The following is a 57,671-nucleotide window of genomic DNA, read 5'->3' as shown; positions in this document are numbered from 1 at the left end:
AATCGGGTTAAGGGGCAAGAAAAGGATTATCAGTTTATGCTCCGCACCCGCAATCCGGGGGGATTGATTCCGGCCCAACTCTACACCGCCCTAGATGATCTGTCCAAAACCCACGGTAACCAAACTCTCCGGGTGACCACCAGACAAGGTTTGCAAATCCACGGCATTGTCAAAAAAGACCTGAAAATGGCGATCGCCACGGTGGTGAATAATTTGGGGTCCACGTTGGGAGCCTGTGGCGACATTAACCGTAACGTGATGGCTCCGGCGGCACCCTTCCGAGATAAACCGGAATATGGTTATGCCTGGGACTATGCCAATAAGGTGGCGGATCTACTCAGCCCCCAGAGCGGTGCCTATTACGAAATTTGGCTCGATGGGGAAAAGGTCATTAGTGGGGAGGAAGCCCCGGAAGTTAAAGCGGCCCGGCAAAAGGATCTCAATGGCACTAACCTGAATGACCCCAAGGAACCGATTTACGGCCAACAGTTCATGCCCCGGAAATTCAAAATTAGCGTCACCGTGCCGGGGGACAATTCCATTGACGTTTACACCCACGATATTAGTTTGGTGGTAATCACCGATCGCCATGGGGAGCTACGGGGTTTTAATGTATTGGCTGGCGGTGGTTTGGGACGTACCCACAATAAAGAGGAAACCTTTGCCCGGGCCGCTGACCCCATTGGTTATGTGAGCAAAGACGATGTCTATGATCTAGTCAAAGCCATTGTGGCCACCCAACGGGATTACGGCGATCGCCATAACCGTCGCCATGCCCGGATGAAATATTTGTTGGCGGACTGGGGGGTGGAAAAATTCCGCAAACAAGTGGAAACCTACATGGGTAAACCGTTCCAATCTTTCAAACCTCTGCCAGCCTGGCGTTACCAAGATTACCTCGGTTGGCACGAACAGGGGGATGGCAAGCTCTTTTTCGGTTTGTCGGTGGAAAATGGCCGCATCAAAGACGAGGGGGATTTTCAGCTTAAAACCGCCCTGCGCAAGGTAGTGGACCAATTCCAATTGCCCCTGCGCCTCACCGCCAACCACAATATCCTGCTCTACGACATCAATGCCCAGGATAAAGCGGCGATCGAGCAAATTTTCCAACAGCACGGCGTAGTCACCGACCCAGAGGCGATCGACACCCTAGTCCGTTACTCCATGGCTTGCCCCGCCCTGCCCACCTGTGGCCTAGCAGTCACCGAGTCGGAAAGAATTATGCCCAGTGTTAACGCCCGTCTGCGGGATTTGTTGAACAGTCTGGATTTACCCAATGAAAGTATCGTCACCCGCATGACCGGTTGCCCCAACGGTTGTGCCCGGCCCTACATGGCGGAAATTGGTTTTGTTGGTAGTGCCCCCAACAGTTACCAAGTGTGGCTGGGGGGAAGTCCGAACCAGGAACGTTTAGCGGCAGCCTATACGGAAAAAATGCCCCTGGAACAGCTAGAAAGCCTTTTTGAACCTTTATTTGTGTACTTCAAGCAGAGCCGTAAAGGTAAGGAAAGTTTTGGAGACTTTTGCCATCGAGTGGGCTTCACTGCCCTACGGGAATTTAGCCATGGTTACACAGCACCGGCCAAGGGCGGTAAAAACCGCAAAAACCAACGGCGGGTCAGCCTGTCCGATGAAATGTATGCCCAGCTTAAGGCCCGGTCTGAGCGGGATAATTGCCCCATGAATCAGATTGTGCAGCAAGCCCTCACCGCTTACCTGGGCAAATAATTCCTTGCCATAATTTCCCTAAAGTTCCGTCGGCTAAACCGCCCGATCTCCCAAGTTTGGTGGCGCTTTGGTCAATTGGGATCAACTGGACCGAAGTGCTCCGGAACACTCATATTGGGAGAAAAATTAGGGTCCTGCCAACCAATTCAGCAAAATTTCAACTATCTGTATCTCAGTTCTCCTAGCCTCTTAATCAAGATGGATTTTGCCTCCGGTTTACCCATTTTCATTGTCACCCTGCGGGAAGCATTGGAAGCATCCCTCGTGGTGGGCATTGTGTTGGCTTGTCTTGCCCGGGCCCAGCAAATGCAACTCAAAGGCTGGGTTTATCGGGGCATTAGTGCCGGGGTGGTGGCCAGCGTTTTAGTGGGTTGCCTGCTGGCAGGGGTATTGCAGGGAGTTGAACGATTGCCGGGGCCCTACACCCCTATTTTAAAAGCCCTTTTGGCCGCTCTCTTGGGGGCGATCGCCGTGGGGATGCTGAGTTGGATGTTGCTCTGGATGACCAAACAAGCCCGTTCCCTGCGGGGGGAAATCCAGGGGCAAATTAACCAGGCGGTGGAAAAAGAAGGAGGGGGTAAAGCCATTGCCATTGTGGTTTTCATTGCTGTGGTGCGGGAAGGTTTTGAAATGGTCCTATTCCTAGCAGCCCAACAAAATATGGCCAATCCAGCGGCGATCGGGGCGGCGTTGGCGGGCATTGGTACAGCGGTAGTGATGGCCTTCTTAATTTTCCGCCTAGGGGTCAAACTGAACTTGAAACTTTTCTTCCAGGTGATGGGCACCCTGTTGCTGATTATTGTCGGAGGATTGGTGATTGGGGTGCTGAAAAATCTCGATCTGGCGGTCAGTATGATGGGCTTGGCCAATCTGGGCCTGGGTTATCTCTGTTTTGTCCCCGGTGATTCTTGCTTGCTGGGGCCCCTGTTGTGGAATTTAGCTCCCTGGTTACCAGATAATCAATTTCCCGGCATTGTGCTCAAAACCCTGGCGGGCTACCGGGATCACCTTTACCTATTCCAGGCGATCGCCTACGGCATTTTTTTAAGTGTCATTGGCAGTCTTTATTTCCGAGGTTTGGCCGGCAAAGGTGATGCTCCCCAGGCTGTGGCCCAAAAATCCTAGGTAGGGGCCAGCGTTGCCCTCAATTTTTACCATTGGTCAAGTCTTTTCCTAACCTCCCTAAAATGGTAGGGTTTCTTTCCCCCCTTTTCCCGTGCGTATATGAAACTCATCTGTCGTCAAAGTGATTTAAGCAGTGGTTTATCCCTGGTCAGTCGGGCTGTTTCCTCCCGACCTACCCATCCCGTGTTGGGCAATGTGCTCCTGGAAGCCGATGCAGACAAAAATTATTTACGCCTAACGGCCTTTGACCTCAGCCTTGGTATCCAGAGTAGTTTCACCGCCGACGTGCAACAGAGTGGCCGCATCACCCTGCCTGCTAAATTGCTCAATGACATTGTTTCCCGCTTGCCGGACGGAGATATTACCCTGGCGATCGATCCCGATGGCGATGCTGGGGATAGCCATTTAACCACCATCACCTCAGAATCAGGGCGGTTCCAAATTCGGGGCCTGGATGCGGATGATTTTCCCGCTCTGCCCACCGTTGAAGGAGTCAAACCATTACTGTTACCAGTGGCAACCCTCAATGAAGGGTTACGGGGGGCCCTGTTCGCCGCCAGTACGGACGAGACTAAGCAAGTACTGACAGGAGTACATATCAAAGGCAGTGGCGACAGTTTGGAATTTGCGGCCACTGATGGTCACCGACTGGCAGTGGTGGAGGCCCCCACCCAGATTGAAAACGATGAAGGGGAAGCGGTGATTACGGGCAGTGACCTGGCAGATTTTGCTGTCACTATTCCGGCCCGGGCTTTGCGGGAATTAGAAAGAATGGTGGCCAGCCAAGGTAACAGTGATTTAGTTTCCCTGGTGGTGAATGATACCCAGGTAATTTTTGAGTTGGGGGATCAACGGTTAACGAGCCGTAAGTTAGAGGGGGCCTATCCCGCCTATGACCAGCTTATTCCCCGGCAGTTTAGTCGCACCGTCACCATGGAGCGCAAACGGTTAATCACTTCCTTGGAAAGGGTTTCTGTGCTGGCCGACCAAAAAAATAACTTGGTCACCTTCACCTTACAAAGCCCCGGTAATCAACTGCAGTTGGCAGTGGAAGCCCAGGATTTGGGACATGGGGAAGAATCCATGGGGGCGGAAATCATTGGCGAAGGGGGGCAAATTGCGTTCAACATCAAATATTTGATGGATGGCCTGAAAGCTTTACCTAGCAATGATATTCAAATGCAACTTAATGAGGGCAATCAGCCGGTAATTTTTACTCCCCTGGGAGGCCTGAAAATGACCTATCTAGTCATGCCGGTGCGTCTGGTGAATTAGGTTGAGCAAATCCTTTGGGGATTGGCCATGGGACTATGGCAAAATATGTGAGGCTCAGAGCAAGGCTTATTGTTGGTTGCTCTGTCCGTTCCAGGGAGATGATCCCAATCCCACCTTCCTTTTTGTCCTAGCCTAGCCTGCCCATGAACGCTGTTGCCGCTTGTTTTAATGCCCTTCGTCAACGGGGGGAATGTGCTTTGATTCCTTTCCTCACAGCGGGGGACCCGGATTTAGCCACCACAGCCGAAGCGTTGCGAATTCTAGACCGGGCAGGGGCGGATTTAATTGAGTTGGGAGTGCCCTATTCCGATCCTTTGGCCGATGGCCCGGTGATTCAAGCGGCGGCCACTAGGGCTTTACAAAAAGGGGTCAAGTTGGATGATGTGCTCGCCATTGTCCGAGAAGTTCACCAAGATATTGCCGCCCCGATAATTTTATTTACCTATTACAATCCTATTTTTTATCAGGGTGTGGAGGTTTTCCTCGACAAAATCAAGGCCGCTGGAGTGAAGGGTTTGGTGGTGCCGGATTTACCCCTGGAGGAATCTGATCGCCTGTTGGAAGCGACAGCGGAAAGGGGGTTGGAGTTAATTTTGTTGGTGGCCCCCACCAGTTCCCCAGAAAGACAAACGGCGATCGCCAAAAAGTCCCAGGGCTTTGTTTACTTGGTCAGCGTGACAGGGGTGACGGGGGTGAGAACGGAAGTGGGATCGAGGGTGGAAGCTTTGTTAGCAGGGATGCGCCAGGTCACCGATAAACCGATTGGAGTTGGTTTTGGTATTTCCCAACCGGAACAGGCTGAGCAGGTGAAAGCTTGGGGCGCAGATGCAGTAATTGTAGGAAGCGCCATGGTTAAGCGTTTAGCGGAAGGAACCCCGACGGAAGGATTGCAAGCTTTGGAAACTTTTTGCCGGGAACTGAAAACGGCCATCAGTTAAAGAAAGTTAGTACGGTTGGCAAGGCTTAAAAGAAGCATAATTTCGGCAAAATTAAGGGCGGAAATCCCCATCCCCCAAGGAAATTAGCCCGTTTGGGTGAAGACAGCTTGGGTAGTCTCCCTTTATCGTGAGATCAACTGAGCGAGAGGAGAAAGATGATGAAAACGATCAAAAGTCCATTAATTGCCCTTGGCCTAATTTTTGCTAGCCCCCTCCTATGGGGAGGAACGGCGATCGCCGAAAACGCAAATCAAGTTCAACAACTGCTGGAAACCAATGCCTGCATGAACTGTGATTTATCCGGGGCTGACTTGTCCGGAGCCCATCTGATTGGGGCAGATTTGCGTAATGCCAATTTATCCGGTACAAACCTCAACGAAGCTAACTTGGAAGGGGCTGATTTGACCGGTGCCAATCTGCAAAATGCCGATCTGCGAGGAGCCATGGTCACCAATGCCACCCTCAACCGAGCTAATTTGACTTCGGCTAACTTTGCCTTTGCTAAACTCTACGACGTGGATGTGACCGGTGCCACCGTTGAGGGTATGAACATCCAAAATGCGGAAATTTACAACACGGGCATTGGTATTGGCGGCGGCGACGATTGATGGCCTTGACTGGAGTTGGGCGAGGAAAAGGCGATCGCCATGGCTCAATGGTTAACGGCCATGTTCCTGTCTTTCCTGTTCAATTTCCATTCTGATTTCCGATTCCAGTTCTTTACCAAGAAAATAGTTTAAAAAAGTCCTGATTACAGCGATTAGCCCTAGTTTGCTCAAGCTTTCTAGGGTAGGGGCGATGGTGGTGGAAAGGATATCTGCCCCCAATTGGAATTCCAGGGCTAGAGCCAACCACAAACCGAATTGCAAGCGAATACTGTTGAAAAATTTGGGCGTATTCATAGTACGGCGATCGCCAGCCCAGACCATTTGCAAAGTTTTCACTAGCCCGAGAATAATACACAGCACGGAAACACTTTCCAGCACAAACCTGGTAATGCTGACTAAATTGCCCAGATAATGATCCAAAATTTCCATAGTTTTATTCCTTTGCCTTTTAGTCTAGTTTTGGTCAAGAAATTGACCGATTTTTTTGGCCGCCGTAGCCAAAATATCCGGCTCCTGTACTAAGGCAAAACGTACATAACCTTCCCCCCCTGCACCAAAGCCAGACCCTGGAGAAAGGGCAACACCGGTTTTAGCCACCAGTTTTTGACAAAATTCCAAGGAATTGCCAAGCCAACTTTCAGGTAATGGTGCCCAAACATACATGGTGGCAGTGGGCAGAGGCACAGCCCAGCCAATCTTCGCTAAAGCATCAATCAATGTTGCCCGGCGTTGGGCAAAAATTTGCACGGTTTGTTGCACAGTTTCCGGTGGACTTTCCAGGGCGGCGATTGCCCCTTGGAGAATGCCTGCGTATTGATTAAAATCCACCACCGCTTTGATTTTTTTCAGGGCAGAAATTAACTGGATATTACCAATGGCAAAACCAATACGGAAGCCCCCCATATTATAGGATTTGGAAAAGGTAAAAAATTCAATGGCACAGGATTTTTGTCGGTCTGCTTGCAAAACTGACGGTGGCATTGCTATACCATCAAAAACCAAATCCATGTAGGGAAAATCATGTACTAATACTAAATCATGGTCACGACAAAACTGCACCGCCGTTTGAAAAAATTCTAAGCTGGCGATCGCCGTGGTGGGATTGTGGGGATAGCTGAGCACCGTCATTTTGGCCTTGGCTAAAACTGAGTTGGGAATGGCCGTAAACACTGGCAAAAATTGGTTTTCCGAGCGCAACGCCATGGGATAAATTTCTCCCCCCGCCAGGTACACGCCCCCCATGTGGGAGGGATAACCAGGGTCCATCAACAGAGCCACATCGCCGGGATTCAACACCGCCAACGGTAAATGGGCTGTGCCTTCCTGGGAACCAATCAGGGGCAGCACTTCCGTTTCCGCATCCACCGCTAGGCCAAAACGCTTTTCGTACCAAACGGCGATCGCCTGCCGCAATGGTAGGGTTCCCTGGTGCAATAAATAACCATGGGTGCTGGGATCTTCTAAAGCTTTGGCGATCGTGGCCAGAATGGGGGCAGGAGTAGGTAAATCAGAGGAGCCAAGGGAAAGATCAATAATGGTTTGACCCTGGGCCCGGGCTTGGGCCTTAGCCAAGTCCATATCAGCAAAAACATTACCACCAAAGGCGTTGAGACGATCAGCAAATTGCATAAACAAAACTATTTTATTAGAAACTTTGTAATCGAATTGGTTAGCGTTCGTAACAGCTAATAAATTCTCGAATTACCCAACCCCAAACCCGATAACGATCCTGATAATAACCAGCAACTTTGGCCCAAGGGCGGCCTTGTTGGTCAAAATCAATTTCTAGGATTTCCACTTCTCGATTATTTCTTAAAGCATTAATAACTTGACCATTGGGACTTTCTCTAACATTGAGAGGCGTACCGGTAGGATCAGTAACTTTACAAATTTCCTTTGCTTGGGAAGGAATTGCTGTTAAGACGAAGCAAAAAATGCTGGTTAAAAATAAACTTTTAAAGAAAGCCATTGGCAAAAAATCTACTATTCCGTCAGGACTTGTTTACACGTCATAGCCAAACAAGTTGGGATTAACTTCGGTTAAATTAATATCCCCCAAACCGTACTCGGCCCAGCGTTGGCTGACCTGCTCCGCCATGGCTGGATCGGACTCCAATACTTCTCCCCATTCATGATCCGTTTCCGGGGGAATTTTGGTGGTGGCATCAATACCCATGCGGCCGCCCAAACCAATTTTTTCACTGGCAAAATCGAGGCTGTCAAAGGGGGTTTCCGGCAAAATAAACACGTCCCGCACCGGGTCAACTTTGGAGCTGATGGCCCAGACCACCTGGCGGGGATCGCGGATGTTAATACTCTTATCCACCACAATGACGAATTTGGTGTAGGTAAATTGGGGTAGAGCACTCCAAAAAGCCAGGGCCGCCCGCTTAGCTTGCCCCGGATAAGCTTTGTCAATGGAAATAATGGCAGCTTTGTAACTCAACGCTTCCATGGGCAAAAAGAAGTCGGTGATTTCCGAAACCTGTTGCCGCAAAATTGGCGTATAAATCCGGTTCAAGGCGATCGCCATCATGGCTTCTTCTTTGGGGGGACGACCGCTGAAAGTAGTTAAATAAACGGGATTTTTGCGGTGGGTCAGACACTGGAACCGCACTAGGGGAGAATCCTCCACGCCGCCGTAGTAGCCCATGTGATCGCCAAAGGGGCCATCGGGTAACATTTCGCCGGGGGTAATGGTACCTTCCAGCACAAATTCTGAGTCCGCCGGCACTTCCAAATCGACGGTTTTACATTTAGCTAGGGCCACCCCAGAACCACCGTATAACCCCGCAAATAACCATTCTGACAAATCCACCGGGATCGGTGTGGCCGCCGCCATAATAATTAATGGATCTACCCCCAAGGCGATCGCCACTTCTAATTTTTTGCCCTGTTCCGCCGCTTTGCGTAAATGCCTGGCCCCTCCCCGCACCGACAGCCAATGGACCGTCATGGTGGTTTTGGATTGCAGTTGCAGACGATAAACCCCCACATTGGGGGTGCCCGTTTCACAGTCCTTGGTGATCACTAAACCAAGGGTAATAATTTTGCCCGCATCACCGGGATAGGGCCGGATCAAGGGGATTTGGTTTAAATCGAGATTTTCACCATCGATGACTACTTCTTGGCAGGGGGGAAAGAAGTTACGCCCTGGTTTGGCCTTGAGCACATCAAACAACACTTTGCCAAAATCAATGGCCTGGGAAATTTTCTTGGGCGGCTTAGGCTGTTGCAACAGGGCTAGCTTTTTGCCCAAATCCTCCAACTCCAGAGGATGGTCCATATTCATGGCCCAACAGATGCGCTCCACTGTGCCCATCAAATTCACCGCCACCGGGAAAGGGGAGCCTTTGACATTCTCAAATAACAGCCCTGGGCCACCGGCCTGTAGCATCCGGTTAGAGATTTCCGCCACTTCCAAATCGGGATCCACCTCAGCGGTAATGCGGCGCAACTGCCCCCGTGTTTCCAACAACTGGATGAATCCCCGTAAATCTCTGGCCATGGCTGATGTCTAAACAAATACGCTCTCTAGCTTAACGGGTTTAGCCCGACCAGGATGGCGATCTCCAACGAGAATTTGCCGCTATGCTAGGGGTTGACAATGATAGACGGCAAAAATTGTTGAAAACTTTTCATCCCCTTACGGCGATCGCCGTCACTCCCCAAGCCGTTAAATTGCTTCTGCCCGTGGTGGAAACGTTGACGGGAAAATTGCTTTTATCAAAATCTTTGGCAGAGGAATTAGAGCTTGGCAAAAATTCCCTAGTGGAAACCTATGGCGATTCTTTGGCAACGGCTGTGGCAGAACGCTGGAATAACCATCAAGCCTTTATTTTTGGTTTAGCCACGGGGGCCGTAGTCCGCTTAATTGCTCCTTTATTGCAAAGTAAACAAAGTGATCCCGCTGTGCTGGTGGTGGATGCCATGGGTCAATCGGTGATTAGTTTACTCAGCGGCCACCAAGGGGGAGGCGATCGCCTGGCGCAGATAGTGGCGGAACAGTTGCAGGCAAAAGCAATTCTCACTGGCGGGGCCAATGGCTTGGGGCAGATAGCAGTGGATTGTTTAGGCATCCCCTTTGGTTGGCGCAAAGGAAAAGGAGATTGGACAGCGGTAAGTTCTGCTTTGGCCGCTCAAAAATTAGTAGGAGTAACACAAACGGCGGGGTTAACTCTTTGGCAAAATCATTTACCCCCAGGCCATGGTTTTACTTTTTCTGGAACTAAGGAGACGACGGCAACCTTATTAATCACCGTTCAAGAAAGTAATTTGGAAAAACTGAATAAACCCATGGCCCCATGGCATCCCCGACTGTTATGGATTGGCGTTGGCTGTGTGCGGGGTACGGATTTAGCTTTGTTAGAACGGGCTTTGTTAGAAGTTTTAGAACGGGAAAATTTAAGCCCTTTGGCGATCGCGGGCCTGGCCAGTGTCCATTTAAAAGCCGACGAAGTGGGAATGCAACAATTCGCCCAAAAATACGATTTGCCCTTTTTCACTTTTCCCCCAGAACAGTTAGCGGCCCAGGCTGTCCCCAATCCCTCCGAGGTGGTTCTTCAAGAAGTGGGTACCCCCAGTGTGGCGGAAGCGGCGGCATTAACGGCGGCTCAAATGTATAGCCAAGGGGGAAAATTGATAGCGGAAAAAGTAATTGTTAAACAACACAACCAAGCAGTAACAGTGGCGATCGCCAAGGGAGAAAGGGAATACATCGGCAAACCGGGACAGTTATGGTTAGTGGGCACCGGGCCCGGAGAATTAAGCCAAATTTCCCCAGCGGCCCGAACGGCTATTAGAGAAGCAGACGTGCTCATTGGCTACGGACTTTATTTAGATTTGATTGATCCTCTACGACGACCCGGCCAAATTTGTGAAACGTTCCCCCTCACCCAGGAGCGGCAACGGTGTCAGCGAGCCATTGAGTTGGCCCAATGGGGTTTAACGGTGGCGGTGCTATCCTCCGGGGATTGTGGCATTTACGGCATGGCTGGGCTAGTGTTGGAAGAACTGGAGAAATTAAATTGGGATGGGCAAACCCCCGCAGTGGAAGTTTTTCCCGGCATTAGTGCCTTCCAAGCAGCGGCGGCCCGGGTGGGTGCTCCCCTGATGCACGACTTTTGCGCCATTAGCCTCAGCGATTTGCTTACCCCCAAAGAAAAAATTCTGCAACGGTTAACGGCGGCGGCCCAGGCGGATTTTGTCACCGCTCTGTATAACCCCAAATCCCAAAAGCGCACCGAGTTGATTGAACAGGCCCAAGCTATTTTCCTACAATGGCGATCGCCAACCACTCCGGTGGCCCTGGTGCGTTCCGTTTATCGCCAAGATGAAACCATTGTGCGTACCACGTTGGCGGCAATGCTGAACTTTCCCATTGATATGCTGACGGTGGTGCTCATCGGCAACAGTAACACCTACAATTATCAAGATTATTTGATTACTCCCCGGGGCTATTATGCCAATGCCTAGAAAAAAACAGTCAATTACTGGAGCGGTGCTCAAGCCCTCTAATCCCATAATTTTCAAGGTACCCTGAATAGAAGTGAGTCCGTTGACCGGGAGTATTTTCCAATGAAGCTGGTGAAGGATGTACAACTGAGGCGTTATACCCCTCCCACCTGTACTTTAGAGTTGTGGCAAACTCGACGGGTATGGCAAAGACCTCCCCAAACTTTGCCGGCGGATTATCGTTTTGCGCTCCATTTTGACGATCCCCGTTTGCCGGAAGTAGAACAATTAACTTTGTCTGGCACACCGGAGGAGTTGGAAGCCCTCGCTTTAGCGGTGGAAACCTATCTCCAGCAACGGCTTAACCCCTGTGCTTCCTTGGAACCAAGCACCTATCCGGAACCAGTATTTAATGCGGACGGTGAACCTTCTTTTTGCCTACGACCCCAGGGATTATGGAGCCATGAACTTTTGGGGATGGGGGCTCCCATTACCCTCAATACTTCCCAGTTGTACGATCTGATGCTGGCCTTGGAAGGTTTCCGTCTCCAGGATTTAGAGCCGAGCCGGATGTCAGTGCTCATGGCCAGAGAACAGTCGCCTAAAGCATTGGTCTTAGCCGGAATGGTAGCAGCCGGTAGTGTGGCGGCGATCGCCATAGCGGCCCTGTGGATGCGCCAACCCCAACCCGAAGTGGCGGTGCAGAATAATTTTCAACTGCCAATGCCCAACCAATTTCAGTTTGAGGAAGTTAGCTCTATGGTGCCACCACCACCGAGGGGCGATACCCCCTCCCCTCAATTGGCCCCAATCCTAGCTTTACGGGATCCTCTGCCTTCCCCCAGTGCCGTGCTAGCTGCTGCTCCCCCTCCCCGTAATCCTAATATTCCCCTAGTGGTGCCCCCAGAAAGGGTGCGTCCCCCTGATTTACAAGCTCCAGGAGCCCCAGGGGAAACCTATATTGCCATTCCTGATCCCACTAATCTACAACCCCTGACACCGCCGCCAGAACCGTCTTACCCCGGTGCCTTGGCTATTTTGCCCCGCCCCGACGGTCAACCCCTACCCTATGGTGGCGAGATATTGTCCACTACCCCCGATTTACCGCCTCTGCCCCCTGCTTCTAATCCCGTTAGTTTTAGGCCGCCTCGACCCCGTGCTGTGCCACCCCGTTCCACCAATTTACTGGACACCATTCCCCAGGTGGCGGAAGTGCGTAAGTTCTATCAAGAGCAGTGGCAACCGCCGGAAGATCAAACCCAAACGTTGGAATATCGCCTACAAATTGATCCCAGTGGGACGGTGAAGAGAACCATGCCCCTAGGCCGAGCCGCTAGCATTTACATGGCCCGCCTGCCCCAACCTGCCCCTGGGGAACCGTTGGTCTCTCCCCTCGCCGATGACAGGATGGAAACCATTCGCTTAGTACTTACTCCCCTGGGAGATGTGAAGGCTTTTCTGGAAGATCAACCCCAATAGTCCGCACCATCCAACAAAAAAAGGCCCGCTGGTTTTTCCGTCGGGCCTGGTTTAATCTGTTTTAGTTTTACAGCGCGAATTCCTAGGCCAGGGCCGCTACTTTAGGCCAACGTCCTACAGTTTGCCCAATAACCGCCAATTGCTTCATGGTTTCGTCGAAGCGGTCGGGGGTCAAAGATTGGGGCCCATCGGACATAGCTTTAGCCGGGTTGGGATGCACTTCAATCATCAAGGAGTCTGTCCCCGCGGCGATCGCCGCCATGGCCATGGAGGGCACATACTCGGATTTACCGGTGCCGTGGCTGGGGTCGATCATAATGGGCAGGTGCGTAAGGGAGCGCAGGACAGGCAACACCGACAAATCAAGGCAATTGCGGGTGTAATGGCCGTCAAAGGTGCGAATGCCCCGCTCACAAAGAATCACGTTGGGATTACCCGCCGCGAGAATGTATTCTGCCGCCATTAACCATTCATCAATGGTGGCCGCCATGCCCCGCTTTAACAGCACTGGCTTATCCTGGGCCCCTACCTTTTTCAGCATGGAGAAATTCTGCATATTGCGGGCACCCACTTGGATTACATCCGCCACTTCCGCAATGATTTCTAAATCCGCCGCATCCATCACTTCGGTGATAATGCCCAAACCAGTGGCTTCCTTAGCTGCTGCCAACAGACCTAGAGCACTTTCCCCATGACCTTGGAAAGCGTAGGGAGAGGTACGGGGTTTGAAGGCGCCGCCCCGTAAAAACTGGGCCCCGGCCGCCTTAACTCGACGGGCCGTTTCCACAATCATGGTTTCATTTTCCACCGAACAGGGGCCTGCTACCACAGCCACCGGATGGTTTTTGCCGATCGCCACGGGGCCAGCGGGGGTAGAAACGATTACTTCACTGTATTCCCCATGGCGGAAAGTCAAACTAGCCCGTTTAAAAGGTTGTTCCACCCGTAATACATCTTCAATCCAGGGGCTAACCTCTTGGATTTGCAAAGGATCAAGTCCGGCTGTTTCCCCCACCAACCCCATCACAACTTTGTGCTTACCAACAATCTTTTCGGGGGTGAGGCCCCGTTCGGCAAACTCCTTACCAATGCGCTCAATTTCTATTTCTGGGGTGCCGACTTTCATGACGACGATCATGACAAACTTCCTCTATTCGATAGGTTGGGACAGGGAGGGTTAAAAGCTTAGCTAAAGGTCTGACAGTAAATGCGGACTCGAAAAGCCGATGCTAATGCTAATTTTAACGAAATTATTTTGACCAACAGGACTGGGCAATTATTATTGACCAATTGTTAACTTTGTTAACGAAAATTTACAAATTCTGAGTTTTGTTCAACGATCGCCATTGTCCTGGGCCGTTTGTTGGGCGTTGCGCCAGACAGCGATGGTACGACTGAGGTTGAGGCGAAATTCCGGCCAGCCCCAGACACTGCCAGGCTCATCTTCCCAGGAGGTGGAAAAAATGCCATAGCTTAAGCCCACCACCCCTAGACCAAAAAAGAGCAGACTCACCGAAAACACCACATAGGTGGGAATCTCAAACCAGTCCCGGCTCACAACAAGATAAAAAAGCACAAAGGATAACATGCCCAGCCCAGTGGGAATGCCGGAGAACAGGGCCATGCGTTTAACCATCCTTTGGCTCACCACGGCGGGAATGCCACTGTCTGCTGAACGGCGGCCCTTTTTATCTTTGGCTCCGCTGGTTTTAGTGCTCGGAGCCACCACTGCAGGGGGCTTTTTTTCAACCTTTTTCTTTTTTGATTTCCGCTCAAAAGGAAGACGGTCTCGATTGGTGGGGTCAGCCATGGGAAAAATGCAAAAACTTAACGACGGATACCGAGGCGTTTGATCAGGGCTTGGTAACGTTCTGGTTCCCGGGCATTGATGAAGCTTAATAGACGCTTACGACGACCAATCATTTTGAGCAGGCCCCGACGGGAAGCGTGGTCTTTGGGGTTAGCTTTGAGGTGCCCTGTGAGCTGGGTAATTCTTTCTGTCAAGAAGGCCACTTGCAGATCAGCGGACCCAGTATCAGTCTCGTGGGCTTGATACTCGGTCATCAATTCTTGTTTACGGATTTGGGTTAAGGACATAGTCTCTGTGGAAAAAACCTAGGCTGTAAAGTATTGGGCGATAAATTTCGTTGCAATCTCTTACTATATCACGTTTGCCGGAGGGCTCCTTTCCATCACGAAAAGGGAAAGTTATCGACAACCAAAGACGTTGGGGGGCAAATCATTCCAGATTCAAATCAGATCTAAAACAGATAACTATGGGCCAAACTGAGCAGAAAGGTTAACTGGCCTGTCAGGAGGAGCAGATAGATAACAATGCGCCGTTGGAAAACGGAAAGCAATAGCCCGATGCTTTTGACATCAATCATGGGGCCAAAGACTAAAAATGCTAACAGGGAGCTACTAGTGAAGGTGGAAACAAAGGAGAGGGCAAAAAATGAGTCCACTGTGGAACAGACCGATACCACCACCGATAGCAACATCATGGCCAAAATGGAGCTAATGGTGCCTTGTCCCAACAGTAAAATCCATTCCCTGGGAATGAAAACTTGGATGACGGCGGCGATTAAACTGCCTAAAATTAGCATGCCGCCCAATTCCCGTAATTCCTGCACAATATTGTCGGTGAACATTTCCCAACGGCTGGGGGCAATGGGGGGTAGGAGGGTTTCCACCGCTTGCTCGTCTAATTTCAGCAGTTGACCGCTGTTACCACTTCCCAAGAGAAAGGTGCCCGATTGCAAAAGGGGGGATTCACAGGCGATCGCCGTGGGGGATTCTTCCGGACGAGTGAGGTAGGCCAATCTACGACCCAAAGCAGGTTTAAGCAGAGGCACTGCGTCCAACTGACGACTAAACACCCAACTGACAATCACAGTAATAATCAGGGAGCAGACTACCCGGGCCACTACCATGCCCGGTTGATCCCGAAAAGCCACCCAGGTGGACCAAATCACAATCGGATTAATGGTGGGAGCAGCCAACAAAAATGCCACTGCTACCGAAGGGGGCAAACCCTGCATCAAAAATCTTCTGGCCACGGGCACATTGCCACACTCACACACCGGAAACATAAACCCCACCAAGCTACCGGCGATCGCCCCGAGGAAAGGATTACGGGGAATATAGGCAATTAGCTTTTTTTCATCGCTGAAGACTAATAGGGCACTGGAGAGCACTACCCCAAAGGTGAGGAAGGGGATGGCCTCCACCAGCAAGCTCAAAAAAATAGTAAAGGCTTCGTGCAATTGGGTCATAGATTTAAGCAAAGCCAGGCAGAGTCAGCCCAGGGGACAAAAACTTCCTGAAGCTCACGGTGAGAGGAGCAAAAAACGATAATACCAAACTGCGATCTTTCTAGGGTTGGGTAGGGGTAGGCGTCCCCCCGGTCCCCCCGCCCTGGTTATTGGGTTCCGTCGGTGCCAAAGGGTTTTGGGGTGGGGGTAACTGGGGATTTTTCACCTGTAGTTTAATGGCCTCCAGCAACTGTTTTAGCCCCTCTTCCTCCGGATAAATTTTCGTCAACTTCTCCATCGGGGCGATCGCCCCGGCCAAATCCCCCATTTGTAAACGAGCTTCCACCAGCCCTTGCAACGCGTTGGGATTATCCGGTTCCCGTTGCAATACTTTTTCATATCCCCCAGCGACCTCCTTTAAGCGCTCCAGATCTGCCGCTGTGGGTTGTTGCGGTGTCCCCTGGGATGGACCCTCAGTCTGGTTAGCATTGCCCCTCAACACAGTCAGCATCGGCACTGTCATCATGCCTAGAAAAGCCAACCCTGAAGCAATGATGAAGGTCTTTTGTAAAATCTTTTTGGTGGAAGCCATAGAAAAGGGGAAAATTCCCAATAACAACAAAATTAAGCTGGGGGAGCCGGACTTTCTGCAATCCAATGCCGATGATAACGCGAGGGCCTGTCGGCAAAGTTTTAGTTTCCCGGCCAAAACTTGGCACTAAATAAAAGCTCCGACAATATTAAAGGGCTTTCAAAACAAGCTTTAGTTAAGAGAAGGCAACGGATAGTAGGAAAAATAACTGTAAACCCCCCCCGCAAAAGCCGAGCCACAGATTAGGGCTAATAATAACAAGCTTTGCCCCTGGCCCATACCCAGATTACGCAACTCAATCCGACCCAGAATAGCCGCCGCTAGTAGCAACAAAAATGAAGTGAAATAATTAAACCACCGCAGGGCCACGACAAAAACAAAACACCAAAACACCATGGACACCATCGACCGCAATTCTGACTTAGCCCAATTGCCCACCACATAGGTCATCAGGGTAATGGGGGTAGTCAAAGCTAAAGTGGTCAACGTAATGATGAACAGGGTAAAAATATGGATTAAAGCCAGAATCGTCCTTTGATCCAGTTCTATCTGCCAACCCTTGAGGTGTTCGTGGAACATCGTGCTCCAGGGCACACTGGCCTCGGCCAATCTCCAGCCAAAGGCCACATAGGCAACAATTACCAAAGCAAGGGATAAAAAAGGAATGGATTTGAGCCAGGGCATGGACAGTTTCCCCCCAGGGCTGAGGATTATCGTGATCAAAACAGCCAAAAACGAGAAAACGAAGAAGGCATAGTCGGCCACAGAAACCCACCGCCATCTTCGTTAATCTTCGTGCCAAAACAAATCAGGACATAAACTGAATGATGTAATCAAAATAGGGAGCTGTCTCATTGGCATCCTCTGCACTCAACAGTCCCAACGCCGCATCCTTCAGTACAGTTACCGCGTCGACCATCCCTGGCACCGGCACATTTAAGGAGTTGTACATTTCCTTCACACCGATTAAACCAGTAGTTTCAATGGGTTCTTTGTTGCCCGCTAAAACGCCATAGGTAACTAGGCGCAAATACCAACCGTAATCGCGCAAACACTGATTATATTGCCGCTGACCGTAGGCATTACCTCCGGGAGCACGGTATTCAGGGTGCTTCTTAAACAGTTGTTTTTGGGCTTGATCGACTATCTTTTTTTCATTTTCGGCCAGGGTTTCCGCAATGCGAATACGCTGGGCACCGGTGGTTAAAAACGCCTGGATCCCTTTGAGTTCACCGCTAGTGGGGTAGCGGAGTTGATCGTCGGCTTGCAAAATAACTTGACTAACTACACTCATGATATCAACAAGAATTTCATATCATACTGTAGTTTAGCCTGAGTTGCCCCATACTGCCCCAGGCTAAATACCCTCTCATCCTGAGGCAGTGTACTTTTTCCTGCTGCTTCCCTAGACGGCCACGGCCTGGGGGCTAGAAGCAAAAGCTGCTTTCAACACATCCACTTTGTCGGTGTATTCCCAGGGCAAATCCAGGTCATTGCGACCAAAATGGCCATAGGCGGCCACATCTTGATAAAATCTCCCCCCCCGTTCGGCGGGCAAATTCCGCAAATTGAGGGATTGGATGATACCGGCTGGGCGCAGTTCAAAGTTTGCCAATACGACTTCCAGCAGTTTTTCTTCATCTACCTTACCGGTGCCAAAGGTATCGATTAAAACGCTGACTGGGCGAGCAACCCCAATGGCGTAGCTGACCTGTACTTCGCATTTATCTGCTAAACCGGCAGCAACAATGTTTTTGGCCACATAGCGGGCGGCATAGGCCGCAGACCGGTCTACCTTGGTGGGATCCTTACCGGAAAAGGCACCACCGCCATGGCGGGAATAACCACCGTAGGTGTCCACAATAATTTTCCGTCCCGTTAAACCAGCATCCCCTTGGGGACCCCCCACAACAAATTTGCCAGTGGGATTAACAATAAAGCGGGTTTTATCAGTGGGCTTGAGGGCAATGTCGCTGAAGCAATGACCCACCACTACGTCCCAAAGATCGGCTTTAATTTTGGCTTGGACTGCATCGTTGTCGGTGATATCGCCAATGTGCTCGTCGTGCTGAGTGGAAATGAGGATGGTATCAATGGCTACGGGTGAGCCATCTTCGTACAGGATGGAAACTTGGGTTTTACCGTCGGGGCGAAGATAAGCCAATTGGCCAGATTTACGTACTTCCGATAGGCGCAGGGCAATGCGGTGGGCCAAACTAATGGGTAGGGGCATCAATTCTGGGGTTTCGTTGCAAGCATAGCCAAACATTAGGCCCTGATCGCCCGCACCGATTTTGTCTAACTCGTCGTCGCTGAGGGCATGGCGCTGTTCTTGGGCGGCGGTTACACCTTGGGAAATGTCGGGGGACTGTTCGTCGATCGCCAGCATGACGGCACAACTGTTAGCGGAGTAGCCATTATCGGCGTTGGTGTAGCCAATTTCAGCAATTTTCTGGCGGATCAATTCGACAAAATTAATGTGGGCTTGGGAAGTAATTTCCCCCGTCACTAGGGTCAAGCCTGTGTTGACTACGGTTTCCGCCGCTACTCGACTGTTGGGGTCCAGGGTTAGGAGGGCATCAAGGATGGTATCGGAAATCTGGTCACACACCTTATCAGGATGGCCTTCTGTCACCGACTCGGAAGTAAATAAATAGCGCTTAGACAAAGTCTTCAGTCCTCGTACACGATAAAGGCTATTGGGCAAACAAGACCTTCAACAAAGCTTGTTAAGTTAAATTAACATTTCATCATACAGGTTATTTTCCCTGGTACGGGAACGGAAAGGGCTAAAATTTGTTCCCTATGCTACCAATACCCCTGGGAATTTTTGGGCTTGGAGGGCTGTTTGTAATAGCTCCGGCCCTGCAGAAGCCAATAGAGTGGAATCACTCAGGGTACGACGCCAAAATTTAGCCCTGGGTTGACCATTGAACAAACTCAATAAATGCCTGGTAATTTGATTAAGGCGATCGCCGTGACGTAAACGCTCTTCCACATAGGGCAACATACGTTCAATAATTTCCGCTCGGCTGGGGACTAAATTGGTTTTGTGGTAAATGTCCCGGTCTACGGTGGCGAAAAGGTAGGGATTTTCGTAGGCGGCTCGGCCCACCATCACTGCATCCACATGGCTAAGATGCTGTTGAATTTGCTCAGTTTGGGTGATACCGCCATTAATTTCGATCAATAACTGGGGAAAATCCTTTTTTAATTGATAAACATCTTCGTAACGTAGGGGAGGAATGGTTCGGTTTTCCTTGGGACTAAGCCCCTGGAGCCAGGCTTTACGGGCATGGACAGTGAATCTTTGACAGCCAGCGTTTGCCACGATTTCGACAAAATGCACTAAATCTTCATAACTGTCCCGATGATCAATGCCAATGCGATGTTTAACGGTGACGGGAATTTCCACGGCCTTTTGCATTGCACTCACACATTGGGCTACCAAATCCGGTTGAGCCATTAAACAAGCCCCAAAATTGCCGCTCTGCACCCGATCGCTGGGACAGCCCACATTCAAGTTAATTTCGTCATATCCCCAATCCTGGCCAATGCGGGCACATTCCGCTAGGAGTTGGGGATCATCGCCCCCCAATTGCAACGCTACGGGTTTTTCCTCCGGGCTAAAATTTAATAACCTCTGGCGATCGCCGTGGAGGATGGCCTGGGCCGTAATCATTTCTGTGTACAACAGGGTGTGGCGGGTTAACTGCCGTAGAAAATAGCGAAAATGGCGATCAGTATGGTCCATCATTGGGGCCACACTGAGGGGATTAATAGAAGAATCAGCGAAAATTTTTGTCATCAGGACAATATTTACGTTAAATCAGTCTCCATGCCAACTTCATCCACCAATGCCGGCAGATTCAGGGTGGCATAAATTTCCGCCAAAGGAATGGCTAAATTAAGCGCCTCAATGTCGGCGATCGCCTCTAGACCCTCATAGGACTTCAGCAACCAAAAATCCTGGGGAGTCCGCTGAAAACACTCCACCAAATACTGCTGGGCGTTGACCAAAATATACGCCCATAAACTGGGCAGGGTGCGGTAATCCTGAAACTTTTTGCCCCGGTCAAAGCCTTCTGTGGATTCCGACAAAACCTCAATAATCACCCTGGGAAAATTAACAAATGCCTGGCTCGGAGCATCTCTTTCGTCACAAGTTACCAACAGGTCAGGATAATAAAACCGTCTTCCTTCCTTTAGTTTCACCTTCAAATCAGCAAAGTAGACACGACAGCCAGAATTTTGGAGGCGACTACGAAGGGCCATGTAAAAATTGCCACTGATGATGTTGTGAATTCCACCAGTGCCGGCCATGGCGTAAATCTGGCCATCGATGTATTCATGCTTAACGTCACTGCGGCTTTCCAGCTCTAAGTAATCGTCGGGGGAAAAGTATCCATTGGAGGAGAGCGCAACCATCTGCCTTGCCAAATTTGTCTAATTGATTGCCTTCATTCTATGGCCCCACACCATTGCGTTAAATATCTTTACGATCGCCATTGGCTAGCCATGGGAAGCTAAAATACAGGCCGGATAACCCCATTTACCCTTTCCCAAAGCCAGAGTACCCTAGGGGAGAGCGAGTAAATTGCAGGCCGAAAATCCGAGAGAATCGGTAAAATGGCAAAGTCAGCATTTTCGCTTGTAAACCCAACATTACCTACAAACTTCAACAAAAAACACCTGTGGCCGATAAAAGAAGACCCCAACGCGACTTACCTCAAATTAACGAAAGAATACGTTTCCCAGAAATACGAGTCATTGACAGTGACGGTGCCCAATTGGGGATCATTACCCCCAATGAAGCCATGGAAATCGCCGACGAGCGGGGGCTCGACCTTGTGTTAGTGAGTGAGACCGCCGATCCGCCGGTGTGCCGCATCATGGACTATGGCAAATATAAATTTGAGCAGGAGAAAAAAGCCCGGGAGGCCAAGAAAAAACAACATACCGCCGACGTTAAGGAAGTAAAAATGCGGTACAAAATCGATGAACACGACTATCAAGTGCGCATCAATCAGGCCAAACGCTTCCTCAAAGCTGGGGATAAAGTCAAGGCAACGGTGAACTTCCGGGGGCGGGAAATTCAGCACGCCCACCTAGCGAAGGAATTACTGGACCGCATGGCAACGGACCTGGCCACCGAAGCCGATATCCAGCAGGCTCCCAAACGGGAAGGACGCAATATGATGATGTTCCTTTCCCCCAAAAAGGTTTAGACCTATACAAACGATGAACCTACGCCGTTGAATGGTTCTTAAAAAGTTTTGTGAATCCCCTGAGAAGGTGTTTGGAAAGTTTTATTCTGCCCCCTAAATCTCCTCACTAAAGCTCCGGCAATACTAGAGGACTTTCAGTCAGTTTCCCCCTAAATTTGGGGGTCAGGGGGGCTTTTAAAGCATGTTCTGAGACGATCTGAGGGGATTTTTCTTTTGGCTGTTACAACGGGGTCAATGTTGCCGGAGGGCCGCACAAGTTTTCGGCCCCTGTCCTAGAATGGGGAAATTAGCAGAGCCCCACTGGTGGAGGAAACGGTCTTGGACGAACTGCGCTCAGCGTTAGAGTTGGCGACGGAGGATGAACTGACCCAACTAACGCAAATTCTCTTTTGTAGAAAATTTAATCCTTTGGATTATCTGCAAACCCCCCTTCCGGTGGAGGTACAAAGCTTGGATCGTCCCCTCTGGGAAAGTTCCCTCGAGGAAAGATTCCGCTATTTAGCCGCCGATGGCCTAACGGTTTTACGGGGCAAGGCCAAGCAATTTAGCTACCGGGACACCCTCATTCGGGTTTGTCAATTCCTCAAAGTGCCCTACGCCCAACAGATGACTACCCTGGATTTGGAAACGGATATTTTTCTCCACTTGGTCAACCAAGCTTGGCAAAAATTGCCCCCGGCGGAGCAGAATAATTTGACTCGTAAAATCCAACAGTCCCTGATTAATTCTCCTTTGCCGGAACCTCTGCCCCTGCAAATTCAACACAATCCCGTCAATGTCATCCTCAAGGGAGGTGGGGCGATCGCCGTTAGTTCGGTGCTCAGACCCCTACTGTTGGGGCGCATCTTACAGCAAGTGACGGTACACATTGCCCAATATCAAGTGGCCAAATCGTTGCTGATGAAGGGGGGACTAAATGTCGCCAGTCAGTTACAAAATCAGTTAGCCCTCCAAACCGCTAAACAGGGGGTGCTGATGGGAACGGCTCGTTACGGGGCAGTGCGGACAATTTTTTCGGTGTTGGGACCGGCTCTGTGGGGATTATTCCTAGCGGATCTGGGCTGGCGAGCGATCGCCACTAACTATGGGCGTATTATTCCGGTGATTTTTACCCTGGCCCAAATCCGTTTAACGAGGGAAACCTGTTGGCAACTGGCCTAGGTTTGGCTAATTAATTCGACCTATTAGGAACGCCGGCGAGATTTAGACTTGCCTTGGCTAGAGTGTTTTTTTTGCTGTGGCTTTAGCTTTTTTTTGAGCCAACTACCTCCCCAATCGCTCACACTATGGGCCATGGCCCCTGCCTCCAAGCCAACAAAAATTGTTAGCAGTTCCCAACGGTGTTGCTCCAGCCATTGTCTCGGGATCAACCAGTTAATTCCCTGTAAATTAAGCTTTTGTAACAGTATCAGCACTGTCCCTATGCCTGCTGAAGCCAGTAGCAGCCAACTGCCTAGATACAATAAACGCAAAATCGTACCAATCAAAAAGCCGTGGGAAAGGGGCGATCGATGGGGAATGAAGTGGCGGTAGGGAAGCCAGACCCATCTCAGCCAGCCCCACCTTTTATATTGACAGGAATGGATGTCCAGATCCGGGCCAAACATCAACCCGCTAAATCCAAAGGCGATCGCCATTAGCAGGGTTAGTCGGGCACTACCAGTGCCAATAAATGTGATGGCCATAACCGCTGGGGTGGCTCCCAGGGTAATGCGGTCATGGATTTTACCGGCGGGCATGGCAAAGGCAAAAAGGGAATAGGTAACTAGGAAAAAATTTTTTCCGATGGCGATCGAACAAAACGATAACCTATGATATAGTGGTTAAGCACGAGTAAAGGGCGATTAGCTCAGTTGGTAGAGCGCCTGCCTTACAAGCAGGATGTCGGCGGTTCGAGCCCGTCATCGCCCATACGTTAAGCCTTTTTTGGACCTGGCCATTTTTGCCCCGCAAGGTGGGGTTCTGTGCTCCCGATCCTAATTGTCTGCCTGGGCAACTTTTTGACGATCGTAGTAACGGTTATTGTAGTAACGACCATAGTAGTAGCCATAACCGCCGGACGTAGAAGTGATAGCATTGGCCACAATTCCGATAACGTTGAGATCAGCCAACGCCAATTCCCGAAAAGCTTCCTTGATGCTATCCTTGCGGGTCTTATTGAGGCGCACCACCACCACCAGACCATCGGTTTGATCTGCAATCAGACGGGAATCCGTTAGACCCAAAATGGGGGGCGTATCGATCAAAATTAGGTCGAAAGTCTCTTTCCACTGATTCATTTTGACGACAAAATTTTGGGAAGCAGAAACCAACTGCTCCGGGGTCATGGTGTCATCTTGGACTTTGAAGTAGAACAGATTCTTGCCCAAAGGTTCGGGTAAATCCCCATTGTGACCATTAGAGTTGGCCACCAGACTGCCGAGGACGCCATTACCATCGGGGGTGGTGTTTTCGCCTCCGAAGCCGGTAATTTCAGCTAACTTCAACCAGGACTCCTTTTGAGGAAAATAGCGATCGCCATCCACCAGCAGCACTTTTTGCCCCAACTTAGCGGCAGCTTGGGCCAGGAAAAAAGCCGTGGTAGATTTTCCATCACCGGACTCAGCCGAGGTAACCACAAAGGAATGGCACTGGCGTTTGCGCTTGAGGAAAAACAGGTTGGAATAGAGCCTAGCGTAGGACTCTTGCATTGCCTCATTGGGCAGAGGGGAGCCATACTTAATACTGGCTCGCAAATCCTTTTCCAAGGGAATGTACCCTAGGATGGTGTGGTGCTGACTAGCTCTCAAATCTTCGACACTGTGATAGGCAGGATCTAGCTTATCAACCAATAGGGCCGCGCCTCCCCCGGCCAAAAGTCCCAGCATGACAGAAAGTAAAATATCCCTGGGCAGGGTATTAATCGGTGTATCGGGTAGGGTAATGGCGGAAACTAAGCGCCAGGGTACAAAGCTCCTCGCGACCTCCACTTCCAGTGCCTGCCTTGTGGTCACTAATTGGGTTAAACCACTTCTTTGAAGCTCCAATTCCTGTTGGAGACTGGCAAACTCGCCAGCAATGGTGGTGAAATTTTCCAATTGATTTCTCAGTTCCGCTTCCGACCCAATGATACTTTCCAGTTCAATGTTGAGAATATCTAGCTCAATGCCCACACTGGCAAGTTCCTGCAAAGCTTCTGCCTTGGGCCCCCCCACGTCTGTGGCAATGAGGACCTGATCCAATTCTCCATTGCTGAGCGTCCCCTTTTCTTTTTCGGCTTCGGCTCTGATCAACTGCAAAACGTTATCCTTTTCTTCTTGCAACTGCTCCATCTGGGGGCTATTGCCAGTGTAGATGGTGCTAGCTTCCGCCAATTTGAGGTTGATTTCGTTGAGCCGACTAACTAAGCCTGCATAGACAGGGGATTGTCCCAGGGAGCTCAAGCCAAAGGCACTATTGTTATCTATGCCCGTTTTTTGTTCCAGGGCATCTCGTTTGGCGGTTAGTTGTTGGATTTTGATCGACAAATTTTGCCGGAGCACATTAATTTCGTTGAGGCGTGAGCTGAGATTTTCTGCTGTCTGGCTAGGGTCAAAAAACTTATATTGCTGCTGCAATGCCAACATTTGCGCTTGCAACTCTGCCACCCGGTCTTGGAATTTGGGCAACTGGTCATTAACAAAGCGGAGTTTTTCACTCTCCTGTCTGGCTTGCTCTCTACGGGTGTAGTCTAAATATTGTTCAGCTAGAGCCTCCAAAACCGCCTTGACCCTTTCTTGGTCATTGCCCCGGTAGCTGATCTCAACAATGCCTGTGTCCGGCACCACCATCACCGACAGGCTAGCCAGAAAACTACTATAGGAAATTTGCTCCTCTGGGGGGAGGGCGTCATAAATTTGGCTCCAGACCGGCTCCAATAGAATATTACTTTGTAGAATTTCCGACTGGGTGTTCAAATATTCTTTGCCCCGGGGAAGGCTGCCCAGCAGTCCCGAACCTTGGAGTTGGGCCAGGGGATTAACCGTTTCATTCTCGGGGGGGGAAACCAGTAATTGGAAACTAGATTGAAAAACCGGCGGCTTATCAAGTTGCCGCTTGAGGTTCAAGCCTCCCACCGCTAGGGCCACCAGGACAACAATCCACCATCTCCTCCTCAATACACCTGTCAGGTTACCAAGGGAAAAAGAGTCCACTTCTTCAGCACCGTATGCTCCAACTAGCGGAGGGGGGGGGCTACCTTGGGGCAATTCTGGGTAACTGTAGGTCATTATCTTGGGGGGAATGGTTATTGGGCAAGGATGCTTGGGGAATTAGCCATGGTTTAGCACCTAGTGTGTGGAAGCAGTTTTATTTACTTGGGTCAATATTACCGTTATTTTCGGTGACTGTGCACTGTCAATACTAGCCTGGATCTACTGGGAAGGACTCCCACCGGGTTGTTCTAGTTCCTCGGACTACAGCAGGGCCGGAGGACAAAAAACCGAGTCAGAATCGGCGATCGCCATTGGCCAAAAGATTTAGCACCGATGATGATGATCATCTGTGGCCGGGTGGAGGGATGGAGAGTTTGAATTGTTATGACCATAATTGTCTTAGGTCAGTGTGATGCTAACGCAGAACCCCTGTCTCCATAAATTTGAACCTTCACACTTAAGTATTGTTTGCAACACTTAAGTATTAACCAGGTAAGATTGATAACAAATTTTTCCTTGTTTACCTGGACAAAAATGGGTCAATAAATTAGATTTGTCTGTAACCGAATTCGCTTGATCACGGACTCATATCCTGGAATAAAAACCAGTTCAGACTGAATAACTTTTTTGTTTTCCACAGCGGGAGAAGTTCTTAGTATAAGCTCTCGGCAGGAGTGAATGTTTTTTTCTTATAAAAACAATTGAATTTTCGTTTTTCCACCCTAGCCGGAGCCTCGACGGTCCCACAGATCTCGGTTTCGTCTGCCGTATTCTTAGACCAAGCTAAGAACGTATGCAGGATTCCTGTGGCCAAAAATAGGAAATGTAACCGGTGAAAAGCCAATAGTTTGCTCCCATTTGCGGTCCAGGGGAGAACGGCGACATAAATGCCCGGCAGGATTTCTGCCCACTTGGGGCAAGCCATTATGATGGAAGCCGGCCCTTCTCCATCATCATTCGGAGGACAATATGTCAGCAATAACGGCCCAGGAACTGGAATCACAAATGCCGGATGCCACTATGCTTTTGAGTGATGAACCGGAGATGGAAAGTTCAGTGCATTATTTGCAACTGCTCTTGCTAGTTACTAGTCTGGAGTGGGCCTGGCGTCAGAGGGATGATTTTTTTATTGGTGCCAACCTAACCATCTACTTCAGTCGACAACAACTCAAACACCGTGATTTTCGAGGCCCTGATTTTTTCCTGGTCAAGAATACCACCAGACACCCCCGCAATTCCTGGGTCGTGTGGGAGGAAGACGGGCGCTACCCCGACTTGATCATTGAGCTACTTTTCGAGTCCACTGCCAAAGTGGATAGAACCACCAAGCTGGACCTTTATGCCACTAGGTTCCACACCCCTGAGTATTTTTATTTTTCCCCTGAAACTTTGGAATTTGCCGGTTTTAGGTTAAATTTCAACCAATACTCTCCCGTAATTCCCAATGAGCAAGGATGGCTATGGAGTGAGGCGCTGGGATTTTTTCTTGGCATCCACCAGGGTCAGTTGCGCTATTTTTCCGTGGAGGGAATTTTAGTACCTACCCCTGAGGAGGCGGCCCAACAGGAAATATTGAGGCCTGACCAGGCCATGGCAAAGGTAGAGCAGGAGGCTCAACGGGCGGACCAAGAAAAATTCAGGGCCGATCGCCTGGCGGCCAAGCTGAGGGAGTTGGGATTGGATCCCGATGATGTTTAGCCATGGGCCTTTGGGCGTAGCAAAAATTGACCTCAAGTATGAAAACTTCCCCCCCAGAACTGATTATTGAAGCAGGACGCACGGAGCGTCAGTATTGGCAAGACCTATGGCGTTACCGGGAATTGTTTTACACCCTGGCTTGGCGGGACATTGCGGTACGGTACAAACAAACGGCGATCGGTATAGCTTGGGCCTTAATCCGGCCATTTTTGACCATGGTGGTGTTTACGGTGGTATTTGGTAAGTTGGCTAATTTACCTTCGGAGGGGGTGCCCTATCCCATTCTGGTGTTTGCGGGAATGTTGCCCTGGCAGTTTTTTTCCACTTCCCTTAGTTCCGCCAGCGATAGTCTAATTGCCAATGCCAATCTAATTTCTAAGGTGTATTTTCCTCGCTTAGTGGTGCCTACCAGTGCCGTGGTGACTAGCTTTGTTGATTTTTTAATTTCTGGGATGATTATGTTGGGGCTGATGGCTTGGTATAATTTCTTGCCCAGTTGGCATGTGATTACATTGCCTTTCTTCATTTTGATTGCCTTTATGGCTTCCATGGGAGCAGGGTTATGGCTTTGTTCCCTCAATGTCAAATACCGAGATTTTCGCTACATTGTGCCATTCATTGTCCAATTTGGTTTGTACATTTCCCCGGTGGGTTTTAGTAGTAATGTGGTGCCGGAAAAATGGCGATTGCTCTATTCCATTAACCCGATGGTGAGTGTAATTGATGGTTTTCGTTGGGCGATTTTGGGGGGAGAATCAACTATATTTCTGCCGGGTTTTTTGTTGTCTTTACTGTTGGTGATCATTATTTTTATAACAGGAATTCTCTATTTTCGTAAGATGGAACGCACCTTCGCTGATGTGATTTAACCATGGCAACAAACAAATGGTTTTATGAGCTATTGAAGGATTTTAAATACAGTTGCCTGAATTGGGTTTGACCGTGGCACAAGTTGCTCAGGTTGAACAGTTGAACAATGGCGATCGCCAAAGTAAGCTACCCATTAAAATAGGATTATCTTGCCCTGACCCTCAATGTGATTAAATTTCCTGGCATTATTGCCATCAAGCATCTTAACGGTGCTATTGATTACGATCGCCTTTTTGAGGTTCTATGACCAAACCGACTTTGAATTCCTCGGACTCGTTGCCAATCCCCGACAGTGGAGCAATGGATTCACTGTGGCAGCCCTCCTGGCTACATTGGCTAATTTCGGCGTTGAGTGGAACCGTCGAAATCGAGAAACAAACCGCTTGGCTCAAGAAGCACAACGAAGAGTTGAGGAAGGGCAACGCAGAATGGCTCAGGAAAGAGCAGATGAGTCTCGAAGAGCTGAGGAGAGAGAACGCCAAATTGCGCGAACTCGAATCGAAACTCGATGCCGTATTGCCGAAATACAATTCCAGCTTGACCCCTCAGACCGAAATCGAAGACTCTTAAGGGAGGCCTTAGCACTACTGGCTGAATATGGTGATCTGTTCTCGTAAAGGCGATCGCCTAGGAATTTGCCCATTACAATGAAATCATCTTCTCTCCATTTTTGATGTGGTTAGATTTTCTGGCTGACCCCATCCAATAAAAAGAGTGACTAAATACTACTACTACTATGGAGCAACTTTACGAAAGAGATTTTAGTCGATGGGCAGAAACCATGGCCGATCTCCTTGCTGCAGGGGATTTTACGTCCCTTGATATCGAGAATTTAGTGGAGGAAGTCCGGGATTTGTCAAAACGGGAAAGGGATCGCCTTTTAAGTAGTTTACGTTTAATTCTTCATCACTTCCTCAATTGGGACTACCAGCCCCAGAAACGTTCCCGCAGTTGGCAGAATACAATTGATCGAGAGCGGAACAATATTGAACTATATCTTGAGGACAGTCCCAGTCTGCAGCGTTATCTCAATGATGGGGTGTCTCTCGCTAAAATGTATCGGCTGGCGCGGGCCGACGCGATCCGGGAAACTGATTTAGATTTTCCCAAAGATTGCCTATACGATATGGAAGATGTATTAAGTCGCGTTATTTCCCTCGGTGAATGATCCTCTAGAGGGCGATCGCCAAATGAAAACCAATTGTTAAAATTAATTCACTCTTCTAAGCTGCACCATTATGGCTACCGTTTTAGACCTTCAGCCAATTATTTCGTTGAACCGAGGGCAATTTTATCAGCTCTGTCAAAACAATCCTGACCTCAGCCTAGAAAGAAACCCCCAAGGGAAGCTCATCATTCTGTCCCCAGTTGGTGGTGAAAGTGGTGCCCAAGAAGCGAGCCTTATTTTCAAAGTTTCTCTCTGGAATTATCAGAGTCAACTCGGAATTGTCTTTAGTTCCTCAACAATCTTTAGCCTACCCCAAGGTGGCGATCGCTCCCCCGATGTGGCTTGGGTCTCCCGAGGTAATTGGGAAAAGTTAACCCCAGCAGAACGAGAGGGTTTTCCCCCAATTTGTCCTGATTTTGTGATTGAACTCAGATCAAAAAGTGATCGTCTTAAACCCCTACAAGACAAAATGCTAGAGTACCTAACATCTGGTTTGCAACTAGGCTGGCTAATCAATCCACAACAAAAACAGGTGGAGATCTACCGCCAAAATCAACCCACAGAAATAACTAATCTCCCCACAAAATTGTCTGGGGAGAATGTTTTACCCGGATTTAGCATTTCTCTAGACTAGTTTTTTTTGTGGTCTATGGCTAATTCCTAAAAGTTGTCAGTTTTCTGCGGATGAGTTACTAAATCCAGAGTTTTTTCCTGATTAAGAATTGAACAATTATTTTTTTGGCTTTGTCTGGTAAGCTTACGCTATCTGGTTAGGGCGTTTTAAAAACTTTATTTATGTCTGATACAGTCATTCGAGTGGAAAATCTTGGGAAAAAATATATCATCGGTCACCAGCGGCGGGAACGCTATACAACTCTCCGGGATATGATGGCAGAGAAGGCCCGCTCCTTTGGTCAGATGTTTAGACGTAATGGTAAGGAAGATTACCCTACCCACGAAGAGTTTTGGGCGCTGAAGGATGTGTCCTTTGAAATTAAGCAGGGCGATCGGGTTGGCATTATTGGGCGCAATGGGGCGGGTAAGTCAACACTTTTAAAGATTCTCAGCCGGATTACGGAGCCGACGGAGGGGCGCATTTCTATTAAGGGTCGGGTGGCGAGTCTGTTGGAGGTGGGGACGGGGTTCCATCCTGAGTTGACGGGGCGGGAGAATATTTATCTGAATGGGGCGATTTTGGGGATGGGCAAGGCGGAAATTAAGAAGAAGTTTGATGAGATTGTGGCGTTTGCGGAGGTGGAGAAGTTTTTGGATACTCCTGTCAAGCGGTATTCTTCGGGGATGTATGTGCGCTTGGCGTTTGCGGTGGCGGCCCATTTGGAGCCGGAAATTTTAATTGTGGATGAAGTGTTGGCGGTGGGAGATGCCCAGTTTCAAAAACGTTGCCTTGGCAAAATGGAGGATGTTGCAGAAAAAGAGGGTAGAACGGTAATTTTTGTTAGCCATGCTATGCCCATGATTGCTTCTTTATGTAATAGCTGTTTTCTCCTAAAGCACGGCGAAGTTATTAAGGAAGGAAGTCCCGGCTCTGTAATTGCCTATTACCAAAGTGATGGACAGCATAGTCCAGGCTCTGTTGACTATACTTCATCTCCTTCTCCCCCTGGAGACCATTTAGCAGTTTTAAGAAGGGGATGGATCGAAAATGAAAAAGGAGAGCAATCTTTAGATGTTCGGATTGATGAGCCCCTAACGGTTTATATGGAATATGAAGTTCAACAAAAAACACCAGGCACCCCCTATCCAAATTTTCACTTTTATGATGATAAAAATAATTGTGCTTTTGTGACTGCCGCTATGGTTGATATAAATTCTCCTCTAGAAGAGGGAGTTTATCGTGCCCTTTGTCATATCCCGGCCAATTTTTTGAACGACGGTGTTTACTCGGTGGGATTGGCTGTCACGTTTATGCACTCAGGCGTCCACGTCAGTTTTTATGATCAATCTGCTTTGGTTTTTAATGTGACTGACCCGATTGAAGGGGTGATAACCCGGGGCATGGGTTATGTAGGGCCGATACCAGGGGTTTTAAGGCCAGTACTTGACTGGAATGTGGAGAAAATTGCATGAAAGCTGTAATTCTTGCCGGTGGCTTGGGGACTAGAATTTCCGAAGAAACTCATCTTCGACCTAAGCCGATGATTGACATTGGCGGGCGACCCATTCTCTGGCACATCCTTAAACTCTATTCTGCCTACGGTGTAAATGATTTTATTATTTGCTGTGGTTATAAAGGCTATGTTATTAAGGAATATTTTGCCAATTATTTTCTACATATGTCCGATGTAACCTTTGACATGGTTTCCAATGAAATGATTGTCCATCAGAGAAAGGCAGAGCCATGGAAAGTGACCTTAGTGGATACCGGGGAAAATTCCCTTACAGGGGGAAGATTAAAGCGGATTAAAACTTTTATTGAAAATGACAATGCTTTTTGTTTTACCTATGGTGATGGTTTGGCAAATATTAATATTCAAGAATTAATTGCTTTTCATCAAAGTCATGGTAGGTTGGCTACGGTCACAGCAGTTGTGCCCCCCGGTCGATACGGCGCACTGAAATTAGAAAACTCTAAGGTTTTCGGGTTTACGGAAAAGCCTCCCGGTGATGGCGGTCTAATTAACGGCGGTTTCTTTGTTTTATCTCCCCGTTGCTTGGATTTTATTGGGGGGGATATGGATAGTTGGGAGGGTGAGCCCCTAACTGAATTGTCTGGTAAGGGGGAGTTGATGGCATTTGAGCATAGGGGTTTTTGGCAACCAATGGATACTTTACGGGATAAGAATCATCTAGAAGAGTTGTGGCAATCTGGTCAGGCTCCTTGGAAGGTATGGTAAATGCTAGATAAGTCGTTTTGGCAAGGTAAATCCGTTTTTTTAACGGGCCATACGGGTTTTAAAGGCAGTTGGTTAACTCTCTGGCTCAGTCAGTTGGGAGCAAAGGTGTCGGGCTATTCATTAGATCCTCTGACAAACCCTAACTTATGTGAACTGGCTGAAATTGCTAAATGTTTGCGCTCTGATACTCGGGCTGATGTCAATGATTTAGCGAATCTTCAAAAGGCGATCGCCGAAGCCAGGCCGGAGATTGTCTTTCACCTTGCAGCCCAGCCTCTAGTGCGCCGTAGCTATCGTGATCCAGTCGGCACTTTTGCCACTAACGTGATGGGAACTGCCCACCTTCTTGAGGCGTTGCGGGCCTCTGACTCAGTGCGAGTGGTGGTGATTGTGACTACCGATAAGGTTTATCGCAATGTTGAATGGTGTTGGCCATACCGAGAAGATGATCAACTGGGAGGTCATGATCCCTATAGTGCGAGCAAGGCCGCCTGCGAAATCGTAGTAGCCAGTTATCGTGATGCCTTTCTTCGAGAACAAGGAGTGGCCGTGGCCAGCGCCCGGGCCGGCAATGTCATCGGAGGGGGAGATTGGTCAGAGGATCGTCTCATTCCTGATGTTGTCCGCGCCCTAGATGCAAAAACGATGGTCATAATCCGTCGTCCCCAAGCTATTCGTCCCTGGCAACATGTGTTAGAGCCTCTAGCTGGCTATTTATTGTTAGCTCAAAAACTTTGGCATTCACCAGAATTGGCAGGGGCCTATAACCTAGGCCCGGAAACAAAAGACGCAGCCACTGTGCGTCAAATATTAGAATTTGCTTCGCGAATAGAACCCGGCTTGCAAGTGGAATATGGCGATGGCAATGAAGGGCCCCATGAGGCGGGTTGGTTATCCCTCGAGATTGCAAAAGCGCGAACTTTACTGGGATATCGTCCTAGTTGGGGGGTCGAGGAGGCAGTACGACGCACAATGATCTGGTATCGTTCTCAACGACAGGGAGAAAGCCCATTAACTCTTTGTCAGACAGAAATTGAAGAATATGAAAAGGAGCTAATGGCTCTGTCAGACCTTGCTATCTGAAACAAAAACCCAGCAAAAATGACTACTATGGGAAGATTTTTGACTGAAGATTTGGGCATTGCCGGACTCAGAACCGTTATCCGTCAGCCCATCGGCGATCGCCGGGGATTTTTGGCCCGTTTGTTTTGTGCTGAGGAGTTGAAGGAAGTAGGTTGGCATAAACCCATTGCCCAGATTAACCATACCCATACGGCCCAAGGCGGCACTGTGCGAGGTATGCATTACCAAAATCCTCCCTCTGCGGAAATGAAATTGGTTACTTGCATTCGGGGTCAGGTTTGGGATGTGGCGGTGGATTTGCGGGTTGATTCCCCCACTTTTTTGACTTGGCAAGGGGTAGTACTAAGTGCGGATAACAATAGGGCATTGTTGATACCCGAAGGCTGTGCCCATGGTTTTCAAGCCTTGAGCGATGATGTTGAATTGATTTACTGTCACTCGGTCGCCTATAACCCGATGGCGGAAGGGGGGTTGAATCCCCAAGATCCTCGCCTAGGGATTGAGTGGCCCCAAGCAATTACCGAATTATCCCAGCGAGACCAAAATCACCCCTTACTAGATTCCACCTTTTTAGGTCTGAGTTTATGAAATGTCGCCATTGCCATACACCTTTAAAGCAAACATTCCTGGATTTGGGTTTTGCCCCCCCGTCCAATGCCTATTTGAACCAGATTGATTTAAGTAGACCGGAGGTTACTTATCCATTAAGGATCAAGGTTTGTGAACAGTGTTGGCTAGTACAAACAGAAGACTACACCCAGGCGGAAGAGTTATTCTGTGGGGACTATGCCTATTTTTCCAGCACGTCTAGTAGTTGGCTTAGCCATGCGGCCCGTTATGTGGAAAAGATTACAGAGCGGCTAGGTTTGACTACGGATAGTTTTGTCATTGAGGTGGCGGCCAATGATGGCTATCTGCTCAAGAATTTTGTGGCGGCGGGGGTTCCCTGTCTGGGCATTGAACCAACAGCTAGCACGGCGGCGGCGGCGGAAAAACTAGGGATTGCTGTTTTAAAAGAGTTTTTTGGAGAAAATTTAGGGCGATCGCTCTCAGCAAAGGGCCAACAGGCTGATTTGATTATTGGTAATAATGTCTTTGCCCATGTACCGGATATTAATGATTTTACGTTGGGTTTAAAACAAGCCCTGAAACCAGGGGGAACCATTACCTTAGAATTTCCCCACCTAATGCAATTACTGGCCCAGACCCAATTTGATACGGTTTACCATGAGCATTTTTCCTATCTTTCTCTCTACACGGTCACAAAAATCTTTGCTAAAGCTGGCTTGCAGGTGTGGGATGTGGAAGAGTTACCTACCCATGGCGGCAGTTTACGGGTCTATGGCTGTCATCTAGGCGATCGCCAAGTTAGTGAGCGAGTAAGGGAATTATTGAAACAGGAAACGGCCCAGGGTTTACAGGATTTAGCAATCTATCAGCATTTCCAGGAACGGGCAGATCAGATTAAAAATCAATTGCTAGCCTTTTTGATTGAACAGAAAACAGCGGGGAAGGTGGTGGCCGGTTATGGGGCAGCGGCTAAAGGTAATACTTTGCTCAATTATGCTGGGGTGAAACCGGATTTGTTGCCCTTTGTTTGTGATGCATCTTCATCTAAGCAGGGTAAGTTTTTACCCGGTAGTCATATTGCCATTTTGCCTCCAACGGCGATCGCCGAAAAACACCCGGATTTTGTCCTGATTTTGCCTTGGAATTTACGGACAGAGATCATGACCCAGTTGGGCTATGTGGGAGACTGGGGGGGGCAATTTGTGACCGCAATTCCTAATTTACAGATTTGTTAGAATGTTGAGCAGGTAAAGAAAATAAGCAACTCCTATGGTTGAAGCAACAGCCCTCACCTCACTTTACGAACAAGATTATCCTGCCTGGTTAGATTTGACCCTAACACAACTTAAACAGCAGCAATTTAGCGTCATTGATTGGGCTAATTTGATTGAGGAAATAGAAGAATTGGGCCGAGAACAACGACACAAGGTAGAAAGTTATCTGTTGCGTCTTCTCATCCACCTACTTTTGTACGAGCATTGGCAAGCTGAACGCCCCTGGTCAGGTAAAGGCTGGGAAAAAGAGATTGATAATTTTCGGTTAGAGCTTGATTCCCTGCTGGAGTCCCAAGTTCTTCATAACCATTTTGAGACAGTTCTACCAAAAAACTACGCCAAAGCCCGCAAACTGGCTATCAAAAAATCTCACTTATCACCAACAATATTTCCTGAAGTTTGTCCCTATACCCTGGGTCAAATTCTTGACTTTGGTTGGTTGCCATAATCAAAAAAGTTTTTATAATTGTTGGTAAATTTACCGGACGATTAAGTATTATGTCTGCCATAACTGCCCAAGAGTTAGAAGCTCAAATGCCCGATGCTAGTCAATTATTGAGCGATGAACCAGAAATGGAAAGTTCTTTGCACTATATGCAGTTACTACTGTTAGTTACCTGCTTAGAATTGGCCTGGCAAGACCGAAACGATTTTTTTATTGGTGCAAATTTGACTATCTATTTTAGCCGTCAGCAATTAAAGAGTCATGACTTTCGTGGTCCTGACTTTTTCTTGGTTAAAAATACTGCCAGAAAACCTCGAAAATCTTGGGTGGTTTGGGAGGAAGATGGTCGCTATCCTGATTTGATTATTGAGCTTTTATCGGATTCGACTGCAGACACTGATCGCCATTTGAAACGAGATTTATACGCAGAAAGATTTCATACACCAGAATATTTTTATTTTTCTCCGGATACCCTGGAGTTGGCGGGCTTTAGGCTAGATGGTGACAAGTATCAACCTATTATACCCAATGATCAGGGTTGGCTTTGGAGTAAGGTGCTGGGTTTTTTCTTGGGAATAGAGGGGCAAGAATTGCGCTATTTCACCCTAGAGGGCGCTGTTCTCCCCACCCCCCAAGAAGCGGTAAGAATAGAAGTGGACAAGGGGATGGCCATGGTTGAACAGGAAAGACTCAAGGCAATTCAAGCTGAGCAGGATGCTGAACAGGAAAGACTCAAGGCAACTCAAGCTCAACAGGATGCTGAACAGGAAAGACTCAAGGCAATTCAAGCTCAACAGGATGCTGAACAGGAAAGACTCAAGGCAATTCAAGCTCAACAGGATGCTGAACAGGCTAAGGCTGAACTACAAAAATTACAAGATAAAGTTAGATCCCTTGGTATTTCTATAGATTAATTAGTTTATGTCTAAATTCCGCGTTTACTACACTAATCCCTCGATCACCAAACTTTAAAGTGGAGAACTCCACCGCTGAGGCCAGCTATGAAGAAAAGATGCTAAAAGGTCACTTAGTTCTTAATTTACTTAACGGGGAAAATAAACTGCTATGGTTTTTACATTAGAAAAGTCTCAATCAGCGGCTAATCACTTAGTTTTACCAGGTGTTTCTTGGGAAAAGTTTGAGGAAATTGAAGCTACTTTTGAAGGTATTGAAGGAGTTCGTTTTATTTATTTAGATGGAGAGCTGGAAATTGTTATGAGTCCAAGCAAGGCCCATGAAAAAGCAAAAAGTACTATTGGGCTTTTGCTGGAAGCCTATATGAGGGCAAAGAAAATCAGGTTTTATACGATGGGTAGTTTAACTTTAGGTACGAAAGAAGTTACGGGACGAAAGGAGCCAGATGAGTCCTATAATATTCACATAGTAAAGGACATTCCCGATTTAGTTATTGAGGTAATTGTCACTAGCGGGAGTATTAATATTTTGGAAATATACCGCCGCATTGGTGTTCCCGAAGTTTGGTTTTATCAGGATTCTGCATTGACCGTTTACACGCTTAAAGAGGGACAATATTTGAAGGTTGATAACAGTCAATTATTGCCAGAATTAAATCTAGAAATATTCGTAAAATATGTTAGTCACCCGGATCAATATGATGCGGTAACTGAATTTATTGATGAGTTAACCTGTCTATAATCGTTTTTATTGCTAAATCCCGCATTTACTACACCAAGCCGTTGATCGCCATACAATGCCCATTATTAGTCGTTTTTTAGGAATCACAATCTGCATGTACTAGAATGATCGTTCGCCTCCCCACTACCATGCAAGATACGGTGAATATGAAATCATTGTCGAAATCGAAACAGGTGTAGTGAATGGGTCATTTCCAAAACGAGCATTACGTCATGTTTTAGAATGGCATGATTTACATCAACCCGAGTTAATAGCCAATTGGCAACTTTGTCGCCAACAAGAAGATCTAAAATTCATTCTTCCTTTGGAGTAAAGTTATGTTTTTACATGTTGTTTCTGCTTCTTACATGGATAACTACAAAATTAAGCTTCAATTTAATGATCATCGTACTGGAATTGTCGATCTAGTCGATAGTTTAAACGGCAAGATGTTTAGTCCATTGCAAGATCTGGTTTTGTTTCAACAATTTGGAGTTGATGCAGAATTGGGAACAGTTTGTTGGTCAAATGGTGCTGACTTTGCGCCTGAATATCTGTATTTTCTCGCATTTCGTGATCTTCCTGAATTGAAGGAACAGTTTGAAAAATGGGGGTATTTGCGAGCTAAAGTTGCCGTTAGTTGATTCTACCTCTGAAATAAATAACCCTGATATGTGGAGTTCAAATTAAGACTGATTTTATGGCTAAATCCCGCATTTACTACACTAAGCCCTCAATAACTGAGCTGGAAGTCGAGTATGCTACTGATGCCGCTCGCAATGGCTGGGGCGATCGCTGTTATGAATATATTGTGCGTTTTGAAGAAGTATTTAAAAAATATTTAGGGGTCGAATATAGCATTGCAACTTCTAGCTGTACGGGGGCTTTGCACATGGGGATGGCGGCTCTGGGGATTGGCCCTGGTGATGAGGTGATTTTAGCGGATACGAATTGGATTGCTACGGTGGCTCCCATTGTCCATCTGGGGGCCAAGCCGGTATTTGTGGATATTTTGCCAGATAGTTGGTGTATTGATCCCGTTTTGGCGGAGCAAGCGATTACGCCACGGACGAAGGCGATTGTGGCGACTCATATTTACGGCAATCTCTGTGATATGGAGGCTTTATTGGCGATCGAGCAACGCCATGGCATTCCGATTATTGAGGATGCGGCAGAGGCGATCGGCTCGGTTTACCATGGCAAGCGGGCTGGCTCGATGGGTAAGTTTGGCAGTTTTTCTTTCCACGGTACGAAGACGTTGACAACTGGGGAAGGGGGGATGTTCGTGACCAATGATCCTGATTTATACGAGACGGTGTTAACGCTCTCGAATCATGGCCGGGCTAGGGGGCAAACGAAGCAGTTTTGGGCGGATATGGTGGGCTTTAAATATAAGATGTCCAATATCCAAGCGGCGATCGGCTGTGCTCAAATGGAGCGCATTGAAGAGTTGGTTAGCCGTAAACGGGAAATCCTTAGTTACTATAAAGAAAATTTGGAGTCTTTACCGGGGATAACAATGAATCCTGAGCCAAAGGGTATGGTTAATGGTGGATGGATGCCAACGGCGGTATTTAGCCCTGAATCTGGTATTACTCGGGAAAAGTTACAAGTCCTTTTTAAGGAGGCGAATGTGGATGCCCGTGTTTTCTTTTGGCCGTTATCGAGTTTATCGATGTTTGATGATAAGCCCACAAATAAGTTGGCATGGGATATTCCAACAAGGGCAATAAATTTGCCTAGTTATCATGATTTGAGTGGCAAGGATATTAAACAGGTTATTGATTCTATGACAGACAATCTTTATCCGAAAAACGCAAATAGATCAAAAAAATGAATCAACGAATCAAAGTAATGATTGCTGGGATTGGAGGGGCTTCTCTTGGCACAGAAATTTGTAAGTCCCTCAAACTGGCTAAAATATACGACGTATTTGGATGTGATATTTCTGCTACTGCCTATGGTATGTATGAAAATGACTTTTTGAATACCTATCAAGTCTCATCTAGTAACTATGCGAGAAATGTTCTGGATGTTTGTGTTGATGCGGGCGTAAAATGGCTAATCCCAGGTGGCGAAGAGCCAATGAAACTGTTAGGTCAAGAAACAAAAATGTTTGCTGCGGCAAATATTCATGTGGTAGCAAATTCACCTAGTTTAATATCTATTTGCTCCAATAAAAAGCGTACTTTTAATAAATTAACTGAGTTAGAAATATCAATTCCTAAAACTATTGCGCTACAAAGTAAATCAGATTTAGACTACATCGGATTGCCCTGTATTGTTAAGCCTTCAACGGGAACAGGGGGTAGTGTTTCTGTCTTTTTTGCTGTTAGTTTTGAAGAGGCTATGGTTTATGCTGAGTTTATTAAACGTAATGGAAGCGAGCCTATCGCTCAAGAATATATTGATATTAACGAGGGCGAATTTACGATTGGTGTTTTGTCTCTTCCCAACCAAAATGTTGTCGGTTCGATTGCTCTAAAGCGAGAATTGAGCGCCAAATTATCCGTTGCATACCGAGGCCGTGGTGGTATTATTTCTAGTGGCTACTCCCAAGGGTACATTGGTGAATATCCAGAATTGTGTAAGCAAGCGGAAGATATAGCTAAAGCACTCAATAGTGCTGGCCCTATTAATATCCAAGCAAGAGTCAGGAATGGAAAACTTATGCCATTTGAGATTAATCCACGATTTTCAGCATCAACATATCTTCGGGCTATGGCTGGTTTTAATGAAGTTGACATAATGCTTCGGTATTTAGCCTTGCAAATAGAACCTCAAAAACCGTTAATTCAGACTGGTTGGTATTTGCGTAGTTTAACTGAGCAGTATGTTTCAGAAGAGGCCTTAAGATGAAAATACGTTGGATTACACCACTTCTAGGTACGGCTGCTTTTAACGCTGTTCAGAATATTACAGATATTACTGTTGTTGATGTTCGAGATCTTGTAGATAAAGCTGGCAATGATAACAGTGCTATTTTGCATAAAATTCACCAAGGAGTCGATTTAATTAAGCAAGGTAAGCGCACTGTAATTTGTTGTGACTATGGAATGTCTCGGAGTAATGCCATAGCTGTTGGTATTATTACAAACTTGGAAAAAATCCCTTTTAACCAAGCTCTGCGTCAAGTTCAAGAAGCTACTGGCGAAGCAGAAATTAAGCTTGATCCACTCAACGCAGTTCGTCAAGCTTTAGGAGTGAATATTAAAAAAGAAAAGTGTAGTCAATATAGAAATATTTTAATCACAGGGGGGAGGGGATTCATAGGCACAGCCTTGCAAGGTGCTTTAATTAATAGTGAATTTAGGTTAATATCTCCAACTCGTGAGCAGATTGACATTTTTGCTGGGAGTACAAAGCTTGATTTATTGGCCAGTGAAGAAAATATTGATTGTATTGTTCACTTGGCAAATCCCAGAGTTTATACTTCCAACGTTGCGATGGGACAAACTCTAACAATGTTGCGTAATGTTATTGATGTATGTCTTGCAAAAGATATTCCCTTGATTTATCCATCTAGTTGGGAAATCTATTCTGGATATGCTGGCACAATTCATGCTGACGAATCTACACCAGCATTGCCTCGTGGTCCATACGGAGAGACAAAATATTTAGCAGAAATATTAATAGATCATTGTCGGCGTACTCGTGGCTTACGTTGTGCTATCTTGCGATCTAGTCCAGTTTATGGCTCAATGTCTGACAAACCGAAGTTTATATTTAACTTCTTTAAAAAAGCGAGTCAAGGGCAGAAAATAGTTACCCATCACTATATCAATGGCAATCCCAAATTAGATCTCCTTCACATCGATGACCTTATATCGTCTATCGTTGCGACCCTCAAGTCTAGGTTTATCGGTAATCTTAATATAGGAACTGGACAATTAAGTTCAACCTTGAAAATTGCCGAGATGATTAGAGATGAGTTAGGCAGTTCTAGTATGATCCAACAAATAGAGGTAAATACAGAAGTTGCATCAATTGCAATGAATTATGGGCGAGCTAATCATGTTTTAGATTGGGAGCCTGTAATTTTCTTTGAGCAAGGTTTAAAGTCCCTTCTACATCAAATTTCCACCAACTAAGAAAGCAAGCAAATGCACCTAAAAACAGAAAAAGAACTACAAGAAGGATTTACGTGGGCTAGGTCTAAAATGTTTGCTGATTACAACAGCATTCTAGGCTACTACCAAGCGAAAGCTTGCATAGAGCACTCTCGTGGTGACAGCTTATTAGATATGCCCTGCGGAGATGGAACTTTAACTTCCCTTTTAGCACCAGCTTTTAAGACTGTTGTTGGTTTAGATGCCTCTAGTCAGCACCTCGCATTAGCCAAAGAAAACATGCCCAGTGCAGAATTTTATGAAGGCTTGATTGAGGAATTTGAGACTAATCAAAAATTTGACACCATTACAATGCTTAATATTCTTGAGCATGTAGTAGATCCAATAAGTGTCTTACAAAAAGCGGCTAGCTTGCTGAGTCAAAATGGCATTTTATTAGTTCACGTACCTAATGCCCTAGCTGTAAATCGAAGACTAGCAGTATTGATGGGAACTCTGACTCACTGCGAAGAACTCTCACCTTTTGATATTCAAGTCGTAGGACATCGCCGTTCCTATTCACTGTCAACTCTCTGCAATGATATTGAACAAGCTGGGCTTAAAATTAATGCAACTGGTGGTGTATTTTACAAGTCTCTCTCCACTCCTCAAATGGATTGGTTCTTAGCAAATGGACTATGGGAAGAAGGTGGATTTGGTTGGGGGCGAGTTGGTGGTGAGCAAAAAGACTGGAAAGCAGAATTTTGTCGCGCATCCTATGAGCTAGGTAAACAACATCCTGAAGATTGTAATATTATCTATGCTTGTATTACTAAGTGATTAACTTATTCAATTAAGAGGTAATTCAGTGAATCCATTAGACTCTTTTAAATCTCAAGTTGAAGCAAATGTTACGGGACTTGGAGCGGACAAAGATATTCAGGCGCTATCTCGAATATGGTCGCGTGAAACTAATCGAAATGGTTACACTTATAACTATTCATGGCTAGGCCGCCCCATTATTCAATATCCCCAAGACATTATGGCCATGCAAGAGTTGATCTGGTCAATTCAGCCAGATTTAATCATCGAAACGGGCATTGCCCACGGTGGATCGCTGATTTTTTCGGCTTCCATGTTAGAACTCAATGCTATTTCTGGTGGTCCCCAGGATGCAGAAGTGTTGGGTATAGACATTGACATTCGTCAACATAATCGGGAAGCCATTGAAGCCCATCCCATGGTTAAGCGCATCTCCATGATCCAGGGTTCTAGCATTGCTCCAGAAATAATTGAACAAGTTAAAGCTAAAGCCGAAGGCAAACAAAAAATTCTCGTTTGTCTGGATAGTAATCACACCCATGATCATGTGCTGGCAGAATTGGAAGCCTATGCTCCCCTAACCTCCGTGGGTAGTTACTGCGTCGTATTCGATACAGTAGTCGAAGATCTGCCTGACGAGATGTTTGGCGACAGGCCCTGGGGCGTGGGGAATAATCCCAAGACAGCGGTGTGGGAATATCTCAAAACCCATCCTGAATTTGAAATTGACAAGAGCATCCAGCACAAATTGTTGATTACTGTGGCTCCCGATGGCTATTTGAAGCGGTTAGGTTAGTTCTTGTTTAAAGGTAGTCACTTTACCTAGATTATCTAGATTATTATGTATAAAGAAATGTCGATTTTAGGTAATGAACGATGTACGCAATAGAGTTTGAAGCAGATCTACAAGATGGTGTTCTTACAATTCCAGATCATTACAAATCTCTGAAAAATCAGCATGTACGTGTAGTCATTATGCTAGATGGCCATGGTAATGAATTGGAACTACGGGCCTTATCAGATCATTCAGCAACATTGATTGATGAATGGCATGATCCCTCCGAGGATGATGTATGGATCTGAAGCAGGCAGAAGTCGTCCTATGCGAGTTCTATTTTTCTGACCTCAAGCAGAATAAACTAAGGCCCGTTGTTGTTTTTAAGGACAATTTGCCCTTCGATGATTTTGTTGGAATGCCGGTGAGTAGCAGGGTAGGTCAATTAAATGACGATGAAATCGTGTTGGATGAGTCGGATTTTATTGAGGGCCTTCTGTCCAAGTGCTCCAAAGTGATGGTGAGAAAAATATTCGTCATCTCAAAACAGGTTGTCATCAAAAAGCATGGTACGCTCTCTACCCAAAGCTTTAGTAAACTTCATCTGACTTTCTGTAGGTATTTTGGATGTGAAAACCAGTCTTGAATTTAAGATTGGCAAAAGTATTCAGCATAAACTGTTGATCACCGTTGCCACCGATGGGCGCATAAAATGAATTCACTAGATTTGCTAAAATTCTATGTCCAAAAATGACAAGCCATTAGTCAGCATTGGTATACCAACTTATAATCGAGCAGAAAGCTTAAAACGAGCAATAAATTCTGCTGTTAATCAGACATACACAAACCTCGAAATTATTATTTCTGATAACTGTTCAATTGACGAAACCCAACAATTGTGTGAGGAACTTTGTAAACTTGACTCCCGTATAACTTACATACGTCAAGCTAAAAACTTTGGTGCTACTAACAATTTTAGTTTTGTTTTAAAAAAAGCGACTGGAGAATACTTCATGTGGCTGGCAGATGATGATTGGATTAGTGAAAACTATATTTATGACTGTCAATTTTTTCTTCAAAATAATCATCAGTATTTACTTTGTAGTGGAATTGCCAAGTATTATTTGGGTGATGATATCCGTATGGGAGAAAATATTTGCCTAGAAGAAAACTCTCCCATAGAAAGGGTGAAAGAATATTTTAATAAAGTTCAAGATAATGGAATTTTTTATGGACTTTATCGCAAAGAAGCCGTTCTAAAATTGAGAATTCCTTCATGTTTTGGAGGTGACTGGGTTTTTATCGCTTGCATATTATTACTCGGCAAAGCCACTACATTAAATACTTGTGTTATTCATAGAGTATTTCAGGAAAAGAGTACAGAAGACTATGCAAAAGAAATTAATTCTAAATATGTGCTGGAAAAATCTTATCCGTATGCTTTTATCTGTTTTCATTTCTTTTCGGAAATTGAAAGAACCTTGATTTTGCAAAACATATTAACAAAACAACAAAAAATACTCTTGTTTCTTGATATTTTATTGACTTTAATGCGTCGTTTCGGTCACTTATATTCAATTGAATATGGTTGGTTGAATATCTTTTGCATTCGTAAAAAATTAATCTCTTTGCTAAAGATAATAATTAGAAATTTCCGCCAATCGTGTTTATATTTCATTGATTCGCTACGAACATTTATTTATAACTTAAAATATACACCACAAATGTATCAATTGTATGCATCAAGCAAACAAAAGAATTCTGACTTAAAGAAATTAGCTTTTTTTTCTCCTGTGAAACCAATAAAATCTGGTATATCAGATTACTCGGAAGAATTGATTAGATTTCTCTGCAAGAAGTATCAGATTTTCGTCTTTATAGATGACTCATACACAGAAAAACAATGCCCAAACATTGAAAATACTTTTTACTTAAATCACAGATTATTTCCCATAACCTCAAAGATACTTGGAATCAAGAAAATTGTTTATCAAATTGGAAATAATTATTATCACAACTATATGTTTAAATATATCAATAAAAACCATGGAATAGTAGTCTTGCACGACGGAATACATATGTCCGGGAATGTCTTGCAGCAACCAGAAAGACATAAGATTGTAGTACATAGTCTTTCTGCATCTACCCAGGTAAAGAGTAAGTATCCAAATTTAAGTGTAAATGTAATTAGTCTTCTCATGAGTTTGCCTGAAGAAAACTTAAAGCAAGATAAAAATTCACTAAGACATGAATTAAATATTGATATAAATACTTTTGTTTTTGGAGTATTTGGAATTATATCTGAGCCCAAGATGGTTTACGAATTATTATTAGCTTTTTGTCATTCTTTTGTTCAAAATGAGAATGTAGCATTTCTTATGGTCGGCTATGAAATTGCAGATTCAAGAGTACTAAATTTTCTCCGAGCAAATGAAGATGATAAAAGGCTTGTGTGTAAACTTGGTGTAAGTATGGAAGACTTGTATAAATTCATAAAAGTCACCGATGCTTGTTTTAACTTAAGATCTACTTCACGAGGAGAAACATCTAGCTCATTGCTTAGGGTAATGTCTTGCGGTATTCCCGTAATAGCTAGTGATATTGACAGCTTTTCAGAATTACCTAGCGATGTTCTGCTAAAAGTCTCTCAGAACTTATCTCAAGATGAATTATCTTCCATATTAAAAAAAATTTACAATGAGAAAGACAAGCTCAAAGAAATAGGTAAAAAAGGAAAATCTTATATTAATTCTTTTCATTCTCCCAGCAAAATTTCTGATATTTATTCTACTCTTATTGAAATAGAATAAAACTAGTTTACGTTTCATAATATGAAAATCTTTTACGATGGTTTAATTTATGCAGCTTACTCCAAGCAATCTGGGGGGATTAGCCGCTACTTTGATAACTTAATAAGTCGATTGCCAGAAGACTTTTATCCTGGTTTAACCACCGGCAGGGAAAAAACAGGTAGTCATCCCATCCATCCCCACCTTGAATTGTATCGTTTTGACTTAAGGTTTCGCCCAGGTAGAATTTGTAACTGGGTAAGAAAAGAGTATTTTCAATATCTTTCTGAAAAATATAAACCTCAATTAGCTCACCCAACCTATTATTCGCTTTTAACCGGTCGTCGAATTGAAAGCTATCAATGTCCAGTTGTCATTACAGTCCATGACATGATCCATGAAATCTTTGCCGACTACATGGATCCTAATGGTGAGCAGGCTGAAATTAAGCGAAACGCTATTCTTGCTGCACAGGCAATATTATGCAATTCAGAAAACACAAAGAGAGATTTATTAAATCAATATCCTGCCTTAGAGAATCGCGTCAGTGTAACCTATTTAGCTACAGAGTTTAGTGAAGATAATATTGACGTTAATGCTTCAGTGCCAACACAACCTTACTTTCTTTATGTGGGTGCTAGGGGAACATACAAAAACTTTGATCAATTACTACTTGCGTTTCAAAAAGTCACTGCCAAACCCAAATATGCCGACTTACTGCTTTGTGTCGTTGGCTCACCCTTTGAAAATCAAGAAAAAGAACGCCTTGAATTCCTAGGCTTATCGAAAAATGTCGTCCATTATGGCAGAGCTACAGACGGACAACTAGCCAAGCTTTATAATCAGAGCATTGCTTTTGTTTATCCTTCCCTTTATGAAGGGTTTGGTATTCCACCTTTAGAAGCCATGGCCTGTGGCACTGCCGTAATTGGATCTAATGTTTCTAGCATTCCGGAAGTAGTAGGTGACGCAGGGCTACTATTTGATCCCAAATCGATGGATCAGTTAGTTGATCAACTTTTGTATGTTTTAGAAAACCCAATAAAACGAGATAGCCTGATTCAAAAAGGTAAAAAACAATGCAAAAAATTTAGTTGGGATAAAACTGCACAACAAACAGTTGAAACATATCGTTCTCTTCTATAGAATAATTTTAACCAAGTAGGCCATGGCAGTTCAGCGAATGATTAAAATAAAAATATTTCTACTTTGCTTTAAAAGCAAGTATATGCTCTGACATTGCTACTTATTGCGGCTCTGACTTCTTTATTGATAGTGATTTCAATTTATAAATGAGAATTCCTAAAGGCGATCAACTCTTAACACCAATCATGCTAACCGTATAAAATTACGAGAACTTAAATATTTATTTGCGAACGTTTATATGAATCCAATAGTAAAAGCTCCCACTCTTAATGATTTGCCAGCTCCCCCACCGGGTAAAACAGGCTGGCCCTGGACAGAGCAAAATGAAGCTTTACCGGAAAAAATGCCTGATGGTTCGGATTGGCCAAAAATCAGTATTGTTACTCCTAGTTATAACTATGGTCAGTTTATCGAAGAAACTATTCGTTCTGTTTTACTACAAGGCTATCCTAACCTTGAGTACATAGTCGTTGACGGTGGTTCGACAGATAACACAGTTACAATTATTCGAAAATACGAAAAATATTTGAAATACTGGGCAAGTGAGCCCGATCATGGACAAACAGATGCTATTAATAAGGGGTATCGTTATTGTTCAGGAGACGTGTTTGCCTGGCTCAACGCCGACGATCTCTACTATGATCAATCTACACTTTTGAAAGTTATCAACTTTTATCAAAAAGGATACGATTTAATTGTTGGTGAATGTCTAAATATTAATGCTGATGGAACCCATTTTAATCAAGCAATTACATCCACAGAAAAATCAGATCCCACTTATTTCAAAAAATATCTTCGATATTGGTCGTCTGGCTTTTTGCCACAGCCAGCAATCTTTGTAAAAAAAGAAATGGCAGACCAATGTTTTCCACTAAGTATAGAGCTATACTACGCCATGGATTTTCAATTTTTTCTAAGAGTCTTAAATCAAGAACCTAAGTCAGTTTGGATTCAAGAAAAACTAACTCGACTCAGATGGCATGAGGACAGTAAAACCATGGGAACAATATCACGAATAGACTTTCATGCAATAGTGCCAGAACCGGAGGTGCATAAAGTAGCTCTAGCAGAAGCTGAAAATTTACCAACTTGGCTGGAAAAAATATTTTTTCGAATCCAAGCATTTGATTATCTCTCTCTCCAACCTTATATAAATTCCTTGGACAATTTTCATTGGTTACAAATTACTAAAACCATTGTTAAAAGACCTACCCTGGCTGTTTGGCCATTATTTTGGAAAATATTTTTTCGATCTTTGCTTGGCGAACAAATTTATAAACTTCTAAAAAGAACTATTAGGACAAATTAGTTTAATGGGTTTCTTCAAGAGGCAATCTAATCAATTAATATCCCAAACTTGGTCTACCCAATCTTATGGATAAAAAGCAATTAAAAATCTTAATGGTATTACATATGCCTTGGGACGCTAACTTAGGGGGACCCAAACCCCAAATGGAGTTAGCAAAAGAATTCTCTAGACAAGGACATATTGTTGAAAAATTTGACTACTATGATGCTTTTCCTGAAATAAAATCCTTGCCACCAAAATTACTATGGCTTTATAGGCTATTTATGCCAAGTTTTTCACAGAGAGCCAAAGAATATATTCAAAAACATGCTAACTTTTTCGACATAATTGATGCTCAACAGGGTAATTTACCCTTTTCCAAAGAAGAATTAAAATTCAATGGAACCTTGATTGTAAGAAGCGTTGGATTATATGCTTTTCATCAACAATTTCAAGAGCTTGTGCAAAAAACATGGAACTTATCTGGTAATAACAATGTATTTAAATTGTTGCTGCGGAAATTACGCAAAATTAAACAGAAAAAGCAAAATCAAAATTATTTATTAAGCTTTCAAAAAGCAGACGGAATAATTTTGATAAATTCTGATGAGTTAGCTTATGTTCGTGATGTTTTAAACTTAGGTGACAAATCTGTTTATTTACCAAATGGATTGACAGAAAAACAGCATCAAGATTTTTTCAGAGAATCTAAATTGCCTAAAATTAGGTTGATGAATCAACAAATTGTTTTTGTCGGTTCTTGGGGGAATGGTAAAGGGGCAAGAGATTGGCCTGCGATTATTAATAAGGTTCGAAATAAACTTCCATTTGCTAATTTTTTATTCCTAGGTACAAGTGGATATTCAAGAAGTGGTGTAGAAGGAATCATGAAAGACTTAAATTATCCTTCATCAGATTGTCTCAGGATTGTACCAAGTTATAAAAACGCTAATTTGCCAACTCTTCTAAGTGAAGCAACTGTAGGCGCTTTTCCAAGTTATATAGAGGGATTTCCTACTTCTATTTTAGAAAAACTGGCATCTGGTTTACCTGTTATTGCTTACGATATTCCAGGTACAAGGGAAGCTTTACGTCGCTTTGATAATTTACTATTAGTTCCCGCTGGAGATGTTGAACAATTTAGCCAAAAGCTCATAAACTTACTGTGTCTGGACGAGACAAGCTATACAGAGTTGTCAAAACAGTGTGTTGAAGTTGCTCAAAGTTTTGATTGGTCGAGTATTGCCAATGAAACCTTGAATGCTTACCACGATTTTAGGAGTAAACAATGACCCAGTCTTCCCCACCCAAAATCTTAGTTACAGGAGGAGCGGGTTATATTGGCTCCAGTGTTGTCCGCCAGCTCGGTGAAGCAGGATACAGCATAGTCGTATATGACAATTGTTCGACTGGTTTTCCCAGTTCAATACTCTATGGTCAACTTGTCATTGGCGATCTTGCCGACACCGAACGTCTTCATCAGGTATTTCATGAGCATGAGATACTTGCGGTAATGCATTTTGCTGGTAGCTTAATAGTTCCAGAATCTTTAATTCATCCTCTTAACTACTACGCAAACAATACTAGTAACACTCTCAGTTTAATACGATGTTGTCAGATATTTGGTGTAAACCGACTGATTTTTTCAAGTACTGCTGCTGTTTATGGTAACTCCTCGTCTAATCCCATATCTGAAGCCGAGATTCCCTGTCCAATAAATCCCTATGGTCGATCAAAATTAGCCAGTGAATGGATAATTCAAGATTATGCAAAGTCCTCTGCTCTACAATATGTAATTCTACGTTACTTTAATGTTGCAGGAGCTGATCCAGAGGGGCGTTTAGGGCAAATGTCGAAGACAACTACCCATTTAGTACGGTCGGTTTGTGACGCAATTCTGAATCTTAAACCCTCGCTAGATATTTTTGGCACAGATTTTCCAACCCGTGATGGCACCGCTGTTCGTGACTATATTCACGTAGAAGACTTAGCTAAGGCCCATCTAGATGCTCTTCGTTATTTAGAAAACGGGGGAGAAAGTCAAATTCTGAATTGTGGTTATGGTCAAGGCTATAGCGTACGAGAGGTGGTTGATCGAGCTAAAGCAATCTCTGGGGTTGATTTTTTGGTCAGAGAAACAGAAAGACGTTTGGGCGATCCAGCTTCAGTTATAGCCTGTGCAGACTCTATTCGCCAAGTGTTAAATTGGACACCAAAGTACAATAACTTAGATATTATTCTTCGCACCGCATTAGCTTGGGAAATTAAACGAAATAATTTAAATAACAGACGTATTCATAATATTATTTGAAAAATATATAACGATTCTGCATAATACTTGAAAAAATATAGAAGTTATTTATCCACCGATTAACCATTAGATTTTCAGATTTGATCGAAGGTTATTATAGCTATTCTTGACTATCTAATAAATGCATGGAGGTTACTAAACAATTTTCTTAAAACACAAAATTTTCACATGAATTACTTAGCATAAGATTAAGCAACAAAAATACTTTTTCATCGTCACCAAATTGCACCTAGAAATCAAAATCGTTTATGTTTACTAAACAAATCTTAAAACTATAAATGAGTATTTGTATAAAAATATCATGAAAACAACTATTAACGACTACATTGGTCAATTTATCAAAACAACTCCTGAATTTAAAGGTAAATGGAGAATTATTAGATATTGGATGAATCAAAATAAAGACCATAGAACCAAATATAGAATATTGCCAGGCGGCGAAAAAATCCTATGTGATTTGAGTATTCCTTACGAAGCTATGGTTTACTTAAAAAGAGAGGAGCAAAAAGACTTAGAATTACTCACTCAATTATTGAAGCCGTCAGATACTTTTGTTGATTGTGGTGCAAATATTGGTATTTGGTCTTTAGTTGCTGCTTCTAGAGTGAGTTATTCTGGCAAAGTATATGCTTTTGAACCCAATCCATCAACTTTTTAAAAATTATCGGACAATGTATCTTTATCAAGATTTAAGAATGATATTAATTTGATCTCCCAAGCCGTGGGCAATGAACAAAAAACAGTATTTTTTGAGTGCAATACTACTCATAATATTTCTTGTATTAAAGACAATGCAACGCGAGATACACAAGAAGTTTTTTTAACCACAATAGATCAAGTTTTAGACGGAGCTATTGTTAACGGTATTAAAATAGATGTTGAAGGTTTTGAGCTTGAATGTTTGCAAGGAAGCTACAAGACCTTAATTAGATATCAACCCTGGTTATGTGTCGAATTCAATACTTTGTTAGCCAAAGTCAGCAAGTTGTCAGAATGGAACGTACATAATTATCTAAAAAAGTTAGGCTATAGATGTCGTCATTTTCACAATGCCCTTGACAAAAGTCAAGAAACTATTTTGTCTGACAATTGGGAAACGAAAGGCTATTGTAACTTGTTTTATTTCATTGAATAAAAAATAATTATGGTGAATCAACAAGAAGAAATTAATTTAAGTGTTGCTTTAGTGACTCGTAATCGTCCTGATAGCTTAGAGCGTTGTTTAAAAAGTTTGCGAGATCAGAAAGTTCAACCTTTTGAAGTCGTGGTTTCAGACGACTCAGATGATTTATATAAGAGTTCAACCAAAGAGATTGCTCAAAAATGGGGATGCCGTTACATCGACGGACCAAAGCGGGGACTTTATGCTAATCGTAACTATGTTGCCTTAGCTTGTTACGGTACTCATATTCGCACAATGGATGATGATCATGAATTTCCTGAACAACATATCGAAGTTTGTTTAAATGCTATTCAGTCAGATCCATCTTCTATCTGGATTATTGGAGAATATTCGCCAACATCGTCTATCGAAAACGCCCCACATCCCTGTCCTGGTCAATTACATCCTCGTGGTTTTTCTTTCTATCCTAAAGACACTCAAAATTGTTGGGCGATCGCCGATGGTGCTAGTATTTATCCGAAGAAAATTTTTGCATCAGGTTTAAGATTTGTTGAATACTATAAGTTTGGTGCTTCTTACTTAGAATGGGGGAGTCGTTTATATTATTTAAGCTATCGCATACGTCATTTAGATTCTACCTATATTATTCATCATTTTAATCCTAAAGCTCGGTCATTTTCTGACCAAGAAATGGATCAATCATCCAGATTTTTTGCGATGTTATGTCATTCGTTTCTATATCAATCAACTTTTAAAAATAAATGTCTATTTTCCTATGAAATTTTGAAGCAATTTATTCTTGACCCAAAATTAACCATTAAATGCATAATAAATTCATGGTCAAATTTCGAATTATTTTCTAGGTCTTTTTGTGCTTAAATTTTAAAGGCTCAAAGTTTTTATTTTGAGCTATATTTAAAATCGAATAAATTTGATATGCATTGGCATGATCATAACACTTATTTTGTAAAGACTTTGCTTTACCACTTGGATAGTATAACCACTTAAAAACCATGAGAAAAATTTTTTGTCAGAATGATTGGCCTGATAGCTGGAAATATAGTTATCCATACGATTTATTGGAAGTTTATGGTTCATTAAAGTTTCCTGGTTATGCTTATGCTTATGAAAGCCGAAGAAAGCATACATTAAATTTGATTAAGAGTGTCGCTAGGCCTGGAGCCAGAATTCTAGATGTAGCTGCGGCACAAGGCAATTTTACGTTAACACTAGCAGAAATGGGATACGAGGTTACTTGGAATGATTTACGCGAAGAATTAATTGATTATGTCAAACTAAAATGGGAGTCAGGTACTGTTAACTATGCACCAGGAAATATTTTTGATTTGAATTTTGACGGGCAATTTGACGTGGTTTTGATTGCGGAAGTAATCGAACATGTTGCTCATCCTGATAATTTCTTGAAAAATATTGCCAAAATGCTTAAGCCAGATGGTCATATTGTCTTAAGTACCCCTAATGGAGAGTATTTCAAAAATCATTTACCTAGATTTTCTGACTGTTCTGATCCTAGTCAATATGAAAAAATGCAATTTCAACCAAACTCAGATGGACATATTTTTTTACTTCATTTAGACGAGGTTGAACAACTAACACATCAAGCAGGATTAGTTATTAAAGAAGCTAGACTGGTGACTAATTCATTAACAAATGGCCATATTAAACTACATTATTTATTAAAGTTTTTACCCAAGTCTTGGATTTTAGTTTTTGAAAATGTAACTTGCTCTATGCCCTTATCGATAAAGCGTAAATTGCACACGACAACCCTTGTTTTGTTGTCGCATAAGAGTGAATAAAAATTCTATAATTTATTATGAAAATAGCATTAATTTCTGGCATATCAGGACAAGATGGGGCATATTTAGCTCAACTACTAATTGAAAAAAGTTATGCCGTTTGGGGTACGTCAAGGGACGCTCAAATATCCAATTTCCGTAATCTCAAAATTTTGGGTATCCGGGAGTCTATAAAAGTCGTCTCCATGGCCTTAACAGACTTCCGCAGTGTCTTGCAGGTGGTTTCACAGGTCAACCCCGATGAAATTTATAACCTTGCCGGACAATCTTCCGTTGGTTTATCCTTTGAACAGCCCGTTGAAACTCTAGAAAGTATCACTATCGGCACCTTAAACCTATTAGAAGTTGTTCGCTTTTTGGACAAACCAATCAAACTCTACAGCGCTAGTTCTAGTGAATGCTTTGGAGATACAGGCAATTCCGCCGCTGATGAAAATACCGCCTTTCGTCCTAGGAGTCCCTATGCCGTGGCCAAGTCCGCCGCCTTTTGGCAAGTGGCAAACTATCGAGAAGCGTATAATCTATATGCGTGCTCCGGCATTCTTTTTAACCATGAATCTCCCTTGCGGCCAGAAAGATTTGTGACTCAAAAAATTATCGCTACTGCGTGTCGTATTGCCCAGGGCAGTCAGGAAAAGCTCTATTTGGGCAACACCAGCATCAGTCGGGATTGGGGATGGGCTCCAGAGTATGTCGAGGCTATGTACCTAATGCTCCAACAGGCAAAACCAGATGATTATGTCATTGCCACAGGGGCGAGTTATCTTTTACAGGATTTTGTGGAAATTACTTTCTCTTCATTGGGATTAAACTGGCGGGAGCATGTCATCATCGATCAAAGTTTATTTCGTCCTACGGATTTGGCAATGGGTAAAGCAAATCCCCGCAAAGCTCAGGAGCAATTGGGGTGGAAAGCAGAGTATAAAACCCCAGACGTGGTAAAAATGATGATTAATGCGAGGTCAAATGGGAAATATTGATACTCACAAAAACAAAGATCGGATATGAGAGTAATCGTTATTCAATTTTGCCATGACAACCTCCCAATTAAACCCCGTTGTGACCATTACAGCAAAAACCCATCCCTATGTCTGCGGTGTTGGGGACTATACGGTTAATTTGGTCAAATATTTTAATCAATATCAAGACATCGAACTGAGCTTGCTAACTGGTAAAAGTTGTGAATCTTTTCATGGTGAAGTTCCGGTGTTTCCAGTGTTAGAAGGAAATACCCAAAAAGATTATGAAAAACTATTGAATTTGCTTAATCAAGCATCAGTAAAAATAGTTGTGTTGCAGTACGCTCCCTACCTATACAATTCTCAAGGATATGACCTAAATTTGGTGAATTTCTGGAAACAATGTGCCCAGTCTATGCAGACTGTTTTGATAGTTCATGAAACCTATTATTGGTTTTTGCGCTATCCTGGTACCTGGTTTAAAGGGATTGTTCAGGCTCATGCACTTAAAGCTTTAGCCTTGTCTAGTGATAGTATCTTTTGTGGCTCTGAGCAATATTCTCGGCAGCTTCAACGCTTAGTTCAAGATCAAAAAATAATTTGCTACCTGCCCATTCCAAATAATATTGCTCCAAATATAATTTCATCCCAGCAAAAAGATAATTTACGTCAACAGTTGAATATTTCTCCAGATAGCTTAGTACTAACTCTGTATGGATGTATTGGTTCTATTCGTAAATCATGGGTGATTAAGTTAGATCGTTATCTCCGTTCCCGTTCTCTGTCCGTTACTTGGCTTTTCCTAGGAAATGCCCAGTCTCTGAACATATCTTGCACAAATCCTGTAGTTCGTCCTGGCTATCTCTCGGCGGACATTTTGTCTCAATATCTGCAAATCAGTACCTTACTGATAATGCCCCATGAATTTGGGGTAAGCGCTAAAAGAGGGTCATTGATGTCTGCCATTGAACATAAACTACCTATCTTAGGAACTGATGGTGATTTAACTGACTCGTTTTTGAAAGATCAACCAAGTATATTTTTAGTACCTGATGGTATATATTCTAGTTTCCAATCAGAACTGATAAAAATTTTAAGTATGTTAAGTACAAAATCTGCCTTTGCTGATTTAACTGAAAAAACCTATGCTTATTACCAAGAAAATTTAAGTTGGAGAAACGTTGTTACTATACTAAACCAACACGTTCATGCCCACCATAAGAATTAATAAATTAACGGATCCAGTCGTTTTTCTTCATATCCTATTTTTTTTAATTATTGCCTCCTCTAGCTTGACTTATTGGAAGATGTCTGATTATGCCGTCAATCAAAGCTGGGATGCTTATTTCTATAAATACAGTGATTACCTAGACTTGGTGCCTACTTGGGAAAAGATACTTAAAGATGCTTTTTCTCTGGTGTTACTACTGGCAAGCATATATTTCCCCCGAAGAAAAATTCTGGATTTTAGTCCCAATATAAACCTTCAGAGATATTATCTATCTTTCATCCTACTGTTTTTTTTGTCCCTATCAAACCTTTTTGCCAGTAGAGATGTCACTAATTTAACTCTATTCACCATAGTGGCGGTGATTAGGCCATTTTTAATTACTGCTTCTTTGCTATTTTTTTGCCATAAGCATCTCAATTTTTTTTATTTCAGAATAATTTTAGAATGCGTAAATATAATTGGCATTATTCAGGTTTATCACTCTTTTCTTCAACGCAATAGTGCAATCATCAATAATGGTCTTGATTGGCTACATTCTGGCTCTGCGAGATCCGTCGGAACTTTTGCCGATCCCAATACCTTAGGACGCTTCTTAGCTCTACTGATAATGGTAAATCTTTTTATGCTTCCGCCTAATATAATTCGTTTTTTCTTAATTATAAGTTATGGTATTGCTCTGTTTTTTACAGGGTCGCGAGCATCGTTGTTAATAATTGGCATATTCATTTTGTTATTTGTAGCTATAAAGCTATCTCGTCAATCCATAGCTTCAACTAGAGCTAAGAACTTAACTTTTGCCTTTTTGCTTACAGTCCCTCTTTTACAATTTCTTCTCTTAAGAATTAACCTTATCAGTAACCGTGCAGATGACACTGCATCGCCTTTACAAGACGGTAGATATCATATTCTTTTCAACCTAATTAACCGACTCAATCCTTACGAATTCATTTTTGGCAACTATTTAGGTTATGGCTCTAATGCATTGATCCTGACAGGTTATGATGGCAGTAATTTTTTATCTGACTCTACACCAGCATCTTTAATTGGTCAGTTTGGAATCACAGGTCTGTTATTATTTATATTGATTGTAATAAACTTATTTAAGCAAACTCCTAGGCATATTAATATAAATAACAGTCAAGACTACCTAGTTCTAACAGGAGATTTGCTACAAAGCAGAAATGCCCTATCTTTTTACCTTATTATTTCTTGTTTCACGACGATTATATTCGAGAGCTATGCTGTTATTCCAATTTTATTGGGACTAATATTTTATGATAATTTAGATCTTAAAAACATCAAGTTTTAGCAGTTTTCCTTGAAAGACCCTGGAAGTATTCCCAGCTTTTATAGTCACTTCAATTAACGATGAGAGAATTTAATGTAAAATTATGGGGTGTACAAAATGAACAGGTTTAAACAATGGCTTACAGTTTAGATTTAAGGCAAAGGGTAGTAGCTTATATAGAAGCTGGAGGAAAAATAACTGAGGCTTCCAAGATATATAAAATAGGAAAAGCCTCGATATACAGATGGTTAAATAGAGTAGATTTAAGCCCAACAAAAGTAGAGCGTCGCCATAGGAAATTAGACTGGGAAGCTCTAAAAAAAGACGTAGAAGAAAATCCCGATGCAAGATTGATAGACAGAGCCAAGAAATTTGGAGTGAGGCCGAGTGCCGTATATTACGCATTAAAGAAAATGAAAATAAACAGAAAAAAAAAAGAACTACGTTATCGAGAAAGAAACCGGGAGGAACGAGTTAAGTACTATAGAATGTTAAGAGAACTAATTAAGCTCTATGGTAGTCAAGCTATAGTTTACATAGATGAATCTGGATTCGAAGCAATCCAGGCTTGTATTTATGCCTGGTCAAAAAAAGGAAAAAAAGTTTATGGAGATAGACA

At 44.6% G+C, this 57,671-nt stretch carries 57 protein-coding genes, 1 tRNA gene and 3 pseudogenes (1 of these 61 running past the window's edge); 44 read left to right on the top strand and 17 right to left on the bottom strand.

Going from position 1 to position 57,671, the window contains the following annotated elements; all coding sequences use genetic code 11:
* From sir to H6G46_RS06575, 5 genes are all read left to right on the top strand, one after another.
* A protein-coding gene (gene sir / locus H6G46_RS06595; RefSeq protein WP_010871499.1) for a sulfite reductase, ferredoxin dependent crosses the window boundary here: on the top strand, positions 1-1,728 show its 3' portion. It extends 180 nt beyond the left edge of the window; 1,728 of the gene's 1,908 nt are visible here — the last part of the coding sequence; its start codon lies beyond the left edge, outside the window; the stop codon is at positions 1,726-1,728.
* Between the two features lie 198 nt (positions 1,729-1,926).
* Positions 1,927-2,853, top strand: a complete 927-nt coding sequence (locus H6G46_RS06590; RefSeq protein WP_010871500.1) for an EfeU/Ftr1 family ferrous iron transporter subunit — start codon at positions 1,927-1,929, stop codon at positions 2,851-2,853.
* Between the two features lie 99 nt (positions 2,854-2,952).
* Positions 2,953-4,128 (top strand): DNA polymerase III subunit beta, encoded by a 1,176-nt coding sequence (gene dnaN, locus H6G46_RS06585; protein ID WP_010871501.1) that lies wholly within the window; start codon positions 2,953-2,955, stop codon positions 4,126-4,128.
* Positions 4,129-4,271: 143 nt separating this feature from the next.
* Entirely contained in the window at positions 4,272-5,066 is a 795-nt protein-coding gene (gene trpA / locus H6G46_RS06580; RefSeq protein ID WP_010871502.1) for a tryptophan synthase subunit alpha, read from the top strand.
* Positions 5,067-5,221: 155 nt separating this feature from the next.
* Complete coding sequence (locus H6G46_RS06575) at positions 5,222-5,674, top strand: pentapeptide repeat-containing protein (RefSeq protein ID WP_010871503.1); 453 nt, start codon at positions 5,222-5,224, stop codon at positions 5,672-5,674.
* Positions 5,675-5,725: 51 nt separating this feature from the next.
* Here H6G46_RS06575 and H6G46_RS06570 read toward each other — a convergent pair whose 3' ends face one another.
* The 4 genes from H6G46_RS06570 to H6G46_RS06555 are packed head-to-tail and all read right to left on the bottom strand — an operon-like array spanning position 5,726 to position 9,182.
* Positions 5,726-6,103 (bottom strand): DUF1622 domain-containing protein, encoded by a 378-nt coding sequence (locus H6G46_RS06570; protein WP_010871504.1) that lies wholly within the window; start codon positions 6,101-6,103, stop codon positions 5,726-5,728.
* A gap of 24 nt (positions 6,104-6,127) precedes the next feature.
* Positions 6,128-7,303, bottom strand: a complete 1,176-nt coding sequence (locus H6G46_RS06565; RefSeq protein WP_010871505.1) for an LL-diaminopimelate aminotransferase — start codon at positions 7,301-7,303, stop codon at positions 6,128-6,130.
* 40 nt (positions 7,304-7,343) lie between these two features.
* A complete protein-coding gene (locus tag H6G46_RS06560) occupies positions 7,344-7,643 on the bottom strand; it encodes an SH3 domain-containing protein (protein WP_010871506.1) in 300 nt (99 codons plus the stop codon).
* Positions 7,644-7,676: 33 nt separating this feature from the next.
* Positions 7,677-9,182, bottom strand: a complete 1,506-nt coding sequence (locus tag H6G46_RS06555; RefSeq protein ID WP_010871507.1) for a UbiD family decarboxylase — start codon at positions 9,180-9,182, stop codon at positions 7,677-7,679.
* 83 nt (positions 9,183-9,265) lie between these two features.
* On the opposite strand from H6G46_RS06555, the gene cobJ reads away from it, so the two are divergent.
* Positions 9,266-11,149, top strand: coding sequence for a precorrin-3B C(17)-methyltransferase (gene cobJ / locus H6G46_RS06550; protein ID WP_010871508.1), 1,884 nt, complete (start codon positions 9,266-9,268; stop codon positions 11,147-11,149).
* Positions 11,150-11,251: 102 nt separating this feature from the next.
* Positions 11,252-12,607 carry a DUF4335 domain-containing protein gene (locus tag H6G46_RS06545; RefSeq protein ID WP_010871509.1) on the top strand — a complete coding sequence of 452 codons (1,356 nt, stop codon included), beginning with the start codon at positions 11,252-11,254 and terminating at the stop codon, positions 12,605-12,607.
* Positions 12,608-12,689: 82 nt separating this feature from the next.
* Here the strand turns inward: H6G46_RS06545 and aroF are convergent, their stop codons facing one another.
* The 10 genes from aroF to H6G46_RS06495 form a co-directional block, all read right to left on the bottom strand.
* Positions 12,690-13,745, bottom strand: coding sequence for a 3-deoxy-7-phosphoheptulonate synthase (gene aroF / locus H6G46_RS06540; RefSeq protein ID WP_010871510.1), 1,056 nt, complete (start codon positions 13,743-13,745; stop codon positions 12,690-12,692).
* Between the two features lie 195 nt (positions 13,746-13,940).
* A complete protein-coding gene (locus H6G46_RS06535) occupies positions 13,941-14,417 on the bottom strand; it encodes a PAM68 family protein (protein WP_010871511.1) in 477 nt (158 codons plus the stop codon).
* A gap of 17 nt (positions 14,418-14,434) precedes the next feature.
* Positions 14,435-14,704, bottom strand: coding sequence for a 30S ribosomal protein S15 (rpsO, locus tag H6G46_RS06530; protein ID WP_010871512.1), 270 nt, complete (start codon positions 14,702-14,704; stop codon positions 14,435-14,437).
* A gap of 164 nt (positions 14,705-14,868) precedes the next feature.
* On the bottom strand, positions 14,869-15,882 hold the full coding sequence (locus H6G46_RS06525) for a permease (RefSeq protein ID WP_010871513.1): 1,014 nt from the start codon (positions 15,880-15,882) through the stop codon (positions 14,869-14,871).
* A 100-nt stretch (positions 15,883-15,982) separates the two neighbouring features.
* Positions 15,983-16,453 carry a tetratricopeptide repeat protein gene (locus H6G46_RS06520; protein ID WP_010871514.1) on the bottom strand — a complete coding sequence of 157 codons (471 nt, stop codon included), beginning with the start codon at positions 16,451-16,453 and terminating at the stop codon, positions 15,983-15,985.
* 171 nt (positions 16,454-16,624) lie between these two features.
* A complete protein-coding gene (locus H6G46_RS06515; protein WP_199303434.1) occupies positions 16,625-17,185 on the bottom strand; it encodes a hypothetical protein in 561 nt (186 codons plus the stop codon).
* Positions 17,186-17,261: 76 nt separating this feature from the next.
* Positions 17,262-17,747, bottom strand: a complete 486-nt coding sequence (apcD, locus tag H6G46_RS06510; protein WP_010871516.1) for an allophycocyanin subunit alpha-B — start codon at positions 17,745-17,747, stop codon at positions 17,262-17,264.
* Between the two features lie 111 nt (positions 17,748-17,858).
* Entirely contained in the window at positions 17,859-19,121 is a 1,263-nt protein-coding gene (metK, locus tag H6G46_RS06505; protein ID WP_010871517.1) for a methionine adenosyltransferase, read from the bottom strand.
* Between the two features lie 135 nt (positions 19,122-19,256).
* Positions 19,257-20,261, bottom strand: a complete 1,005-nt coding sequence (gene dusA, locus H6G46_RS06500; protein ID WP_010871518.1) for a tRNA dihydrouridine(20/20a) synthase DusA — start codon at positions 20,259-20,261, stop codon at positions 19,257-19,259.
* Positions 20,262-20,272: 11 nt separating this feature from the next.
* Positions 20,273-20,881, bottom strand: coding sequence for a Uma2 family endonuclease (locus tag H6G46_RS06495; RefSeq protein ID WP_010871519.1), 609 nt, complete (start codon positions 20,879-20,881; stop codon positions 20,273-20,275).
* 266 nt (positions 20,882-21,147) lie between these two features.
* Here H6G46_RS06495 and infC point away from each other — a divergent pair, with 266 nt between their 5' ends.
* Together infC and H6G46_RS06485 are read left to right on the top strand one after the other, a co-directional pair.
* Positions 21,148-21,681, top strand: a complete 534-nt coding sequence (infC, locus tag H6G46_RS06490; RefSeq protein ID WP_010871520.1) for a translation initiation factor IF-3 — start codon at positions 21,148-21,150, stop codon at positions 21,679-21,681.
* 303 nt (positions 21,682-21,984) lie between these two features.
* Entirely contained in the window at positions 21,985-22,842 is an 858-nt protein-coding gene (locus H6G46_RS06485) for a YaaW family protein (protein WP_010871521.1), read from the top strand.
* 23 nt (positions 22,843-22,865) lie between these two features.
* Here the strand turns inward: H6G46_RS06485 and H6G46_RS06480 are convergent, their stop codons facing one another.
* On the bottom strand, positions 22,866-23,420 hold the full coding sequence (locus H6G46_RS06480) for a metal-binding protein (protein ID WP_010871522.1): 555 nt from the start codon (positions 23,418-23,420) through the stop codon (positions 22,866-22,868).
* A gap of 99 nt (positions 23,421-23,519) precedes the next feature.
* Between H6G46_RS06480 and H6G46_RS06475 the strand changes: the two genes are divergently transcribed.
* A tRNA-Val gene (locus H6G46_RS06475) sits at positions 23,520-23,592 on the top strand.
* A 65-nt stretch (positions 23,593-23,657) separates the two neighbouring features.
* Here the strand turns inward: H6G46_RS06475 and H6G46_RS06470 are convergent.
* A complete protein-coding gene (locus H6G46_RS06470) occupies positions 23,658-25,928 on the bottom strand; it encodes an exopolysaccharide transport family protein (RefSeq protein ID WP_010871523.1) in 2,271 nt (756 codons plus the stop codon).
* Positions 25,929-26,101: 173 nt separating this feature from the next.
* Complete coding sequence (locus tag H6G46_RS06465; protein ID WP_158299067.1) at positions 26,102-26,245, bottom strand: hypothetical protein; 144 nt, start codon at positions 26,243-26,245, stop codon at positions 26,102-26,104.
* Between the two features lie 577 nt (positions 26,246-26,822).
* Between H6G46_RS06465 and H6G46_RS06460 the strand changes: the two genes are divergently transcribed.
* The 34 genes and pseudogenes from H6G46_RS06460 to H6G46_RS06295 form a co-directional block, all read left to right on the top strand.
* Positions 26,823-27,551 (top strand): Uma2 family endonuclease, encoded by a 729-nt coding sequence (locus tag H6G46_RS06460; protein WP_010871525.1) that lies wholly within the window; start codon positions 26,823-26,825, stop codon positions 27,549-27,551.
* Between the two features lie 38 nt (positions 27,552-27,589).
* A complete protein-coding gene (locus H6G46_RS06455; RefSeq protein ID WP_010871526.1) occupies positions 27,590-28,420 on the top strand; it encodes an ABC transporter permease in 831 nt (276 codons plus the stop codon).
* Positions 28,421-28,664: 244 nt separating this feature from the next.
* Positions 28,665-28,991: a hypothetical protein gene (locus H6G46_RS06450; RefSeq protein WP_041428165.1), complete on the top strand. Its 327-nt coding sequence runs from the start codon at positions 28,665-28,667 to the stop codon at positions 28,989-28,991.
* Positions 28,992-29,157: 166 nt separating this feature from the next.
* On the top strand, positions 29,158-29,589 hold the full coding sequence (locus H6G46_RS06445) for a DUF29 domain-containing protein (RefSeq protein ID WP_010871528.1): 432 nt from the start codon (positions 29,158-29,160) through the stop codon (positions 29,587-29,589).
* A 70-nt stretch (positions 29,590-29,659) separates the two neighbouring features.
* Positions 29,660-30,223, top strand: a complete 564-nt coding sequence (locus tag H6G46_RS06440; RefSeq protein WP_010871529.1) for a Uma2 family endonuclease — start codon at positions 29,660-29,662, stop codon at positions 30,221-30,223.
* 161 nt (positions 30,224-30,384) lie between these two features.
* Positions 30,385-31,677, top strand: a complete 1,293-nt coding sequence (locus H6G46_RS06435) for an ABC transporter ATP-binding protein (protein WP_010871530.1) — start codon at positions 30,385-30,387, stop codon at positions 31,675-31,677.
* Positions 31,674-32,444: a glucose-1-phosphate cytidylyltransferase gene (gene rfbF / locus H6G46_RS06430; protein ID WP_010871531.1), complete on the top strand. Its 771-nt coding sequence runs from the start codon at positions 31,674-31,676 to the stop codon at positions 32,442-32,444. Before H6G46_RS06435 ends, rfbF begins: the two co-directional genes overlap by 4 nt.
* Entirely contained in the window at positions 32,445-33,527 is a 1,083-nt protein-coding gene (gene rfbG / locus H6G46_RS06425; protein WP_010871532.1) for a CDP-glucose 4,6-dehydratase, read from the top strand.
* Positions 33,528-33,545: 18 nt separating this feature from the next.
* Complete coding sequence (gene rfbC, locus H6G46_RS06420; RefSeq protein WP_010871533.1) at positions 33,546-34,115, top strand: dTDP-4-dehydrorhamnose 3,5-epimerase; 570 nt, start codon at positions 33,546-33,548, stop codon at positions 34,113-34,115.
* Complete coding sequence (locus tag H6G46_RS06415; protein ID WP_020861422.1) at positions 34,112-35,332, top strand: class I SAM-dependent methyltransferase; 1,221 nt, start codon at positions 34,112-34,114, stop codon at positions 35,330-35,332. Before rfbC ends, H6G46_RS06415 begins: the two co-directional genes overlap by 4 nt.
* A gap of 34 nt (positions 35,333-35,366) precedes the next feature.
* The gene (locus tag H6G46_RS06410; protein ID WP_010871535.1) at positions 35,367-35,819 is read left to right on the top strand and encodes a DUF29 domain-containing protein; all 453 of its coding nucleotides are present in this window, start codon (positions 35,367-35,369) and stop codon (positions 35,817-35,819) included.
* A 50-nt stretch (positions 35,820-35,869) separates the two neighbouring features.
* Positions 35,870-36,730, top strand: a complete 861-nt coding sequence (locus H6G46_RS06405) for a Uma2 family endonuclease (RefSeq protein ID WP_010871536.1) — start codon at positions 35,870-35,872, stop codon at positions 36,728-36,730.
* A gap of 151 nt (positions 36,731-36,881) precedes the next feature.
* Positions 36,882-37,472 (top strand): Uma2 family endonuclease, encoded by a 591-nt coding sequence (locus tag H6G46_RS06400; protein ID WP_010871537.1) that lies wholly within the window; start codon positions 36,882-36,884, stop codon positions 37,470-37,472.
* A gap of 118 nt (positions 37,473-37,590) precedes the next feature.
* A pseudogene (locus H6G46_RS18445) lies at positions 37,591-37,785 on the top strand (DUF4160 domain-containing protein); the annotation flags it as partial.
* A 4-nt stretch (positions 37,786-37,789) separates the two neighbouring features.
* Complete coding sequence (locus H6G46_RS06390; protein ID WP_010871538.1) at positions 37,790-38,095, top strand: DUF2442 domain-containing protein; 306 nt, start codon at positions 37,790-37,792, stop codon at positions 38,093-38,095.
* A gap of 56 nt (positions 38,096-38,151) precedes the next feature.
* Entirely contained in the window at positions 38,152-39,288 is a 1,137-nt protein-coding gene (locus H6G46_RS06385) for a DegT/DnrJ/EryC1/StrS family aminotransferase (RefSeq protein ID WP_010871539.1), read from the top strand.
* Complete coding sequence (locus H6G46_RS06380) at positions 39,285-40,310, top strand: ATP-grasp domain-containing protein (protein WP_010871540.1); 1,026 nt, start codon at positions 39,285-39,287, stop codon at positions 40,308-40,310. The genes H6G46_RS06385 and H6G46_RS06380 overlap by 4 nt, the downstream gene beginning before the upstream one ends.
* Positions 40,307-41,542 carry an NAD-dependent epimerase/dehydratase family protein gene (locus tag H6G46_RS06375; protein ID WP_010871541.1) on the top strand — a complete coding sequence of 412 codons (1,236 nt, stop codon included), beginning with the start codon at positions 40,307-40,309 and terminating at the stop codon, positions 41,540-41,542. Before H6G46_RS06380 ends, H6G46_RS06375 begins: the two co-directional genes overlap by 4 nt.
* 69 nt (positions 41,543-41,611) lie before the next feature.
* A complete protein-coding gene (locus H6G46_RS06370; protein WP_223211329.1) occupies positions 41,612-42,340 on the top strand; it encodes a class I SAM-dependent methyltransferase in 729 nt (242 codons plus the stop codon).
* 28 nt (positions 42,341-42,368) lie between these two features.
* Positions 42,369-43,118 (top strand): cephalosporin hydroxylase family protein, encoded by a 750-nt coding sequence (locus H6G46_RS06365; protein WP_010871543.1) that lies wholly within the window; start codon positions 42,369-42,371, stop codon positions 43,116-43,118.
* Between the two features lie 277 nt (positions 43,119-43,395).
* On the top strand, positions 43,396-43,743 hold the full coding sequence (locus H6G46_RS06360; RefSeq protein WP_010871544.1) for a type II toxin-antitoxin system PemK/MazF family toxin: 348 nt from the start codon (positions 43,396-43,398) through the stop codon (positions 43,741-43,743).
* Between the two features lie 94 nt (positions 43,744-43,837).
* Positions 43,838-45,907: a glycosyltransferase gene (locus tag H6G46_RS06355; protein ID WP_010871545.1), complete on the top strand. Its 2,070-nt coding sequence runs from the start codon at positions 43,838-43,840 to the stop codon at positions 45,905-45,907.
* Positions 45,908-45,928: 21 nt separating this feature from the next.
* A complete protein-coding gene (locus H6G46_RS06350; protein ID WP_010871546.1) occupies positions 45,929-47,032 on the top strand; it encodes a glycosyltransferase family 1 protein in 1,104 nt (367 codons plus the stop codon).
* Positions 47,033-47,270: 238 nt separating this feature from the next.
* On the top strand, positions 47,271-48,341 hold the full coding sequence (locus tag H6G46_RS06345) for a glycosyltransferase family 2 protein (RefSeq protein ID WP_010871547.1): 1,071 nt from the start codon (positions 47,271-47,273) through the stop codon (positions 48,339-48,341).
* Between the two features lie 65 nt (positions 48,342-48,406).
* A complete protein-coding gene (locus H6G46_RS06340) occupies positions 48,407-49,612 on the top strand; it encodes a glycosyltransferase family 4 protein (RefSeq protein ID WP_010871548.1) in 1,206 nt (401 codons plus the stop codon).
* Entirely contained in the window at positions 49,609-50,631 is a 1,023-nt protein-coding gene (gene galE / locus H6G46_RS06335) for a UDP-glucose 4-epimerase GalE (protein WP_010871549.1), read from the top strand. The genes H6G46_RS06340 and galE overlap by 4 nt, the downstream gene beginning before the upstream one ends.
* A 301-nt stretch (positions 50,632-50,932) precedes the next feature.
* On the top strand, positions 50,933-51,289 hold the full coding sequence (locus tag H6G46_RS06330) for an FkbM family methyltransferase (protein ID WP_010871550.1): 357 nt from the start codon (positions 50,933-50,935) through the stop codon (positions 51,287-51,289).
* 15 nt (positions 51,290-51,304) lie between these two features.
* Positions 51,305-51,766 (top strand): annotated as a pseudogene (locus tag H6G46_RS06325) (FkbM family methyltransferase); the annotation flags it as partial.
* Between the two features lie 9 nt (positions 51,767-51,775).
* Positions 51,776-52,633 (top strand): glycosyltransferase family 2 protein, encoded by an 858-nt coding sequence (locus H6G46_RS06320; RefSeq protein ID WP_010871552.1) that lies wholly within the window; start codon positions 51,776-51,778, stop codon positions 52,631-52,633.
* Positions 52,634-52,767: 134 nt separating this feature from the next.
* Positions 52,768-53,574: a bifunctional 2-polyprenyl-6-hydroxyphenol methylase/3-demethylubiquinol 3-O-methyltransferase UbiG gene (locus tag H6G46_RS06315; RefSeq protein ID WP_010871553.1), complete on the top strand. Its 807-nt coding sequence runs from the start codon at positions 52,768-52,770 to the stop codon at positions 53,572-53,574.
* A 17-nt stretch (positions 53,575-53,591) separates the two neighbouring features.
* Complete coding sequence (locus tag H6G46_RS06310; RefSeq protein ID WP_010871554.1) at positions 53,592-54,554, top strand: GDP-mannose 4,6-dehydratase; 963 nt, start codon at positions 53,592-53,594, stop codon at positions 54,552-54,554.
* A gap of 52 nt (positions 54,555-54,606) precedes the next feature.
* Positions 54,607-55,761, top strand: coding sequence for a glycosyltransferase (locus tag H6G46_RS06305; protein WP_010871555.1), 1,155 nt, complete (start codon positions 54,607-54,609; stop codon positions 55,759-55,761).
* 79 nt (positions 55,762-55,840) lie between these two features.
* Positions 55,841-57,073 (top strand): hypothetical protein, encoded by a 1,233-nt coding sequence (locus H6G46_RS06300; protein WP_223211330.1) that lies wholly within the window; start codon positions 55,841-55,843, stop codon positions 57,071-57,073.
* 113 nt (positions 57,074-57,186) lie between these two features.
* A pseudogene (locus tag H6G46_RS06295) lies at positions 57,187-57,671 on the top strand (IS630-like element ISTcSa family transposase); the annotation flags it as partial.

The organism is Synechocystis sp. FACHB-908, from assembly GCF_014698595.1.
In the GTDB taxonomy this organism is placed as follows: domain Bacteria; phylum Cyanobacteriota; class Cyanobacteriia; order Cyanobacteriales; family Microcystaceae; genus Synechocystis.
This window is presented reverse-complemented; position numbering and strand designations above follow the sequence as displayed.

Coding starts and splice junctions, on each gene's coding strand:
- H6G46_RS06590 (WP_010871500.1), top strand. CDS start 1,927: ATGGATTTTGCCTCCGGTTTACCCATTTTCATTGTCACCCTGCGGGAA.
- dnaN (WP_010871501.1), top strand. CDS start 2,953: ATGAAACTCATCTGTCGTCAAAGTGATTTAAGCAGTGGTTTATCCCTG.
- trpA (WP_010871502.1), top strand. CDS start 4,272: ATGAACGCTGTTGCCGCTTGTTTTAATGCCCTTCGTCAACGGGGGGAA.
- H6G46_RS06575 (WP_010871503.1), top strand. CDS start 5,222: ATGATGAAAACGATCAAAAGTCCATTAATTGCCCTTGGCCTAATTTTT.
- H6G46_RS06570 (WP_010871504.1), bottom strand. CDS start 6,103: ATGGAAATTTTGGATCATTATCTGGGCAATTTAGTCAGCATTACCAGG.
- H6G46_RS06565 (WP_010871505.1), bottom strand. CDS start 7,303: ATGCAATTTGCTGATCGTCTCAACGCCTTTGGTGGTAATGTTTTTGCT.
- H6G46_RS06560 (WP_010871506.1), bottom strand. CDS start 7,643: ATGGCTTTCTTTAAAAGTTTATTTTTAACCAGCATTTTTTGCTTCGTC.
- H6G46_RS06555 (WP_010871507.1), bottom strand. CDS start 9,182: ATGGCCAGAGATTTACGGGGATTCATCCAGTTGTTGGAAACACGGGGG.
- cobJ (WP_010871508.1), top strand. CDS start 9,266: ATGCTAGGGGTTGACAATGATAGACGGCAAAAATTGTTGAAAACTTTT.
- H6G46_RS06545 (WP_010871509.1), top strand. CDS start 11,252: ATGAAGCTGGTGAAGGATGTACAACTGAGGCGTTATACCCCTCCCACC.
- aroF (WP_010871510.1), bottom strand. CDS start 13,745: ATGATCGTCGTCATGAAAGTCGGCACCCCAGAAATAGAAATTGAGCGC.
- H6G46_RS06535 (WP_010871511.1), bottom strand. CDS start 14,417: ATGGCTGACCCCACCAATCGAGACCGTCTTCCTTTTGAGCGGAAATCA.
- rpsO (WP_010871512.1), bottom strand. CDS start 14,704: ATGTCCTTAACCCAAATCCGTAAACAAGAATTGATGACCGAGTATCAA.
- H6G46_RS06525 (WP_010871513.1), bottom strand. CDS start 15,882: ATGACCCAATTGCACGAAGCCTTTACTATTTTTTTGAGCTTGCTGGTG.
- H6G46_RS06520 (WP_010871514.1), bottom strand. CDS start 16,453: ATGGCTTCCACCAAAAAGATTTTACAAAAGACCTTCATCATTGCTTCA.
- apcD (WP_010871516.1), bottom strand. CDS start 17,747: ATGAGTGTAGTTAGTCAAGTTATTTTGCAAGCCGACGATCAACTCCGC.
- dusA (WP_010871518.1), bottom strand. CDS start 20,261: ATGACAAAAATTTTCGCTGATTCTTCTATTAATCCCCTCAGTGTGGCC.
- H6G46_RS06495 (WP_010871519.1), bottom strand. CDS start 20,881: ATGGTTGCGCTCTCCTCCAATGGATACTTTTCCCCCGACGATTACTTA.
- H6G46_RS06480 (WP_010871522.1), bottom strand. CDS start 23,420: ATGCCCGCCGGTAAAATCCATGACCGCATTACCCTGGGAGCCACCCCA.
- H6G46_RS06470 (WP_010871523.1), bottom strand. CDS start 25,928: ATGACCTACAGTTACCCAGAATTGCCCCAAGGTAGCCCCCCCCCTCCG.
- H6G46_RS06465 (WP_158299067.1), bottom strand. CDS start 26,245: ATGGTCATAACAATTCAAACTCTCCATCCCTCCACCCGGCCACAGATG.
- H6G46_RS06460 (WP_010871525.1), top strand. CDS start 26,823: ATGTCAGCAATAACGGCCCAGGAACTGGAATCACAAATGCCGGATGCC.
- H6G46_RS06455 (WP_010871526.1), top strand. CDS start 27,590: ATGAAAACTTCCCCCCCAGAACTGATTATTGAAGCAGGACGCACGGAG.
- H6G46_RS06450 (WP_041428165.1), top strand. CDS start 28,665: ATGACCAAACCGACTTTGAATTCCTCGGACTCGTTGCCAATCCCCGAC.
- H6G46_RS06445 (WP_010871528.1), top strand. CDS start 29,158: ATGGAGCAACTTTACGAAAGAGATTTTAGTCGATGGGCAGAAACCATG.
- H6G46_RS06440 (WP_010871529.1), top strand. CDS start 29,660: ATGGCTACCGTTTTAGACCTTCAGCCAATTATTTCGTTGAACCGAGGG.
- H6G46_RS06435 (WP_010871530.1), top strand. CDS start 30,385: ATGTCTGATACAGTCATTCGAGTGGAAAATCTTGGGAAAAAATATATC.
- rfbF (WP_010871531.1), top strand. CDS start 31,674: ATGAAAGCTGTAATTCTTGCCGGTGGCTTGGGGACTAGAATTTCCGAA.
- rfbG (WP_010871532.1), top strand. CDS start 32,445: ATGCTAGATAAGTCGTTTTGGCAAGGTAAATCCGTTTTTTTAACGGGC.
- rfbC (WP_010871533.1), top strand. CDS start 33,546: ATGACTACTATGGGAAGATTTTTGACTGAAGATTTGGGCATTGCCGGA.
- H6G46_RS06415 (WP_020861422.1), top strand. CDS start 34,112: ATGAAATGTCGCCATTGCCATACACCTTTAAAGCAAACATTCCTGGAT.
- H6G46_RS06410 (WP_010871535.1), top strand. CDS start 35,367: ATGGTTGAAGCAACAGCCCTCACCTCACTTTACGAACAAGATTATCCT.
- H6G46_RS06405 (WP_010871536.1), top strand. CDS start 35,870: ATGTCTGCCATAACTGCCCAAGAGTTAGAAGCTCAAATGCCCGATGCT.
- H6G46_RS06400 (WP_010871537.1), top strand. CDS start 36,882: ATGGTTTTTACATTAGAAAAGTCTCAATCAGCGGCTAATCACTTAGTT.
- H6G46_RS06390 (WP_010871538.1), top strand. CDS start 37,790: ATGTTTTTACATGTTGTTTCTGCTTCTTACATGGATAACTACAAAATT.
- H6G46_RS06385 (WP_010871539.1), top strand. CDS start 38,152: ATGGCTAAATCCCGCATTTACTACACTAAGCCCTCAATAACTGAGCTG.
- H6G46_RS06380 (WP_010871540.1), top strand. CDS start 39,285: ATGAATCAACGAATCAAAGTAATGATTGCTGGGATTGGAGGGGCTTCT.
- H6G46_RS06375 (WP_010871541.1), top strand. CDS start 40,307: ATGAAAATACGTTGGATTACACCACTTCTAGGTACGGCTGCTTTTAAC.
- H6G46_RS06370 (WP_223211329.1), top strand. CDS start 41,612: ATGTTTGCTGATTACAACAGCATTCTAGGCTACTACCAAGCGAAAGCT.
- H6G46_RS06360 (WP_010871544.1), top strand. CDS start 43,396: ATGGATCTGAAGCAGGCAGAAGTCGTCCTATGCGAGTTCTATTTTTCT.
- H6G46_RS06355 (WP_010871545.1), top strand. CDS start 43,838: ATGTCCAAAAATGACAAGCCATTAGTCAGCATTGGTATACCAACTTAT.
- H6G46_RS06350 (WP_010871546.1), top strand. CDS start 45,929: ATGAAAATCTTTTACGATGGTTTAATTTATGCAGCTTACTCCAAGCAA.
- H6G46_RS06345 (WP_010871547.1), top strand. CDS start 47,271: ATGAATCCAATAGTAAAAGCTCCCACTCTTAATGATTTGCCAGCTCCC.
- H6G46_RS06340 (WP_010871548.1), top strand. CDS start 48,407: ATGGATAAAAAGCAATTAAAAATCTTAATGGTATTACATATGCCTTGG.
- galE (WP_010871549.1), top strand. CDS start 49,609: ATGACCCAGTCTTCCCCACCCAAAATCTTAGTTACAGGAGGAGCGGGT.
- H6G46_RS06330 (WP_010871550.1), top strand. CDS start 50,933: ATGAAAACAACTATTAACGACTACATTGGTCAATTTATCAAAACAACT.
- H6G46_RS06320 (WP_010871552.1), top strand. CDS start 51,776: ATGGTGAATCAACAAGAAGAAATTAATTTAAGTGTTGCTTTAGTGACT.
- H6G46_RS06315 (WP_010871553.1), top strand. CDS start 52,768: ATGAGAAAAATTTTTTGTCAGAATGATTGGCCTGATAGCTGGAAATAT.
- H6G46_RS06310 (WP_010871554.1), top strand. CDS start 53,592: ATGAAAATAGCATTAATTTCTGGCATATCAGGACAAGATGGGGCATAT.
- H6G46_RS06305 (WP_010871555.1), top strand. CDS start 54,607: ATGACAACCTCCCAATTAAACCCCGTTGTGACCATTACAGCAAAAACC.
- H6G46_RS06300 (WP_223211330.1), top strand. CDS start 55,841: ATGTCTGATTATGCCGTCAATCAAAGCTGGGATGCTTATTTCTATAAA.